Source organism: Escherichia sp. WS1450 (assembly GCF_046487395.1).
Classification (GTDB): domain Bacteria; phylum Pseudomonadota; class Gammaproteobacteria; order Enterobacterales; family Enterobacteriaceae; genus Escherichia; species Escherichia coli.
The window spans coordinates 1-50,686 of the sequence record NZ_JBJQJO010000030.1; the positions used below are offsets into that span (position 1 = coordinate 1).

Here is a 50,686-nt window from a genome sequence, read left to right on the forward strand (position 1 = left end):
GCGCGGTGGTCCCACCTGACCCCATGCCGAACTCAGAAGTGAAACGCCGTAGCGCCGATGGTAGTGTGGGGTCTCCCCATGCGAGAGTAGGGAACTGCCAGGCATCAAATTAAGCAGTAAGCCGGTCATAAAACCGGTGGTTGTAAAAGAATTCGGTGGAGCGGTAGTTCAGTCGGTTAGAATACCTGCCTGTCACGCAGGGGGTCGCGGGTTCGAGTCCCGTCCGTTCCGCCACTTATTAAGAAGCCTCGAGTTAACGCTCGAGGTTTTTTTTCGTCTGGATATCTATTATTGCCAGAATCGCAAAAATCCTCTGCGTTTTACGCTCTTTTTCCGCAACAGTCTGAAGCCCATAATCACCTCAGTTAACGAAAATAGCATTAAAAGAGGTATATTATGGCTATCCCTGCATTTGGTTTAGGTACTTTCCGTCTGAAAGACGACGTTGTTATTTCATCTGTGAAAACGGCGCTTGAACTTGGTTATCGCGCAATTGATACCGCACAAATCTATGATAACGAAGCCGCAGTAGGTCAGGCGATTGCAGAAAGTGGCGTGCCACGTCATGAATTCTACATCACCACTAAAATCTGGATTGAAAATCTCAGCAAAGACAAATTGATCCCGAGTCTGAAAGAGAGCCTGCAAAAATTGCGTATCGATTATGTTGATCTGACGCTAATCCACTGGCCGTCACCAAACGATGAAGTCTCTGTTGAAGAGTTTATGCAGGCGCTGCTGGAAGCCAAAAAACAAGGGCTGACGCGTGAGATCGGTATTTCCAACTTCACGATCCCATTGATGGAAAAGGCGATTGCTGCTGTTGGCGCTGAAAACATCGCTACTAACCAGATTGAACTCTCTCCTTATCTGCAAAACCGTAAAGTGGTTGCCTGGGCTAAACAGCACGGCATCCATATTACTTCCTATATGACACTGGCGTATGGTAAGGCCCTGAAAGATGAGGTTATTGCTCGTATCGCAGCTAAACACAATGCGACTCCGGCACAAGTGATTCTGGCATGGGCTATGGGGGAAGGTTACTCAGTAATTCCTTCTTCTACTAAACGTAAAAACCTGGAAAGTAATCTTAAGGCACAAAATTTACAGCTTGATGCCAAAGATAAAAAAGCGATCGCCGCACTGGATTGCAACGACCGTCTGGTTAGCCCGGAAGGTCTGGCTCCTGAATGGGATTAAGCCTCTCTGACAGCTCCTTCGGGAGCTGTTTTTACATGCTCGCTAAGGAAATCGATAAAAGCCCGGATGCGCGTACTGACCGCACGGTCGCTGTAATAGACAGCACTAAATGGCATTTCCACTGGCAACACTTTATCTGCCATTAACTCCACCAATTCTCCGCGAGCGATTTCTCTGTCGATCATGTAGTCGGACAAACACGCAATCCCGTTGCCACTTAGGCAAAGCTGTTTCAGTGTTTCCCCACTATTGGATGACAAACCGTACTTCACCTCATGTAATTGTCCATCGCTACAGGCTATCGGCCAGGTATTGAGGGAAGCGGGTTCAGTGAATCCCAGGCAAACATGTTGCTTTAAATCGTCGAGCGTTTCAGGCTTCCCATAGCGGGAAATATAATCGGGGGAGGCGATAATTTTTCGATAACTGTTAAATAACGGCCTGGCACGTAAGCTGGAATCCGTTAACGTACCGGCGCGTATCGCGACATCCACTTTTCTTTCGATCAAATTAATAATCGTTTCGGAGGAGACTAGTGATAAAGTGACTTCCGGATAGCGTTCACGGAAAGGCTTAATCAACGGCATCAGAAAGTGCAGCACTACTGGAGTTGCGGCATCGATGCGCAACAGTCCACGCGGTGTATTACGCGTCTCCATAATTTCTGATTCTGCCGCTGCCATCTCCTGCAAAATTGACTGTACGCGACGAAAATAACGCTCGCCTTCTTCCGTCAGGCTAAGTTGCCGCGTGGTCCGATTAAGCAGGCTAACGCCAAGTTTCATCTCCAGCTTCTTCACCGCCCGGCTTACCGCTGAGTTTGCTTGCCCTAATTGTTCCGCTGCCCGGCTAAAGCTGCCGCTTTCGACGACCGAAACAAAAATGGCGAGTTCTTCCGACGTGGCTTTCATTTTTGCTCCTGTTGCAAAATAGATGAGATATTTTGAATTTATTTGTCATTAAACCATCAGGATGCGTGATATGTCATCCGATTTAATGTTCTCAATAATGAGCAAATTTCTGACCGGTGTAAGCACTTGCTTACATAACAATATACAATTGCTCGTTGAAAGAGTGAGCTAAAATCCCTATAACAGTAGAACCCTCCCGAGTGCGGAAGGGTTGACGTAATAGAGGTTTCAAAGTCAAAAGTGCGAAAAAACACCTATGCCATGCGCTATGTTGCCGGACAACCTGCGGAAAGGATCTTACCGCCGGGGTCTTTTGCGAGCATCGGCCAGGCATTACCACCTGGAGAACCGTTAAGTACCGAAGAGCGTATTCGGATCCTGGTGTGGAACATATACAAACAGCAACGCGCTGAATGGTTGTCGGTATTAAAGAACTACGGCAAAGATGCACATCTGGTGTTATTGCAGGAAGCGCAGACAACGCCAGAGTTAGTGCAGTTTGCGACCGCTAACTATCTTGCCGCCGATCAGGTACCCGCTTTCGTGCTGCCACAACATCCTTCCGGTGTAATGACCCTTTCGGCGGCGCATCCAGTGTATTGCTGCCCGTTACGTGAACGAGAACCCATTTTGCGTCTGGCGAAGTCGGCCCTGGTGACGGTCTATCCATTGCCTGACACCCGCCTGTTGATGGTGGTTAATATACACGCCGTCAATTTCAGTTTGGGCGTGGATGTCTATAGTAAGCAGTTACTTCCTATTGGCGATCAGATAGCTCACCACAGCGGCCCGGTCATTATGGCGGGAGATTTCAATGCCTGGAGCCGTAGAAGGATGAACGCGTTATATCGCTTTGCGCGGGAAATGTCGCTGCGCCAGGTGCGTTTTACCGATGATCAGCGCCGTCGGGCGTTTGGCCGCCCGCTCGATTTTGTTTTCTACCGTGGTCTGAACGTCAGCGAAGCTTCTGTACTGGTTACGCGCGCTTCCGATCACAATCCGCTACTCGTTGAATTCAGTCCCGGCAAGCCTGATAAATAAGGTATGTCAGGTCTGCCACAGGGCAGACCAACGTTTGGCGCTGCCCTTTTTAATCAAACAATAAAAGGACAGCGCAATGACAACACAATCCCACCATGACCACGTAGAAAAGCAGTTTAGCTCGCAGACCAGTGAGTATTTAACCAGTACCGTACATGCATCCGGGCGAGATTTACAGCGCCTGGCGGTGCGTCTGGCTGATTATCCTGATGCAAGTGTACTTGATATGGGCTGCGGAGCAGGGCATGCCAGCTTTGTCGCTGCGCAGAACGTGAGCGCGGTGGTGGCGTATGACTTATCTGCCCAAATGCTGGATGTCGTGGCACAAGCTGCCGAAGCCCGGCAACTGAAAAATATCACCACCCGCCAGGGTTATGCCGAAAGTCTGCCATTTGCCGATAACGCATTTGATATTGTTATCAGCCGTTATTCTGCCCATCACTGGCATGATGTTGGTGCAGCACTGCGTGAAGTGAATCGGGTATTGAAACCCGGCGGTAGGCTGATTGTGATGGACGTAATGTCTCCGGGTCATCCAGTGCGCGACATCTGGTTACAGACGGTAGAAGCATTACGCGATACCTCTCACGTACGAAACTACACCAGCGGTGAGTGGTTGACGTTAATCAATGAAGCCAATCTGATAGTTGATAATTTAATTACAGATAAGTTACCTCTGGAATTTTCTTCATGGGTCGCGAGAATGCGTACGCCAGAAGCGTTAGTAGACGCTATTCGCATTTACCAACAGAGCGCATCGACAGAGGTGAGAACGTATTTTGCCTTGCAGAATGACGGCTCTTTCACCAGTGATATCATCATGGTAGAAGCACATAAAGCAGCATAAATAAAAAAGGCACCGGGGGAATCGGTGCCTTTTTATTATCTGGTTTGTCAGGAATCTGGCATGTTGTTGTTTTTCACAAACAACGTCAGCTTATCGCCTGGTTGCAGATTCGCAGTATCGCTGTTCCAGCGCATCACATCTTTGATGTTCACGCCGTGGCGTTTAGCAATGCTTGAAAGCGAATCGCCTTTGCGCACACGATACGTAATGCTATCGCTGTTGTTTGCCAACCGCTGTGCGCTACTACCTGCGCCAATCGTCAAGCTTTGGCCTGGCTTCAGCTTAGATCCGCGCAGTTTGTTCCACTGCTGCAAATCTTTGGTGCTAACGCCGAGACGTGAAGCGATACTTGAAAGCGTGTCGCCAGAGCGTACGGTGTAAACACGGCTGTTAAGCGGCGTATTGTCGGCAACCAGCGTCGACTGTACAGCAGCAATTTCGCCCGAAGCCAGAGATTCACGCAGTTGATCTGCATGCTTCTTTGGCACCATCACGTACTGCGGACCACTTGCGCCCAGCGTGGAGCCTTTCACGCCAGCGTTGAATGTCTTCAGCTTGCTGACGGAAATCCCCGCCATATCTGCAACCTTCGCCATTTCAACTGGGCTGCTCAGGTGCACACGCGCCAGAGCACGGCTTTCATCGGTCGTTGGCAGACGTACGCCATAACGCTTGCTGTTTTTGAGAATATCACTCAATGCCAGCATTTTAGGCACGTACTGCTTCGTTTCCTGCGGCAACGGTAACGACCAGAAGTCCGTGGATTTCCCACGCGCTTTGTTCGTTTTAATTGCCTTCATGACTCGACCTTCGCCGCTGTTATAAGCCGCTACGGTCAGAAGCCAGTCGCCGTCAAACATCTTGTTCAGACGCTGCATCATGTTCAGCGCGGCAGTTGTTGAAGCAACAACATCGCGACGCGCGTCATAATTGCGGGTCTGTTTCAAACCATAATTGCGCCCCGTGCTCGGAATGATCTGCCAGATGCCTGCGGCATTGGCGCCAGACGTTGCGTGAGGATCAAAAGCGCTCTCCACTATGGGTAGTAGTACCAGTTCCATAGGCATGTTACGTTTTTTAACTTGCCCGGCTATCCAGTACATATACGGCTCTGCCCGTAAAGTTACATCGTGGAGATAGCTCTTATTGCGTAAATATTTCTGTTTCTGTTCGCGAATCCGGTCATTTTCCGGAATTCCCATCTTTAGCTCGTCGCCAATGAAAGCCCACAAGTCACCATCTGGCGCGATAGACGTCCCATCGTCCATCCATCGTGCCTGACTTGTAAACTTTGCTGCTTCCCCTTGACCAGCTGCAGAAAGGCTCTGTGCGTGCTGTTGAACGTTGCCGGTACTCTGGCAACCCACGAGCAGGACAGAGGCGAGTAATATCGCTTTTGCCTTCATGTGTGTGTCAATAGTTGCTTAAAAGACGACCGATCATAACGGCGAACGGAGCCGATGACAAGAAAGTTTTATCAGAACCTATCTTTCTTTGACCTTAACCATGCAAAACGTTCTTCAGGTTGTTGCAATAATGTTTCTTCATTAATTACATTAATTAAATCAATATCTTCGGTTCTTAAAAAAACATTAATTTGCCGCTCATTTTTCAGAATTACGGGTAGTGTTATTTGATTTTTTGCCCGTAACTCCTTAACTTTACGATAATAATCATTTATGGACAAATCGTGCGGAAGAATACTCAAAGCAAACTTCATATTTGATAAGGTATATTCATGAGCACAACATACCAATGTATCGTCAGGTAACGCACTTAATTTTTTAAGTGATTGATACATTTGTGATGGTGTCCCTTCAAACAACCGACCACACCCACCAGAAAACAGCGTGTCGCCGCAAAATAGATAAGGTTTACTGAAGTAACAGATATGTCCTAAAGTGTGACCCGATGTGGCAATTACACTAAATTCATGCCCCAAAACGAAGGCAATTTCGCCATCTTTGACTACCCGTGTTGTTCCCTTATCTTGTGTCTCTTGTGGACCATACACCACAATTTGCGGAAACTTTTTCACCAGTTCTTTCACGCCGCCAACGTGATCGTGGTGATGGTGGGTGAGAAATATGGCCTCCGGTTGCCAGTTATTGGCGGCAATGGCGTTTAATACTGGCTCTGCGTCTCCGGGATCGACAATCAGGCAGCGACCTGCTTCATCATTCAAAACCCAGATGTAATTGTCATCAAAGGCGGGAATACTGTTAAGATTCATAGATTACCTCTCAGTGTGAAACGGAAGGTTGTGATGAAACCGGCAAGAGTCCCTCAAACTGTCGTGGCTCCTGATTGCTGGGGCGATTTGCCCTGGGGAGAGCTTTATCGCAAGGCGCTGGAGCGCCAGCTCAACCCGTGGTTCACTAAAATGTATGGTTTTCATCTGCTTAAGATTGGCAATTTAAGCGCAGAAATCAATTGCGAAGCGTGCGCGGTTTCTCATCAAGTGAATGTTTCTGCGCAAGGAATGCCCGTCCAGGTGCAGGCGGACCCACTTCATCTTCCTTTTGCCGATAAATCCGTTGATGTTTGTCTACTGGCACATACATTGCCGTGGTGCACCGATCCGCATCGTTTATTGCGTGAAGCCGATCGGGTATTGATTGATGATGGCTGGCTGGTGATTAGTGGCTTCAATCCCATCAGTTTAATGGGATTACGCAAACTTGTGCCGGTATTGCGAAAAACCTCTCCCTATAACAGCCGGATGTTTACTCTGATGCGGCAGCTGGACTGGCTCTCTTTGTTGAATTTTGAAGTGCTACACGCCAGCCGTTTCCACGTTCTCCCGTGGAACAAACACGGTGGAAAATTATTAAATGCGCATATTCCTGCGCTTGGTTGCTTACAACTTATTGTCGCCCGGAAACGGACTATTCCTTTAACGCTAAATCCGATGAAACAGAGTAAAAACAAGCCACGAATTCGCCAGGCGGTTGGAGCCACCCGGCAATGTCGTAAACCACAGGCTTAAACTTCGACTTGATAGCCCGTATCTTCCAGTGTGGGATTCATCGCTGCGGCACGAGCCAGTTCATCGCAACGTTCGTTTTCTGGATGACCGGCATGGCCTTTAACCCATTCCCATTTGATTTGATGCTGCCCCAGCGCAGCATCAAGACGTTGCCAGAGATCGACATTTTTTACTGGTTTTTTGTCTGCTGTTTTCCAGCCACGTTTTTTCCAGTTATGGATCCACTGGGTGATACCCTGGCGGACATACTGGCTGTCGGTACTCAAAATGACTTCGCAATGTTCTTTTAACGCCTCCAGCGCGACAATAGCGGCCATCAACTCCATACGGTTGTTGGTGGTGCGGGTGTAGCCTGCGCTAAAGGTTTTCTCGCGTCCGCGATAGCGTAAAATAGCGCCGTAACCCCCAGGTCCTGGATTACCCAGACACGAACCGTCGGTGAAAATTTCTACCTGTTTAAGCATCTCTGGTAGACTTCCTGTAATTGAATCGAACTGTAAAACGACAAGTCTGACATAAATGACCGCTATGAGCACTGCAATTACACGCCAGATCGTTCTCGATACCGAAACTACCGGTATGAACCAGATTGGTGCGCACTATGAAGGCCACAAGATCATTGAGATTGGTGCCGTTGAAGTGGTGAACCGTCGCCTGACGGGCAATAACTTCCATGTTTATCTCAAACCCGAGCGGCTGGTGGATCCGGAAGCCTTTGGCGTACATGGTATTGCCGATGAGTTTTTGCTCGATAAGCCCACGTTTGCCGAGGTAGCCGATGAGTTCATGAACTATATCCGCGGCGCGGAGCTGGTGATCCATAACGCAGCGTTCGATATCGGCTTTATGGACTACGAGTTTTCGTTGCTTAAGCGCGATATTCCGAAGACCAATACCTTCTGTAAGGTCACCGATAGCCTTGCGGTGGCGAGGAAAATGTTTCCCGGTAAGCGCAACAGCCTCGATGCGTTATGTGCCCGCTACGAAATAGATAACAGTAAACGAACGCTGCACGGGGCATTACTCGATGCCCAGATCCTTGCGGAAGTTTATCTGGCGATGACCGGTGGTCAAACGTCGATGGCTTTTGCGATGGAAGGAGAGACACAACAGCAACAAGGTGAAGCAACAATTCAGCGCATTGTGCGTCAGGCAAGTAAGTTACGCGTTGTTTTTGCGACAGATGAAGAGCTTGCGGCACATGAAGCCCGTCTCGATCTGGTGCAGAAAAAGGGCGGAAGCTGCCTCTGGCGGGCATAAATACCTGTAAAAGGCGCTAAAAATAGCGACTTGGGCGATTTTTGCAGCAAACGATTCAAAAGATGAGAAAAACCGTTGACGAAGGGTGAGGCAATCCGTAATATTCGCCTCGTTCCCAACGGAACACAACGCGGAGCGGTAGTTCAGTCGGTTAGAATACCTGCCTGTCACGCAGGGGGTCGCGGGTTCGAGTCCCGTCCGTTCCGCCAAATTCACTCATGAAAATGAGTTCAGAGAACCGCGAGATTTTTAATTTTGCGGTTTTTTTGCATTTAAATCCCGCTATTTCTCTGTTCAATGATTTTACTCTGGCGTAAGTGCGTGATTCTCGCTTGTTGTCTCATTTATTAAAATTCAATAATGATATCGAACCATTCAGCTTAAATATATTTTCTGAGAATGATTTTATATTGATTAAATGAATGTATATTTCATATTGATTTTGTTTGTTATTATTTAAGTGGGGTATATAATTAGAGTCCGTTATCAGTACTAAATATTCTAATCATCATGACAGGCGAGGGAGTGTCCGATTATGAATTCAAAAAAGGTTTGTTGCATATGTGTGTTATTCTCGCTGCTTGCAGGATGTGCCTCTGAATCTCCTATTGATGAAAAAAAGAAAAAAGCTCAAGTTACACAAAGTAATATTAATAAAAACACTCCCCCGCAACTGACAGACAAAGATTTATTCGGTAATGAAACCACTCTGGCTGTATCCGAGGAGGATATTCAAGCTGCGCTTGAAGGAGATGAGTTTCGTGTGCCCCTCAGTTCTCCTGTAATACTTGTTCAGTCTGGTAGTCGCGCACCGGAAACCATTATGCAGGAGGAGATGAGAAAATATTATACAGTTGCCACATTTTCTGGCATTCCTGACAGGCAAAAAACTTTAACCTGTAATAAAGACAAAAACAAAGATGAAAGCCTAGATATTGTAGATGCCGAAAATATGAACTGGATGCAGGCATTGCGTTTTGTTGCAGCAAAAGGCCATCAGAAAGCAATTATTGTTTTCCAGGATACGTTGCAGACAGGAAAATATGACTCTGGATTAAAATCAATAGTTTGGACAGATTATAAAAATCAAAAATTGACTGACACGATGTCACTGCGTTATTTGGTTCGATTCACGCTGGTGGATGTGGCTACAGGTGAGTGGGCTACCTGGTCGCCTGTGAATTATGAATCGAAACTGATTTTTCCGCAGATAGGGAATAAAAATTCTGACAGCCTTGATGTGGCAGAACAGCAGATTTCACAACTTAAGCAGAAAACGTACGCAGCAGTGGTTAAAGACCTGGTGAATCGATATCAGTAGTGAGGTTTTATACCAGACGTTTTAGTGGTACTTAGCAGGAAAGAGCATTTTTCTTTTCTGTTTTACACTATGGAACAAGTCTGCTAATTAATTTTACATATATTTTTTAGGAGTAGTAAAAATTTTCCTCAAGTTATTTGTTGTCCTCTCAACATATAAGCTGTAGTTCGAGTTTTCGGTTGAACTGTCAAAAATACATCACATACATCTATAAAACAGCAGGTACGGTTAATTAAGAATTTTTATTCGTGATTAACCGTACTTTGTCATTTTATCCTATAATGTTAAATTGCCTTTTTAAAATATAACAATAATGCAGATGAAAGACTCCCAGGTAACTTAGAAAATCCGTTCACTCCACAGACTGTACGCACTGGTTCCGGCGACGATGTGCTCCCAGTTGATGCTCTCATAGGTAAATGACACAGACTCTTCCGGCTGCCCTGGGCTGTCGTTAATGGTATGGGGAACGGTAAGGCCGATGTTTGAGATCCGGGCATTAGTCAGTTTCAGCTTGTAGTACGGCTCATTAATACCAAAACGGTTGGTGCGATAGAAGACAAAATCACAGGTCAGACATTCATTCTCCGAAATGGCCTTGCCCAGAAGGGGGGAGGATTTGTCCACCGGTTTCGTGATAGTCAGTTCCTGGTGATTGACGTTCTGTGCGCGACTCAGCCCATGGGACAGTGACATCACCATGATCTGATCCTGATGTGCAATCTGGGCCTTGTTACCGATGGACGGCATTGACGAGCATCCGGATGAAATCAGTCCCTGGAGTTCTCCGTTTAGTGTCAGATAGACGGGATTTGCCATTGTTATTCTCCTTAACCTCAATGAGTCGGATGGACAGGTTCGGTTCTGGTATCCGTTGCCATATCCTGTCCGGTATTTTTCAGCAGTAGCCAGCGGCTTAACAGCCCGTCCAGCCGTTCGTTGATCTCTTTTTCCAGCGCCTGTGTGTCCTGCTTCCGTGCGCGTGTCTCCTGGTACTGTGTCAGCAGGTACTCCAGCGGTGTTTCCTGATTCAGTAACCGTTCGGCCTGCCAGGTCACCGTCTTGATATACGAGAGGGTGAAACCCTGTTTCTCCGTCTCCTTTTTCATCATCAGATCCGCAAAGTCCCGCAAATTCTGCCGCGCCTGTTGCCAGCCCTTCATCTGCGGACTGGCTTGCGCCCGGTTTCTCAGCGTGTTGCTCCACATCCTGCTGGCTTCCTGCTGTTGCAGGCTTTCCGGCCAGAGGGTGTCTGCGGTGCGCATCATCTGCATTCCGGTTTCCAGCGGCTGTAGTGGCGGGGCATCCAGAAGCTGTTGCAGGTACTGTTCATATTCTTTCAGTACCGGGGAGGCCAACCAGGCGGTGGCGGCTCCCTGTGCGGTATCCCTGACTTGCGTAAGCTGCCGTTGTATCGGATACGCCTGCCACCACCAGAGTACTGCCGCGATAACGGCAGTACAGGCGGCACCGGCAACAAAACCTTTTACCGTGCTGCCCTGTCTAACGTTGTCGGCGTTATTTGCCACACCGCGCACCTCCACCCGCATTTCCGGCAGGTCGGGCAGGGGAGGCACGGCTTCCGCTGTGGTGGAAGCCGTGCTTTCCGGCGCATAGACCAGCGTCCGGACCGTGGTCTGTGCCGCCGTATCAGTACGGTTTCCGGGCTGCGGCTCAAACCGCTTGCGTGTGTTCTGCACAAAATAAAGCAGGTTTTCCACGCGCGGCTGGCGCTTCAGTTCCACCTGCTGGAGTTTGTCGCAAATAAGCTGTAAAGCCCGTTCCGTGCGGTAGAGCAACGGCAGATCATTTTCGGAAAAGGACACCTGCTGGCGCAGAATATTCCCGGTGCGGGTATTGAACCAGTCCAGCATCTCAGTCCGCGCCGGGCCACCCTGCGGCCAGAATTTATCCCATTCGTGGGTGATCATCGCAGCCAGCAGTTCCGAGCCTTCGCAGAACCCTGCCAGCCCCTGATTACGGGTACGCGCCAGCGTATAGTAGGTGGCGGTATGCAAATCCACCCCGTTGGCCTTAAAAATCGACAGCGCCAGCGATTCCACCAGTTTCCAGTTCAGCTCCGGCTGTGACGGGTGGTTAGCTTTGTTAATTTCTTCGCGGATGGCGCTGAACTCCGGCAGGGCGCGCGGATCGCTGCCGGTAACGATAGTTTGTGTCAGTGCGTAATTGCTCATCACTATCCCCTTAATACAACGTATCCGGTAAACGGAACAGGCTGAACAGACCGCCGGTGAACGGGTTATCTTCGGTATCCACATGCACCCGGTAAACCATTGCGCCGCCGTCCACGTTAAAGCGCACGTTAAAGGTGTCACTGGTCACATTGGTCAACTGGCCCGCGCCGAACAGGCGGAACTGCGCCCACGGTCCACTGAACGCGATACTGTGCGGTGCTCTGCCGCTGGTGCCAATCAGCGTCAGCTTGCTTTCATTGCCTTCACGCATGTTGTTCGGCCAGACCAGATGGGCGGTGTAGTTGCGTCCCTGGCTGTAGTCCACTAACTGGCCGTCCAGGTTAAGTACGCTGCGCCGCTTATTGCCGGAAAGCGATACGGTTTCCACGGCAAACTGTGCGCCCAGCCCGTTCTGCTGGCTGAAGAAGATGTCGCGGATTTTCTGCGCGGTATCCAGTTGCTGCCGGATATCTTCACGGATTAACACTCTGCCGTCGTCGCCAAAGGTCAGATCGTTTTCAAGGAACAGGCGCAGGTTGTTCTTGTAGAAATTGTCCAGAATGCCATCCGGTTTAAAGAAACGTTCAAACGAATCCAGTGAGGCATCCTGTGTGGCGCGCGGATTAAACGGATAGTTATCGGCAAGCTGCTCGTTGAAGGGTTTCACTACATTGTCGCGCCAGTCCACTTCCATGTAACGAACGGCTTCCACCATCACCACATGCCAGGCCTGATCCGCGAGCTTACCTACCCAGCGGTTAAGCGGTGCAGGGAGAGTTTTTGCCATCTGGCGGGTAGCGAAGATTGGATCGCTGCTGTTTTGATCCAGACGTAGCTGTACTGCTTTCAGCGCCGATTTCCCCGGCACTGGCGAGTTCTGGATCGCCAGCAGGTAACGGTGCAGCTCGGTCAGTTGCTGGTACACGGCCTGTAGCGTACTCGCCTTGTCCTTTTGCTCCTCCAGTGCGCTGTTTTCCGGTGCGAACTCATGCCCCAGCCGGGATAACAGGCGGTAATCCATCTCATTTATTGCCGCTTCCCTCGCCTTATCATCCAGTTTGCCGGAGAGCGTCAGCGCGTGGGTATTATCGCGCAGCGCCGTCAGCGCACGCTGGAATGGCTGATCGCCGCTGATAATCTGCTCCAGCGCGTCGGTCAGCGCCGACATGGCCTCATAGTCACGGACGTTGAGGTTATCCATTCCGGCACGCCAGGTGGCGGTATAGTCACTGATGTACTGTTCGGTGATATGGCGCTGGATCTCTTCACGGTCGGCCTCGCTGTAGGCGACGCTTTGCGTCAGGTTCAGTACCCACGAATCCAGCGCGGTCAGCTCAACGAGGCCCTCACGCTGTTTGACAAAATAGCTTTGCAGTCCATAGCGGGTGAGGAACTGCGGGATCACCAGTTTTTCATCATTACCGGCGACGAACACGTTGTCGAAGGTGGGACCAACCTGGTCGCGCAAATTCAAATCGGCGGGCAACACGCTTAATGCTTTGGTGCGCAGGGTCTGGTAGACACGCTGGTATATGGGCAGCTTGCTCAGTTCCTGCTGCGCATTAATGACCGGTTTATCATAGGGGGTCCAGCGGCTGACAGCATCGCTGTCACCGCTCTGGCGCTGCGCGTGCCAGTCGGTGTGCTCCAGCGCATAGTCCAGATGCGCCATCAGTTGCGCCTGAATATCGCGCTGGCCGTGAAATTCATTGCTCCAGCGCCGCGCCATGTACTGTTTTACCGCCTCGTTGTTGCGCCCACTTTTGTCTTCCATCATGCGCAGTACGCGCAGCACGGCGAGCTTTTCTTCGCTCTCTGGCGGGGCATTGTTTAGATCCCGGATCAGGCCGTTCATTAACGAGGGGAGATAACGCTGCTCAAGAAGCTGAATGTAGGTTTGCTCCACATACGGCCCTACGCGGACGCCCTGGTACAATCCCATATCCGCCAGAAAACCGCGATCGCGGTAATCGCCATAGGCCAGGGTGGCATCGCGTACCGGATTAAGCAACGACAGTTGCAGATTGCCGAATTCATCCGTTCCTTGCGGTGGTGGTACGTCCATAAAGGCTTTAGCCTGTGCCAGTACGTTAACGCCGGACTGCCAGTTCTGATTGTAATAATGGTGCCAGCTTCCGACCAGCAATGCCGCCAGCGCCGCGCCACAGGCGGAAAAGGCGGTCAGCCTGCGCCGGGAGCTGTTCAGCCAGACGCTGTTTTCACCCGCCAGGTTCGGCTCAGCCAGCAGGACTTCAGGGAAGAGGCGGCGAGTAAAATACGGCGTCGTCTCCACCAGAGGCCAGGTTGCCAGCGAGCTGTTACCCAGCCCGTACTGGCGGGCGGCGGACTGCGTGAAAATATCATCCACCTGGCCACGCTGTAGCGATGATGTGAGCCAGACGCCACGCAGCATTACATCCATGTTCTCACCGTCCAGCAATGCGGCGAGCAGTGCGGTGACGATTTCTCCTGTTCCCTGCATCTGACGGGAGAAGCTGAACACGGCGCTGCGGGGAGCAGCACCGGTTTGTGCGAGCATCAGATCCGACAGCGCCAGGTTCACCTGTTGTACCCACGTCTGCCAGAAAGCCCCCAGTTCGCTGCGCCAGTCGTCACTTTCATGGGCGCGGCGGGTAAACGTGACGCCGAGGATCGCATCGCGGTCTTTTTTATCCAGTGAATGGAACAGCGCGGCAAAGCCGGTCAGCAGATCCAGCCGTGTCAGCACCACGTAAACGGGCAGACGGCAGTGCAGACTCTGGCGGATCTCCTGAAGTTGCTGGCGCAAATTTTGTACCAGTGTCTCACGGCGGGATTTATCCGCCGTCAGCAGATCGGGAAGATCGAGCGTCAGGATCAGGCCGTTGAGCGGCTGGCGCGCGCGCGTTTGCATCAGCCAGCCCAGCCAGTGTTCGCGCAGGCGGCGGTGGAGCAGATCATCCCCGCCGGGCGAGGTCAGTACGCCGTCAACATCGAAAATCACCGCTTGGTTGCCCACTCGCGGTGTGATCAGCGGATGGTATTCCGTACCCCGGATGCTTTCCGGCGTGTAAATAATGTCAGATGGAAAGCCCTCGCGCAGCAGAGCGCTTTTACCGCTACCCGCAGGACCAATGACCATATACCACGGCAACTGCCACAGATAACGGCGGTTATCCAGATGGCGGCGCAGGCGCAGCAGCCAGTGATCCAGATATTGCTGCTGGCGGTGGAGTTCCACGGTCAACGGATCTTTTTCTTCCTCCCGCTGCTGTTTCTGCTGTTTTTCCAGCTTTTGCAGACGCTTCATTACCCGCCAGGTGAGCCAGATCAGAGCGATAAGCCCCCAGACGGCGGTCGCCAGCCAGCGGTTTGTTAGAGGAGCCAGCCAGTGCTGCTCATAGAGCGTCCATTTCGGACCTTGCCACCAGATCCACACCAGCAGAAAAATCCATGCCAGCGCCAGCAGCCAGGCGGCGGATACCCTGAATCGCGGCATCGCTGGCCTGAGAGCAGATCTCAGCGTGCTGAACAGTCGGGATGTCGGAAATCTGAACACGGTAACTCCTTGTTATCTTTTACTGTTCTGCCGTGAATTTTTGTTCCAGTGCTTCCAGCAGGGACGGTTCCCATTCGGACAGCATCATGTGTAATCCTGTTCTGAAGAGTATCCGGTACTGCTGTTGTGCAAGCTGAACCATACCGGCCTCTTCCAGTAACTGCGCGCCGAAAAACTGGCGGTGAAACTGGTGGCGGGGATCACCTTCGGGCAGGTTTTCCAGGTACCGCAGCGCGGCTTCCAGCCCGTTTTCATCGAAGCACGCCCTGGCCGCCTGTAATTCTTCATCGGTCTGTACAACCGGGGCGGTCTGGTTGACTGAGCCGGATGATGCCAGCCACTGTTTCGTCTGTTCGGACACAAACGGAGTGCGGTCGTTAAACAACAGGTTGATCAGTGCGGGCAGGCGGGCCAGAAAACCGGTAACTTCATCACGGATAGCATCCGCCACCTGTTTATAACCGAGGCGCAGCGCGGTCTGTGCTGAGAGGTAATGACCGTCCAGCCAGTACGGGGCCAGCAGCAGGCTTTTTTCCACCTGCTGCCACAGCGCCATGTCGGCATTGTTCAGCCGCGCCAGGTAATCATCCATCATATCGACAGGGAAGGCTGCCAGTGGGGTCCGGCCATCGCTTTCTGCCTGCGGGGTACTGGTGATGGTCTGCCACAGAGCATGGCGGCGCAGTCGGTAACCCTGCGGTGACTCCGGCTGGCGCTCACAGAGAATGGCGGCCACCTTCAGCAGGGTGTCGCGCCATGCTTTATCGTCGTGGCTGTCAACAGTGACCTGCGGGATTGGAGTGGCTGCAACAGGAGGCTGAGCGGCAACCGTGTGCGGTGACATATCCGGTACAGATCCGGCTGTGGCCTGCGGCGCAATGGCGGCGGTTCGTGCAGATGATGGCATTTCAGGCGCTACATCACGAAACGCGCGCTGAAACAGGGCAAATAAATCGTCTGTCGCCTTAGCCAGCTCAGGAGCGTTGTGCGCCTGCCAGCACTGTGCCAGTTTTGCCAGCTCTCCCAGCAAAGCATCGCGCTGTATTGTCGCAGCATTCCCGGCAAAGTCCTGAACGGCAGACTCAAAGCGTTTTATCACCTGGGCGGCAAAGCGTTTTTTGTGGGCCATGTTCTGCGGTGCGGCGCATGTCCAGTAGTGTTCTGTATATTGTGCCAGCATCCTGGAGGCCAGCAGAATATCACCGGCATGTTGCAGGGTACGCAGCAGGTGGGCCAGCAGGCGAAAATCTTTGGTTTCTGAGGCCAGAAGCATCAGGCCCCGGCGCTGAAGTTCCGGGATATCAAGCTGGCTGTGCGCCAGTGAACCGAGCTTGACGATTTCGCTGTCGACAAACTCCCAGTCTGCATTGCCATCATCAAGCGCGGCGGACAGCTTATCTTCCGGCAGGTTTTCCAGCAGGTGTGCAAGCCATACATCGGGATTACGTAAGTCCATTGCCATATTCTTATTCTCCCGCCCAGTGGCAGGCGTCGCGTAGCGGCGCAATAACCCGTGCCAGCCCGTCAATGTTAAAGGTCAGCTTTCCGGCGGCGTTGTCTGTGCCGGTATCCACCGTCAGCGTTTTTGCGCCGAACAGTTGCTTAATTTCATCGATACCGGATAACCCCCGGCTGGACTCCAGCAGGGTGCCGTTCTCGCGCACAAACCAGTGGCTGCGTAATGCCCGGCTGTCGGCATTCAGGGTGACGGCGATATCATGGACATCCAGAGGGTGCATCAGCGCCACCTGCATCCGGGTGATATTGTCCACGCAACTGAACATCAGCACCGGGCGCGGCGGAACATGGCCGATAGCCGGGGTGGTTATCACTACCGTCGGGCGTTCACCCGGCACCTGCGTCACCAGCAGCCCTGTGGTATTGCCCTGGCGGCGTTTTTCCTGCTCTGTGGCGCGGGTCCAGGCTTCGCCCTGGTAACGGGCTTTCACCAGTGCAGCCCCACCAAAGGCTGGCTGCTCTGGCGAAAGAATGCGGTCATAACAGTCAAGCCGCTCCAGCGCCGCAGGCTCCCGCCGACAGGACCGCATGGACTGTAACGTGGCTGCCGCATCCGAAGGTGTCGCTGTTGCAGCGGCTACCGCCACACCGGCCATTGACGATGTTTCTGCGGGCGCGGCACTGGCGGGTAAGCCCGCCATCAGGCCCGCGATAAACCATCCTGTCTGCAGGAAAACGCGCAACCTGCTCATAAAACCGTTTCATCCTCTGTGACGGACTCGTCGTTCAGAACATCTTCCACGTCTGCTGTGAATGCACCGTCTGCCACCGACAGGCGAATCCGGGCAATCGCCGTGTTAGCCGCCATTTTCTGCAACAGCAGCAGCGAGAGCGGCGGCAGCATGTCGCCGTCAATGACCGATTCGAGCATCCTCGCGCCGTTTTCCGCGCGGGTGACGCGGCTCATGATTTCGTCCGTCACTTCCGGTTCAATAATCACGTCCGCACCAAAGCGGCTGCGCAGCACGTTATCCAGGCGGGCCAGTTTCCCGGCAATAATGGTAGCGAGCGTCGCTTTCGACAGCGGCAGGTATGGCACCACTTCCATACGCGCCAGCAGGGCGGGTTTAAAGAAGTCTGCCAGCACCGGATACAGGGCTTCCTGCATGGTTTCCGGGTCATCGGCGTGTTCGACAATCACCTGATAGCCGAGGTTGGAGGTGAGGAAGAAGACGATGTTTTTACAGTCAATCAGGCGGCCCTCGCCGTCCGCCATCTCGCCCTTGTCAAACGCCTGGTAGAACAGGTTGAGCACATCCGGGTGCGCTTTTTCCACTTCATCGAGAAGTACCACCGAGTAGGGTTTCTGGCGGATGGCCTCAGTCAGCACGCCGCCTTCGCCATAGCCGACATAGCCCGGAGGGGAACCAATCAGCCGCGAGACGGTGTGCTTCTCCTGGAACTCGGACATATTGATGGTGGTCAGGTACTGGCGACCGCCGTAGAGCAACTCTGCCAGTTGCAGGACGGTTTCGGTTTTACCCACGCCACTGGGACCAGCCAGCAGAAACGCGCCAAGCGGGCGTCCCGGACGGCGCAGGTCGGCGCGTGCGGTCAGCAGGTGTTTATGCAGGCTGGCAATCGCCAGGTCCTGGCCTTTGATGGTGTCACCAAGCCACTTCGGCAGGTCGGTGATGACCGACATTTCATTCTGCGACAGGCGGTTAAGCGGAACACCAGTCCATTCGGCAATTACCGCCGCAATCTGTTTTTTATCGACATGCGGAGAGACCAGCAACCGATCGTTATGCAGGGCGTCCAGTTCGGCAGTAAGCTGTGCCAGCCGCTGTACCGGGGAAACTGTTTCAGCGGTCTCTTCCGGCTGTACGCTGCCAGCTTCATCAGCCGGTATGGCACCAGTATTATCCTGTTCTGACTCTGGCGGCGTATCCACTACGGCATCTGTGTCCTCTGCAACGCCCAGTAACTGCTGGCGTAGCGTAATAATCTCCTGTACCAGCGCCTGTTGCTGGTGCCAGGCGGCTTCCAGTTCATCCAGCGCCGTCAGTGTTTCATCGTACTGCACCAGCACTTCCGTCATCCGGGCGGTATCGGTACGCAGCCCGATACGCCTTTCGCGCTCAAGCTGGCGGATTTCCGTCTCCTGCTGCTGGCTTAACGTGGCCAGCGCCGAAATCTGTTTCGGCGGCGAAGAAAGGTTGATTGCCACGCGGGCGCAGGCGGTGTCCAGCACATCAATCGCTTTGTCCGGCAACTGACGTCCGGAGAGATAACGCTCGCTCAGTGTTGCTGCGGCTTGTAAGGCCTCATCGTCAATCAGCACACCGTGAGACTGTTCATAGACCGCCGACAGGCCACGCAGAATAATCGTCGCTTCGGCAGCGTTAGGTTCGCTGACCTTAACTAACTGGAAGCGGCGCGATAAGGCAGCGTCTTTTTCGAAGTATTTTTTGTATTCGCTCCAGGTTGTGGCGGCGATGGTTTTCAGTTCGCCACGCGCCAGCGCCGGTTTGAGCAGGTTGGAGATATCCAGCCCGCCCTGCTGGTTGCCCGCGCCAATCAGGGTATGCGCTTCGTCGATAAACAGAATGATCGGCACCGGGGAGGAAATGACCTCCGCCATCAGCCCTTTGAAACGTTTTTCGAATTCGCCCTTCACCGACGCTCCGGCCTGCAATGCGCCCAGGTCAAGGGTCATGATATCGGTGTTTTTCAGCTTGTCCGGCACCTGGCCTGCCACGATGCGCAGCGCCAGCCCTTCAATCAGTGCGCTTTTGCCCACGCCCGCTTCGCCCACTACCACCGGGTTATTTTTACGACGGCGGCAGAGAATGTCGATCATCAAATCGATTTCGTGGTCGCGGCACAGTACCGGATCGAGTTTTCCGTTACGGGCGTCTTCGGTCATATTTTTGGCATAGCGGGCAAGCAGGGTGTCGCCGGTTTCTGTTGCACGGAACGCTTGCCCACCAGCCAGATCCACGGATTCGGCGGATTCTTTTGTCCATGCGGTGAAATCCTGCTGTAACTGGTCACGGTTTATGGCCGTCAGCAGACGGGCAGCAGCGGGTGGAATATAGCGCAGCGGTGAATGCAGCAGAGTAAGCAGCAGGACGCCGCTGCGCAGTTCGCTGTGCTGCATCTGGGCTGAGGCCAGCAGCCATGACTCCTTGAGCCATTCGATCAGCATCGGGGAGAAGCTGGGATAGCCTTCGGCGGAACGTCCGCCGGGATAACTCTCCACGGTCAGCGCCTGGCGTAAATCCTCCGCACTGATGCCTGTGCGTTCGGCAATCACCCTTACGTCGCTGCGCGGGATAACCAGCATCTGCAACAGCATATGGGCAACGGTGATCTCACTGGCCTGCTGGCTCATACACTCCGAGGCAGCCATTTCCAGCGCCTGTTTTGCAAAGGGGTTAAGCCGCTTTACCAGCGTGGCTAAATCAATCTGGATCATAAGATGTCCTTATCGGAGTAATTTATTGAGCTGATGCAGAATATCCTGTGTCTGGCTGTCCAGACGCAGCAGATAAAACAGATAAAATACGGCCAGCACAACAAGACCGCCGCACAGTACATGCCTGATGGTCAGCCGCCGGATTAACTGATAACGCCCGCCCTGTATGTTGTTCTTCTGGTGAAGCAGCGGAAATGGCGCGTCACCGCGCAGTTTGTGCAGGGCATGGTGCAGGCGCTGGTAGATCCGCTCAAATTCATCCTGTTGCTGAATGGCAACCTTGTAGCGCCCGCGAAAGCCCAGCGAAAAGCAGAGGTATAAAAATTCCAGCAGATCCTGGTAACGTACCGGCTCCCGGATCAGGCGTTCGAGCAGGATAAACACTTTCTCGCCGCCCCAGGCTTCGTTATGGAAATGAACCAGTAGCGACTGTTTTATCCATTCGTTTTTGTTGGACCAGCCGTTGCCCAGCGCCGCTTCGTCAATAAACGTGCAGAGAATGTAGCGGAACGAAACAATGACGCCCGGCTCGTAACCCTGCTCCTGGAGTAGTTGTTCCACAGCCTGGACATCGGTTACCACCTGGGCAAACAGATGTTCCGGCATGGCCTGGCTGTTCATGGTGGACAGACGCATCACCATGCCGAGCAACGGCGTGGCGGCGTCAATCATTGGGTTCAGGCTGTTGCCGCGAAGGGCGAGACGGTACTGACGTCCTGATGTTCCGCTCTCCGGCTCCATGGGAAAAACCGACGGTTCACCCATATCGCTGATATCGCTCATTCACTTATCCCCTTATCGCCCAGAGCTGAAGGTTCAGATCGGGGAAGGTGCCGGAGATATGCAGCGCCAGCGCGCCCGCTTTTATCACGTCCTGCCAGGCTGGGGTGCCTTTTTCCAGTTCGAAGTAAACATAACCTTCATGCCAGGGCAACTGACGCGGCGCAGCGGTAAGAGTGTGCAGCGGAATACCCGGCACCTGCACGCTGACCACGCTGCGGATTTTGTCGGTAGCGGCCACTTTTGACTGCTGGATGAACTGGCGTTGTACCTGGTCGTAGGGCATCCTGGCGCGCACTGCCAGTACCAGCTTGCAGGACTGCAACAGTGTGGGATCGCTGATGGTGGCGATCCAGGTCCCCTCTGAAAAGAACAGCTGCAGATTCTGCGCACGCGGCACCAGTACGGTATTGAGTGCGCGCCGCAGTTCCGGGATCACGGTTCTGGTGAAGGTCGCGGTAAGATCCCGGTGATTATACGGCTCCACGGTGCAGGGCAGGCGATTACCTTCGGTAAAGGTCATCAGTTCTCCCAGCAGCCCCACCAGATCTTGGTAGAAGGCTTCCGGATGCAGCGTGTGCAGTTGTGAACGGTGCGTGAACTGCATTTGATGGCGGTTAAGCATCTGCAACATCATAAATTCGGCCACATCGGCGATCCCGCTCTGTTCAGGCGAACCGATGCGCCCGGCCAGGTCGGCGGCGCGGGTGGCAAGCAGCCCCTGCACCTCGCCGGAGAATGCCCCGAGCAACCCGCTGACACGGACGGCCTGAATGGTGGGAATAAAGGTGTTGTCCAGCACCAGTGCGCCGGTAGCATTTTTATTGAGGATACGGCACAGGGGGAGGGTCACCATCGCGCTGAGATCATCTGCGCCGCTGACTATCCTGGGGATCAACTGCCCCAGACCGACCGGCTGTTCGTCGCCTTCGTCAGTGTGAAAATCACGGACGCGGGTATGGGTGAGGCGGTAACGCTCCGTACCCTGACCGGCGCTGTGCAACCCCTGGATTTCATTGATCACGTCGCTGATTACAGGCAGCGCCAGATAAATATTGTGGCTCTCTTTCGATGAAAGGGTTCCCGGCTGGAAAGGTTCCGGCAGCAGATCCTGGTCGGGAATGCTGAATACGGTGCCGTCAGGCATACAGCCCGCCGCACGGTCAATCATGATTTTGCCCTGGGCAAGCAGTTCGGTATTGATGGAGAGTTCCGTAAAGCCCCAGAAAAAATCACCCAGTGCATCCAGACGACGGTTCAGCAGGTACTCGCAATGACGCTGCTGTTGCTGAAAATGCTGCGGCAGGGCAAACAGCCCTTCCTGCCAGATCACCTTGTTTTTCATTGTTGCCATCGTCAGTTTTCCTCTTTTTTCATCTCAATCGCACTGGCGCGGATATGCACCAGCAGGCGATAGTGGTGGCCGATACTTTCTACCGGCTCAATTTGTTTCCATTCTGTGGCCTGGTCGTCTGAAAAATAGGCAATGACACCGATATAACCGGTTTTCTCATCCAGCTTGATCGGCGGCAGTGTTTTTACGGTGTCCGGCAACAGGTTGAAGTCCTGGTGATCGATATAGTTCTTCCCCAGCACGTCGGGCAGCGCGGTGGTGGCAATCTGATCGTAATCGGCGGCCTGGAATTTGGAGTCGTCGCTCAGATACACCAACTGGACATCCACCGGCGCGGCTTCACCGTCCGCCGTCAGGTTGCTGTCCGGCTCGGTCAGCAGCGTGACGGTCAGCTCGGTTGACTGATCCATCAGCTTTCCGACCTGAATATCCGGATTGCGGATCACCTGGCTGATTTTTTTCGCTGTTTCACAGCCAGTTAACACAACGCTCATCAGAACGCAGGCCAGAAACGCTTTGCCGTTCATGCTTCCGGCTCCCGCTGTTTTTCGCGCAGCACCCGGTCATAGACCTGGGCATAAACTTCATTGAACAGCATTTCAAATCCCTGCTGTCGGCTGGAGGCCAGTTCATCGTAATAGTTGCTGTACATCTGCCATGCCCAGGCGTTGTCCATTTTCTGGCGCAGCTCATGGCTGCGGCGGTATTGCGCAAAGCGGCGCATCAGGTTGCCCGGCGAGAAGGCGTCCAGCATGACACGCAACGCTTCCACAATCGCCGCCCGGTTGGCCTCTTCATGATGCCGGATGTTGCGCAGGCTTTCGGCGATGGCCGCAGGTGCGGCGAGATGTACCGGGCTTTTACCCTCGGCGAACATGACGTTCAGCGCGGTGGGATAGTCCATATCAAGGCGCAACGGGTTGTCTTCCAGTGGACGCAGGTGTTTATCCGACAGGCTGTTCTGTTGTTGTTGCAGACTCAGCAATCCCTTAATGGCGGCCTGCAACGCCCGTCCGGCCTCTTCGAGAAACTCATCCGCATCCTGAGAATTGTGCAGCGTCAGCGGACACTCCATACCGCGCAGCAGCGGGGTTACGGCCAGGTGGTACTGCGCCATGGCAGAAAATTCATCGCCGTCCTCATGACGGGCATTGCCGGGCGGCAGATCCATAAACGGCGTGTTGATCCCGTTTGCACCTGTCAGATCGGAGGCGGGGGCAACGGGCCGGGAAACGCGTGGGGCGATCGGATCATCTGCCACCATCAGGCTTTCCGTCTGGAGTGCCTGGAGCGGATCGCTGGAAAAACCGTGCGCAACCGTGGGGGCAAGCTGATGCTGGAACGGCATTCCCGGATACGCCGGTTGTCCCTCGGTGGTCAACAGGGTGTCCGCCAGACTGTCGCGGTTCATTACAATCGTTTCCGGGGTCGCCATCCGCTCGTCATAGGTAACAGCTACACCTTCATGCAGAAACACTTTCAGCGCCAGTGCGCCGAGCTGGATCTCATCCCCCTGGCGCAGGCGGATGAGCGCATCGGAAGAGACCGGGGCCAGATTAATCATCAGTCCCGGCGTCAGGCACCGCAGGCAATAGGCTCCGTCGTGCCGGATAACGGTACAGGCACGCGCAGCAATGCTTCCCGCCCGGTCCTGTACCTGCCAGTGACATTCCGGCGTATGGCCAATATCACCGCCGTTTTCGCTGAACAGGCATTTTGCGGCGCGTCCGCTTTCCAGTTCGTTGCCATTCATCACCTGTAAAGTCAGTGAGGCCTGGCGGGATTGCTGTTTTTCCTCAGCCATAAGTGGTTCCATAGAATTATTCCCTGATTCGGATTGTGATGGCGGGCGGTACTTTCGGCTGACCAATAAAGCTGGTTCTGCCGAGGCGGGAGCTGGCAGGATCGCCAAGGCGCATCCCTTTAGCCTGCTGTGGTGCTAGGCACAGCCGTAAATCCCAGGCAAACTGGTCGCGCAGAATAAAGGAAAGGAACATGGTCAGCGGCAGGTGATTTTCGCCATCGGGTAAAAATGAGAGATAACGCTCCCGCGACAGGCCGCCAATCTGCAACAGGAATTTTCCGCTGCGATCCGGCACCCGTGCGCCGAGGGTAAAATTAACGCCGAGTATGGAGCGTCCCGGAATATGTCCAGCCGTTTTTCCTTTCGGATTACGTACACCCAGCCGGTTCTGGTGTGCCGGATCAATGGCGACTTTACGCAGTTGCCAGCGTTCAATGGTGACATCCGGCAAATCAAAACAGTGCGACACCAGATTACAGATAACCTCCGGCGCGCGGCCTGGTGTTGCCAGAATTCCGGCGTAGGCCAGCATTTTGCTGTGGTTAATGGCAAGCCTGTCACGCACGCTCTGATTACCCAGCCCGACCAGTGCGTACATGCGCTGTGAAAAGGTGTCAGTACCGCCGTTACGAAAGCAGATGTAGTAGCGGTATTTGCGCCAGGCATGATAGGCAAACTGTGTCCAGCGGTGGCTGAATAGATCGAGAAATTCTTTCAGGCCGTCTTCGTTCTGTGCGGACTCCTGCGCCATCTGATCCAGATAATAGCCCGGTAGCGGCGACTGGCTGCCGGAAAAGCCCAGGAAACGGGTTTGCAGTACATACTGTCCGTTCTGGCTACGGGAAAGCACACTCAGGTCCGTACCCGGAAAACCGATATTGGCGTCAGAGCTGAAACGCACGATCTCTTGGGCTGGCTCGGTACGCAGGGAAATATCCTGGCCCGGAGCGCCATACCGACGGTACAGCGCCTCCATCAGCACATAGAAATTGCAGTTGCGCACATCCGCCGATAACGGCGGTTTTGTCGCTATATAAGGGCGTGCTGACCCATTTTCTCCTGCCATTCCCAGGCCTCCTGACTTTCCGTGTTGATGATTTTCAGACAGTGGTACGAATTGATGCTGGCGTAGAGAGCAAAAAAGTGCGAGAGCACTGTACCAAGAAGATAAATTTCACCTTCGCAGATAAATGGATCGGGACGTATCCACAGCGTGGTCGCCAGCCCGCGAACCGGCACGCCTTTAAACAACCTGTCAACAGGTTTGGTTTCGAGTTTTTCTATGGCATCCAGTTTCTGGCGCGACAGTCTGGCCCGCTGCGGATGGTGAGCGCCTGGCAGGTCGAAGGTCCGCAGGATCTGGATCAGTGTCTCCCTGTCCAGCAGGGATAGGTAGTTCAGGTTCATCGCGGAAATCAGCGACCAGTGCATGTCGCCGTCCGTGACTGGCCAGAGCGGCTGCGTCGGGCGTGTGACATTATGAAATGAGGCCACCGCCGGGTTTTTGTTGACGGCCACGCAGATATCGCCGATATGCAGCCGAGCAGGGATCATACGGTTGGTACAGATTAATGACGTGGTGATCACATCATCATTAAACCGTGAGCTGTCCGGAATGCTGCCGTCCGCATGGACAAAGGCGATACTATGTTCAAGCCCGCGGTGAAACAGGGATGTTTTAGTCCGGTGATGCCAGTAGACGACTTCCCGCTGGCGGCTGTACTCCATCTGGTGCTGGAAACTTTCAAATTCGGGCCAGACACGCGCCTGGCTGCCAGGGTTGGATTCAGTACCTGAAACTTTGACTTTGCTGGTGACTGTGCTTATCTGAAAAATGTCATAAGCGTCGGGATGCCGGTGGCTGGCGCGCAGCGGGTATTCCGCTATCCGCCCATCAGGCCTGACGGGTTCCGCATAATGCGTAAACAGGTTAATGGCTGGCGTACAGTGCAGACGCAGTGAGTCCCGGCGTAGCTTGATGTCGGCAGGTAACGGGCGGTTAAAGTGCAGGCGCAGCGTAAACGCGCTGGCCGGGAAATCGTCCGGTAGTGGCGCAACATCGCGCAGATGGAAAAAAAAGAAGGCTTCGGGATAGCAGAAATACTCCTGGAGTACCCGATAGCCGCTGTGGACATTTTTCGGCCACGGCAGCAGTGCGTCCTGGTTTTCAAATCCGGCGGCCTCCAGCCACAGATCCGGCAGCGGCAGGCGGTACTCTCCGGCAATCAGTTCCGCATCCATCAGGCATTCGCAAAACCACAGATAAAGTTGGTGTCGGGTATAATCGTCTTCATTACCCAGCCAGAACGTTATTTTGTTCAGGTCAAGCATGGCGGGGGAGACATTGTTATCTGCGGTAAAACTGATATCTATGATGCCTTCTTTCAGGCTGCTGGCGTTGTGGGTGTCGAGAATGCGCAGTGGTTGCAGCCAGATATCGCGCGCCAGCGTGAAATGACAGGCTACGGAAGAAACGATTTTATCATGATTGTCAGACAGCACCTTCTGAGCAGCCAGGGCGGACTTTTCTGAGCGGCTTCTGATCAGTTCATTACGGCAGACTTGAACAGGGACTTTTAACTGATCGGTTTTGGGTTCATAGGCAATAACCGTCATGGCCGGAACTGGGCGTAAATAGTTTGCCCACAGCATACGGATTAGCCCATGGGTGAATTCGGGGAATTCGTCCTCAAGTTTCTGACGCAGGCTACCGGACATAAAGGCAAAGGCTTCCATCAGACGCTCCACGTCCGGATCACCCTCTTTCTCGGCCAGAAAGTGGGCCAGATGTGGTTTTTCCTGCGCCAGCAGTTTGCCAAGCTGGCGAAGATAATCCAGCTCTTCGCGGTAGTAACGTTCTTCAAAAGCCACAGAGATCACTCCACACAATAGCGTTGATGATTGTCCAGCAAAATGTCAAATTCAAACACTCCCCTGGTTTCGCTGACATCGACCGTAGCCACAATATGAAAACGTAGTTCCACAGGGGCGTATTCATCCGGTGCCGCAGCCGTAACAACAACATCGGTAATACGAGGTTCGTAATGTAAAATGCACTGGCTAATGGACTTACGGATTTCTCGTCTGAAATCGCTGGAGGCCAGCGATTCATCATTTAAATCAGTAATCCCCAGCTCTGGTGAGCCATAACAACTGCCGGAGCGGGTATTCAGGACCTGTCGCAGGTTACGTCTGATGGAACGTATCAGTGCTTCTTTTGTATTCTGGTATGAAGGCGGGTTGGCCGCCTCACGAATACGTTCAAAAAGACTGCTGGTTGGCCCTGAATCCCGTCTTTGCATCTGATTATTCCTTATCCAGTCGTCCGACCAGACTCAGGTCGAAACTGGCACCCATGTATTTAAAATGCGGTCTGACAGAAATCGCGACCTGGTACCAGCCTGGCTCACCATCCACATCAAGTACCTCGATCTTCGCCTGACGTAATGGTCGGTGGCTGCGGACTTCGGCAGGCGGATTCTCCTGGTCGGCCACATACTGGCGAATCCAGGTGTTCAGCTCACGCTCCAGGTCACTGCGTTCTTTCCATGAGCCAAGCTGTTCGCGCTGAATTACCTTGATGTAATGCGCTAACCTACTGATTACAAATAAGTATGGCAGCTGAGTGCCGAGTTTATAGTTGGTCTCCGCAGCCTTGCCTTCGGGGGTTTTGGGGAATTTTTTGGGTTTCTGCACCGAGTTGGCCGAGAAAAAGCACGCATTATCAGATCCTTTACGCATGGTCAGTGTGATAAAGCCTTCTTCCGCCAGCTCATACTCTCTCCGGTCAGTGATCAACACTTCAGTCGGAATTTTTGCCTGCATTTGCCCCATGGATTCATACAGATGCACCGGGAGGTCTTTGACTGCGCCGCCGCTGGAAGGGCCAATGATATTGGGACACCAGCGATATTTAGCAAAACTTTCAGCCAGGTTCGCAGCTAGTAAAAACGAGGTGTTCCCCCACAAATAAGACTCGTGACTCTGGCTGACGTCTTCATGGTAACGGAAGGTCCTGGCTGGGTTCTCATCTGGCGAGTAAGGGTGACGCAGCAGGAACCGGGGGGCAGTCAGTCCCAGGTAGCGTGAATCTTCAGATTCACGCAAGGCACGCCAGCGGGAATAGGCCGGGCCTTCAAAGATTGCTCCTGGTTCTTTGATCCCTGGTAACTCTGTCCATGAGTCCAGACCGAAAAATTCGGATGATACTGATGAGAGGAACGGGCTGTGCGCCATCGCACTGACCTGGCTGATATATTTCAGCAACTTCATATCCGGCGTGGTGTTCTTAAAGGCAAAGTTGCCGATTACCGCCGCCACTGGCTCACCGCCAAATTGTCCGTAACCGCTTGAATATACATGCTTGTAATACGCAGACTGCGTGATTTCAGGTGCAAATTCGAAATCATCCAGCAGTTCTTCCTGAGTGACATTCAGGAAATGGACCTTGATGTTTTCCCGTGTATCCGCGCGTTCAACCAGCAGCTTCAGCGAGCGCAGCAGGGATTCCAGTTCCTGAAACTCCGGGGCATGAATAATGGCATCCATCTGCCTGCTGGTTCGGGCATCAATATCAGCAATCATGGCGTCAACGGCCAGGATATTGATAGGTTCAGCGCTACTGTCGCCCTGTAACATGGCGGCAATAAAGGCGCTCACGCCCTGGCGGGTGATATCGTAGCTTTCTGATTTAGACTGGACGCGGGTTTGCGCCATGATTTCATCAAGCAGAGATGGGGGCGCGGCGGTTTGCGACGCGCTGACGGGAGCAATATCTTCCTTTACTGACATACTGAAAATCCTTCTGTGAAAATTATTTCTGAGCGGCGATACCCAGTTCTTGGATCAGCTGCTCGCGGCTGTCTTCGTTTTCCAGTAGCGCCTGAAGTTGTGCGCGGAAGGCCGGAATATTGCCTAGTGGAGACTTAAGTGCGACCAGAGCTTCACGCAATTCGAGCAGACGTTTTATTTCTGGTACCTGGCTGGCAATATGGTCCGGAGAAAGGTCATCCATAGATTTGACTTTCAGGTTGACGTACATTTGCTCATTGGGAGCGTCACTGAGTTCAGCCGGAACAACAAACTCCCGTTCAATGTCAGCTTCTGAAATGACTGCGTTGAGGTTATAGCGGTTGATAGCAATGGCAGTTCGCTCGTCCAACGGCGTGTTATCTGGTTTCCCTTTCAGATTGCCGGTGATCAATAAATTCAGCGGCAATTCGATATCAGCAGCCACCCCATCAACTTTTGGTGTATACCGAACGCTGATTCTTTCTTTCGGCGCGACACTGCCGCCATTGTTGTTCATTTTGCTCATAAAAATGTTCCCGTTCAGGCCATGAGCACAGCATTTTCGTACTGCATAAAAATACCGAAGATACCGTTTCAGTGGCAGTTAGATAATGTAACCTTCCTTCTGTTGTGATCGGTATTCTACTCATGAAATAAAATATTAAAAGAACTATTTATATTTTAGAAAGAGATGTATTCTTCCTTGCTAATATATTATAGTGAAATAAATTTTGGTATTTATAGACTTGATGAATATGATTTTACGGTCAATAAAATGCCATAATATATTGATTTATATGTATTTATTAAATTTATTAATAAGTTTTATGTATGGTTTTATCAATTGATTAATTGCTGGCAATACATCATAAGGAATTCCTTTAAGGAATGTCTTAATTGCGTGCTGGAACGATGGCTGAGTAAGTGTCGTAATAATTTGTTTTTGACGCGGCTGTGGATTTTTATGGGGGGAAGGATACGTTATGGATAATTCTGCTGTTGAAGTTGATATATTTTTAGCTTATGTGACCGTGTTCTGAAATTGACTAAAAATATATTTAAACACCATAAAAGAGTTTTTCAGTAGGTGCTAATTACGTGTGCCTGTAACTCGAATAAAGAAAAGGGTGTGATTCCTGATGTGAGCCGCATCACACTCTAACCCGTCGGGGATTAACGACGGGTTGTTCGTAAAACAGCAGTTGATAATTTCACAAGGAGTTCATAAATGCCAACCCCATGTTACATTTCAATTACAGGTCAGACCCAGGGGAACATCACTGCCGGTGCTTTCACCGCAGATTCTGTCGGCAATATCTACGTGCAGGGACACGAAGATGAAATGCTGGTGCAGGAGTTTCTGCATAACGTTACTGTTCCAACCGATCCACAGTCTGGTCAACCTTCCGGGCAGCGCGCGCACAAACCGTTCATTTTCACCGTGGCGCTGAACAAAGCCGTTCCGCTGCTGTACAACGCGCTGGCCTCCGGTGAAATGCTGCCGAAAGTGGAGCTGCACTGGTGGCGTACTTCAGTTGAAGGCAAGCAGGAGCACTACTTCACCACACGTCTTACTGACGCGACGATTGTGGACATGAACCTGCACATGCCGCACTGCCAGGACCCTGCACAGCGTGAGTTTACGCAATTGCTCGCAGTATCACTGGCATACCGTAAGGTTGAGTGGGAGCACATCAAATCCGGTACTTCTGGTGCCGATGACTGGCGTGCACCGCTGGAAGCATAAATCTGAGTCAACAACATCCTGCCTTCGTGCAGGATGTTGTTTTTGTACGTGTAAAAAATGAGTGTCAGTAAGGAGTTACGCTTTCATGAGGGAGATGGCGGATGCCGGAAACCCGGGCGGTAGCGTACCTGAAAATGTAAAGATGAGTGTAACGCTGCACTGGCACCCTTTGCTGCATGGTAAGAATCATTTGGTCCGTGAATAAATCAGGGAGGTCATTATGTCCTTAAAAGGTCTGCGCTTTACGCTGGAGATTGACGGCCAGGAGCCGGACACCTTTGCAGTGGTGCATTTCAGGTTAATCCAGAACCAGTCTTATCCGTTTGTGATGAGTGTGGATGTTGCCAGCGACTCTTTTATGCAGACGGCGGAGATGCTGCTGGAGAAGAAGGCGACGCTGACCATCTGGCAGGGCGTCATCCCGCTGCGTTATGTCACCGGCGTGGTGGCGGGTTTTGGCATGCAGGAGAACAATGGCTGGCAGATGCGTTATCACCTGCGTATTGAGCCGCCGTTATGGCGGTGCGGGCTGCGGCAGAACTTCCGTATCTTCCAGCAGCAGGATATCCGGACGATATCGGCCACGTTACTGAACGAGAACGGCGTCACGGAGTGGACACCGCTGTTTTATGAGGACCATCCGGCGCGGGAGTTCTGTGTCCAGTACGGGGAAAGCGACCTGGCGTTTCTGGCGCGGTTGTGGGCGGAGGAGGGAATTTTCTTCTTTGAGCGGTTTGCGGCGGACAGTCCGGAGCAGAAGCTGACGCTGTGCGACGATGTGGCGGGGCTGTCACAGGCGGGAGAGCTTCCGTTTAACCCGGACACATCGGCAGGAGCGGAGACAGAGTGTGTCAGTATGTTCCGTTATGAGGCGTATGTCCGCCCGTCGTCGGTGCAGAGCCAGGATTACACGTTTAAGGTGCCGGACTGGCCGGGGATGTATGAGCAGCAGGGTGAGAACCTGAACGGACAGCTGGAGCAGTATGAGATATTTGATTATCCGGGAAGGTTCAAGGATGAACAGCACGGCAAGGATTTCACGCTGTACCAGATGGAGAGCCTGCGCAGTGATGCGGAAAAGGCCACAGGGCAGAGTAATTCACCGAAGCTGTGGCCGGGAACGCGGTTTACGCTGACGGGGCATCCGCAGAAGATGCTGAACCGTGAATGGCAGGTGGTACAGAGTATTCTGTCAGGGGACCAGCCGCAGGCGCTGCACGGCAGCCAGGGGAGAGGAACCACGCTGGGAAATCAGTTAGAGGTGATACCGGCGGACCGGACGTGGCGTCCACGGCTGCAAAGCAAACCGAAGGTGGACGGGCCACAGAGCGCCATTGTCACCGGTCCTGCGGGAGAGGAAATCTTCTGCGACGAACACGGACGTGTGCGAGTGCAGTTTCACTGGGACAGGTATAACCCGGCAACGGAGGCGAGTTCATGCTGGGTGAGGGTGTCGCAGGCGTGGGCGGGGCCGGGATTTGGTAACCTGGCGATACCGCGCATCGGCCAGGAAGTGATTGTAGACTTCCTGAACGGCGACCCGGACCAGCCGATAATCATGGGGCGGACGTACCATGAGGACAACCGTTCGCCGGGGAGTCTGCCGGGGACGAAGACGCAGATGACGATACGGTCGAAGACCTATAAAGGAAGCGGCTTTAATGAACTGCGGTTCGAGGACGCGACGGACAAGGAAGAAATTTACCTGCACGCACAGAAAAATATGCAAGTCGTTGTGCTGAACAGCAAGGATAAGCGGGTCAACTATGACCGGACGGTCAGCATCGGGCATGATGAATCCCTGGTGGTGGCAAATGACCGGAAAGTGACGGTTGAAGGTAAACAGGACCATAAAACCACCAAAGACCATGTCAGCCTGACAGAGGGCAATCAGGGGCTGGAGGTGAAAGGCGATCTGGCACAGAAAATAAGCGGCGCGCTGGGTATCAGCGTACAGGGCGATATTGTTTTACAGAGCGACAGCAAAATCAGTCTGCGGGTGGGCGGTTCATTTGTGGTGATCCATTCCGGCGGCGTGGATATTAAGGGCGCGAAAATCAATCTTAACGGCGGAGGCAGTCCGGGAGACGTGATCCTGCCGATGCGCCCGGTGATCCTGAAAGCCGCAGCCGGAAGCGGGACAATGTTTGTGGCGCACTGCCCGAAGGAGGATAAGTGATGGAAACGGCACCCGTGCAGTACGCCATTGTGGATGGCGCTGTGGAGGAAGGATTGCTGGATTTTCTGAACGAGGTGAATCCCCCGCACTGTTGTCTGTATGCAGAACCCATACAACTGGATCTGGTCGCGCTAGCCCCCTATCTCGTGGAAGTCGTTCCGGAGGTTGAAGCATGGCTGAGTGTTAAGGCGTCGCCATGGGGAATATATCTGATTTCTGAGTCATCCATGCGTGAGCTACAGCAACACTTCAGACGTTATCTGTGGGTTAGGATCCCCGAACAGGAGAAACCTGTTCTCATGCGATTTTATGATCCCCGGAATATATGGGTATTAGTGGAAGTTCTGACCCCCCGCCAGCGTCTTTCTTTTATCAGTCCCGTCAGACAGCTAAGTACCCGTTATGGTGAAGAATGTCGTGAGGATAATTTTTCTTCCGTCCGTCCCGCAGAAACTATGAATATAAGGGCAGAACGGCCATCACAACTGACGCTGAGTTACAGACAATATAGCCAACTGGAACGAAAGGCACGGGATAATTATCTTGATATATTATCTGCATTTATCGAAGAAAATGTAGATAAAAACGGATGGGATGATTCATCAAAAGCTGAATCATCCCGAATTCTGGCAGAAGATTATTTCTCTTTTTGCCAGTCATTAAATATAGCAGATGATCGTTCCGTCAGAACAATGACGCTTATATTACTGAAAAAAAATATAATCGATCTCAGATATATTCCGGATGACTGGTATGAACAACTCAGCAATCAGTCATACCCGGGACATATTCGGGTACATGAACTTGCACAACAGGAACTGGGATTTATCCCACAATAAAAAGACAAACGGATAGATTATATGACATCTCCATCTTCGACAGCCGGAAAGCCCTGTGTGGAATGCGGCATTCCTGATCCATGTATTTTTGATGTTATTAGTGATTTTCCAGAGGCCGGCGAGAAACATTTCTGGTCAAAAGAAGGAGTGGCGCGTTTTAAGCTACTGGATGATGGTTCCGGATGTGATGGTATAATTACCATTACCTACCAGTGCGATAAAAGTGGAACACATGAGGCATGGTTAGAGGAAGAATCAGAAAATAATCATAAGATACTGCAACCTTTCGGAATACCTAATAAGGTCACTTTGGATGATAACTTGTCTGAAGGTGAAATAATTGCTATGGGTACATTTCGAGTACCATGGGATTATTTGGGGGCAATATCCTCTCCACTTAAGAATCATTATGAACCTGCCCATTATTCAGTCAGAATTGACAGTTGTTACGAATGTGGCAATTATGTTGAAATTGATGTTTATCCTACAGTGGAAATTAGGTTTACTACAGGGTTCAGCTATGAGATTTCGTCATCAAAACAGACGAGAACAGTAAAAGAGCGGCGTGACGAAAGAATAAAAGCCAGGGACGCAATGGAGAACACCAAGCCCAGGGATAAAAATAAACTCCGTAGCGGCTGGACAAATACCACTGCTGAGTTTGAGTGGATAAACAAGACTTCCCTGACTGTCGATTTTGGCGTAAAAATAGCTAATGTTGAACACACAAGTGAATATGAAAAAGAGATAAAAAAACTTCGACAAACAAAGCAACTGGAACAGATAGGAAGAATTGACTCTCTGGTCAAGAATGTCAATAAATATTTTGCGCCAGATCCTGACAATAATAATGGTACGCGCAAATATGCATTGTTCAGTGCAAAAATAGAACCCGTTAAACTGGGTATATCGTATGCCTATCAATATACCGATATCCAGGATGGCCCCTGTCATTTTTATGGTTTGTTTGGTGCCCCATTTTTTGAAGCGTCGTTCAGATTCGATATTATTTCATTTATATGTGCATATTGTAAAGTCGAGTCATTGGTCAACAGATGTCGTGAATATCTCCGTAAAAACGGAGCCAGTGTTGAATGCTATATCGAGATTTCAGCGGAGATTAATCTTGATCTTGGCGCAGTATACGCTGAAAAGGATAAAAAATGGGAGTTTAATGTAAAGGAAAGTAACATCAAGCTCGGTTTAAAAGGTGTGGTGAGTGCGACGTTTGAGGCGAGTGTTTTTGTTGTACAACTGACCGCCGAAGCGACTGCCTCTATAGAAGCGAAAGCTGGATTTGGATTTGATTCACATGATGACGGACTGGACCTAGCATTATTTCATGACGGCATTAAAGGGAAGTTTGAATTTAAGATTGATGTGTCTCATGGTGAAGTTGATGAAAAAGGAAAGGGGAAGGAAAAGAGCGAAAAACCTGAGAAGAAAGATACCGTTGAGTGGCAGTTATGTGATCCTATGGAGGTAAAGGATTCACCATTACGGGTTAATTTATACGGTAAAGAACGCACTGTGGAGAAAAAAGTAACACCGCCGAAGCCAGTGACAACGTGGACGATAGGTATGGATTATTAAGTGATATTACAGAAATTAAAAGTGAACAGTATAATGAGTATTTTCCCCTTTTGAGAGAGAATAATTATGAAGGCAAAACATTTAATATCGGTTATTTTACTGTCAGGAGTTGTTATGGGAACTGGATTTTGCTCTAACGATAACCAGCAAAAAATTCGCAGTAAGTTTAATATTGAAGAGTCATATTGTGCCATTAAGACTAATGGCGTCCTCGGGTTCAGTAACCGAAGAAGTGCCTGGCGGGCAAATGGTGATTCAACCGGGGCCATATCCAGCACCAATGCCATGATGCTGATGGCGAATGGAGAAAATGAAATCAGTCTGGAGATTGGGGCATTAGGATGGTTTTCTGACAAGCCTGCCAGTATGGAAGAACGGGGGCGTTTTTTTCCAAAAGCAGGATGCAGCCTGGATTTGGTTCGTTTTATTAAACAGGAGGAAACGCTGCTTTCTTCAATAAAAGTGACCATCAACCAGCAGGGCATACCTGAAGCCCGGCCAGACAGCGTGCATCCCGTTATCCGGAAAGAGATTTTGGCTGAGCAGGCGGAGCCAGGATTTATTGATCCAGATTATTTTGATGAAACCTATTTCCCGAAAGGGATGAAGGTGTATCAGTTCACTCAAAAAGTTACCGTGACAGGGCTTCCTGAATGGGCCTGGACGCGGGCAACCCCCTATACCGGAAGCGACGAGCAGTTACGGAAGTTAAAAGCCGCCTATACCGAAATGGCAAGCATCATCAGTAGCCGGGACAGGGCACGTCTGAAAGCTTATAACAAAGAGGCGCTGAAGGCATGGTCAGCCACAACCGGTGACTCTGAGGATGACATATTACTCTCACTCTTCTCAAAAGATAATGTGGAGGGAGGGAAAGCCAGAATGCAGCCCATCAGGTGGGACGATTATGCCGTCCGGGTTATGAATGGTGGACGTATGGTGCAGCTATATAATAAATCGAAACCAATATATTCCCCACTGACTTACCGTTTTACAGATGAAAGTGGTGAAGAGCGTATGGGGTATTACGCTCCGGTATTTTCGCTGATTGATGGTCAGTTTATCCCTGTTACTTGATTAACCTGTTGGGCTACAAATCAGGATGTCCGGTAAGGTGATTATTACTGAGTTAAGCACCTTACCGTTTTTTAAATTTTTTGTCGCTGATATTCCAGACAGGAAAACAATATGCCTTTAGCTGCCAGATTAAACGACAAAGGTACCGGCACAGGGAAAGATCACGTAACGCTGCTTTTTTGTACTAAATAATTCGCATTTTATGTTTAAAATTTGAGATATTCCTCATTACCTGAGGCTGTTTTTTATTACTTATACATGATCAAATACTCCTTACATAATTAAGGGGAACAAAATGGAACTTAAAAATTGATGGAACATATTTCTGTTATTCCCGATTACAGACAAGCCTGGAAAGTGGAACATAAATTGTCGGATATTCTACTGTTGACTATTTGTGCCGTTATTTCGGGTGCAGAAGGTTGGGAAGATATAGAGGATTTTGGGGAAACACATCTCGATTTTTTAAAACAATACGGTGATTTTGAAAATGGTATTCCTGTTCACGATACCATCGCCAGAGTTGTATCCTGTATCAGTCCTGCAAAATTTCACGAGTGCTTTATTAACTGGATGCGAGATTGCCATACTTCAGATGATAAAGACGTCATCGCAATTGATGGAAAAACGCTCCGGCACTCTTATGACAAGAGTCGCCGCAGGGGAGCGATTCATGTCATTAGTGCGTTCTCAACAATGCACAGCCTGGTCATCGGACAGATCAAGACGGATGAGAAATCCAATGAGATTACAGCTATCCCAGAACTTCTTAACATGCTGGATATTAAAGGAAAAATCATCACAACTGATGCGATGGGTTGCCAGAAAGATATTGCAGAGAAGATACAAAAACAGGGCGGTGATTATTTATTCGCTGTAAAAGGAAATCAGGGGCGGCTTAATAAAGCCTTTGAGGAAAAATTCCCACTGAAAGAATTAAATAATCCAGAGCATGACAGTTACGCAATGAGTGAAAAGAGTCACGGCAGAGAAGAAATCCGTCTTCATATTGTTTGCGATGTCCCTGATGAACTTATTGATTTCACGTTTGAATGGAAAGGACTGAAGAAATTATGCGTGGCAGTCTCCTTTCGGTCCATAATAGCAGAACAAAAGAAAGAGCCAGAAATGACGGTCAGATATTATATCAGTTCTGCTGATTTAACCGCAGAGAAGTTCGCCACAGCAATCCGAAACCACTGGCACGTGGAGAATAAGCTGCACTGGCGTCTGGACGGTGTGCCGCAGGAACACAAGATAGCTGCATAAGGATACGCAGTTAGCTTTTGTATAAGCTCATAAAGAGATGGTGGAAGGCCCACCGGGATCGGCTGTCGGAAGCAGATTCCAAACCACTTCATGCTGCTGTGGTAAAGAGCCATGGTAGTGAGCGATGAAGTAAAGCGTGAGTGAAAACTCAGCAGGTAAGATACTCATGAGACGAGTGAACCCGAACCCATGTTGACGCGTCGTAAACCAGAGACTGACATCAAAACCGAAGGGGCGTCCAGCCTTCGGGATAAGTCTGCGAGTGAATTCCGAATGCTGCGCAGACGGTGTCCGGCGTAAAGTGGGCGTGACGGAGTATCAGGCTCTTCCTGGGAACTGCGGGAACCTGTCGTTGTGATGATAAGGGAGAAATGCAAGTCACTGAATTGGCGAGCATGAAAGTACCGATGCACAGCACAGGGACGGAGCCGTTCGTAGTAGTGATGAAGCTTCTGTAATGGAGGTGGAGCGAAGGGGCGGCATCAGACAGTCTTTGGACAGTGTTCAACTGAACATGTTCAGGAGGAGACAATGACAAAGACAAAAGCGTTTAACATTGATAAGTCACTGGTGGTCAGCGCGTACAGGCGAGTGAAGACCAGTGCAGGCGCGGCGGGAATTGATAAGCAATCGCTGGCGGACTTTGATAAACGGTTAGTTGATAATCTGTACAAAATCTGGAACCGACTTTCTTCAGGAAGTTATTTCCCACCGGCAGTGAAAGCGGTGGCAATTCCGAAGAAATTGGGTGGAGAGAGAATTCTGGGTATCCCGACAGTCAGCGATCGTATCGCGCAGACGGTGGTAAAACTGGCCTTTGAGCCACAGGTTGAGCCACATTTTCTGGCAGACTCTTACGGCTACAGACCGAATAAATCGGCACTGGATGCTATAGGGGTAACGCGTAAGCGTTGCTGGTATTACGACTGGGTACTGGAATTTGACATCAAAGGGCTGTTCGATAACATCCCGCACGAACTGATAATGAAAGCCGTGGACAAACACAATCCGGCCCGGTGGGTAAAATTGTATATACAGCGGTGGCTGACAGCGCCGATGGTGATGTCAGACGGAGAAGTCAGAGCACGAACAATGGGAACGCCGCAGGGAGGTGTCATAAGTCCGTTGCTGGCAAACTTGTTCATGCATTATGTGTTTGATAAATGGCTGGCAAAATATTATCCGAAAGTGCCGTGGTATCGATATGCTGATGATGGCATTTTGCATTGTCACAGCGAAGCAGAAGCGACTGAAATGCGAGAAGTATTACGCAAAAGATTTAGCGAATGCGGACTGGAAATGCATCCGGAGAAAACGCGAGTTATCTACTGCAAAGATGGAAGCCGGAAGGGTGATTATGAACATACCATGTTCGACTTTCTGGGGTACACATTCAGGCGACGCGTAGTAAAGAACGTTAAGCGAAACCGCCTGTTTGTAAGTTTTACCCCCGCAGCGAGCAAATCAGCGCTAAAGGCAATGCGTCGGGAAATCAAAGCGACAGGGATAAGGAAAAGAGTGGATTTAAGCATTGAGCAGATAGCGAAATGGATAAATCCAAAACTGAATGGCTGGATAAATTATTACGGGCGATATACCTGTTCGGAATTATACAGCGTGTTCAGATATATCAATAAAGCACTGGTGAGGTGGGGGCGTAAGAAATATAAAATGCTCAGCCGATACAAGACAAGAGCCTCAAAATTTCTGGAAGAAATGGCGAAGCGAAGTCCACAGTTGTTTGCCCACTGGCGTCTGAAGATGAGAGGCGGACTTGTTTGATGGGAGCGGTATGAGCCGAGAGGTTCACGTACCGTTCTGCGAGAGGCTGCGGGGGAGGTTCCTGCGGCCTACTCACCTGGTAATGAATGAAGACGACTGCAAAATAAGAAGAGGAAATGCAGCAGAATTATTTTCAGGGATACGGCACATCGCTATTAATATTTTGACGAATGATAAGGTATTCAAGGCAGGGTTAAGACGTAAGATGCGAAAAGCAGCCATGGACAGAAACTATCTGGCGTCAGTCCTTGCGGGGTGCGGGCTTTCGTAATCTTTCCCTGGATGTGAAAAGCAGCTGCGGACAGGGAAAGATCATCAGAAGTACACTTTTTGTACTAAACAATTCGCATTTTATGTTTAAAAATTGAGATATTCCTCATTACCTGAAGCTGTTTTTTATTGCTTATACATGATCAAATACTCCTTACATAATTAAGGAGAACAAAATGGAACTTAAAAAATTGATGGAGCATATTTCTATTATCCCCGATTACAGACAAGCCTGGAAAGTGGAACATAAATTATCGGATATTCTACTGTTGACTATTTGTGCCGTTATTTCTGGTGCAGAAGGTTGGGAAGATATAGAGGATTTTGGGGAAACACATCTCGATTTTTTGAAGCAATATGGTGATTTTGATAATGGTATTCCTGTTCACGATACCATTGCCAGAGTTGTATCCTGTATCAGTCCTGCAAAATTTCACGAGTGCTTTATTAACTGGATGCGTGACTGCCATTCTTCAGATGATAAAGACGTCATTGCAATTGATGGAAAAACGCTCCGACACTCTTATGACAAGAGTCGCCGCAGGGGAGCGATTCATGTCATTAGTGCGTTCTCAACAATGCACAGCCTGGTCATCGGACAGATCAGGACGGATGAGAAATCTAATGAGATTACAGCTATCCCTGAACTTATTAACATGCTGGATATTAAAGGAAAAATCATCACAACTGATGCGATGGGTTGCCAGAAAGATATTGCAGAGAAGATACAAAAACAGGGAGGTGATTATTTATTCGCTGTAAAAGGAAACCAGGGGCGGCTAAATAAAGCCTTCGAGGAAAAATTTCTGCTGAAAGAATTAAATAATCCAGAGCATGACAGTTACGCAATTAGTGAAAAGAGTCACGGCAGAGAAGAAATCCGTCTTCACATTGTTTGCGATGTCCCTGATGAACTTATTGATTTCACGTTTGAATGGAAAGGTCTGAAGAAATTATGCGTGGCAGTCTCCTTTCGGTCAATAATAGCAGAACAAAAGAAAGAGCCCGAAATGACGGTCAGATATTATATCAGTTCTGCTGATTTAACCGCAGAGAAGTTCGCCACAGCAATCCGAAACCACTGGCACGTGGAGAATAAGCTGCACTGGCGTCTGGACGTGGTAATGAATGAAGACGACTGCAAAATAAGAAGAGGAAACGCAGCAGAATTATTTTCAGGGATACGGCACATTGCTATTAATATTTTGACGAATGATAAGGTATTCAAGGCAGGGTTAAGACGTAAGATGCGAAAAGCAGCCATGGACAGAAACTACCTGGCGTCAGTCCTTGCGGGGAGCGGGCTTTCGTAATCTTGCCCTGGTACAGTAAACAAACGAAAGTTGTTATTTCAATGGTCAGGGCAAGAGCATGAAGTGTTTACTACACACTATGCTCTTGTCCTGGAGTCAGGTCTTGTTTGGAGGGATAAATGGTAGATATTGTCGAGGCCGATAAAACGGATATTTATTTCATTCAGGAGAGTGTTTATGGCAAAATCGGGTTGCCAGCTTTTGGTAATACAATAGGACCATCCGCACAGCAAGTTGTTAAAAAGGTATTCGCTGTCGTTAAAGAACGAGATAAGACACATGCAAAACAGAGATTATTGTTGGAATATAATGGTAACAAACTCTGGATGAATGCTATTGATGGCAGTGAAGCTATCCTACCAACAGAATTTTCTAAGCGATACGAACTTTCATTATTTAATACTACTAATTTTGGAGAAGATCCTTTTCCTGATGTTAATTTATATAATAATATGAAATCAAGTTTTTTTGTAAGGTTTGGTGGAACATCCCATCCCGAGGCTTGGGCTATTTATAATGCAAGTACGAAAGAGGTTAAATATATAGAAACTGCAAGAGAAATTGATAAAATATTCAGTGATTTTAACTTGAGTGGTACATTGCCAATTCACATTGGTCGATGATTTTTTAAATTGTGTGATTAAATAATTGAACATTAATGATGATTTATAGCATTATTATTCTATAACATGAATAAACGGATTGAATGTGTTATGTTAAAAATAAGTTTATACGTAATAATATTGTTATTTTCCTTTCAGATTAGTGCAGCCATTACTAGCAAGGAAAGTGAGGTTGTTTCACCATTATTAATGGATGTTAATTCTTCACTAACAATGGAAAATATTTCTGAATTATCCACATCATCGGAACCATCGCAACAGGGGGTATTTCCTGTAATATGTACTCGACTTCATCCTGGCTCCGTAATGAAACGCCAGTTATTAACCGGCTGGGGGCCTGTTTTTATAATTGGTGATGATCCTTTTTCTCTGCGCTGGATGAGTGAACATCTGGAGATCCTTAAATCGCTAAATGCCCTTGGTTTGGTTGTTAATGTTGAATCAGTAGAACGAATGGAGGTATTACAGCAGCGGGCTGATGGGTTATTGTTATTGCCAGTTATCTGCGATAATTTCGTGCAAACTCTGCAATTAAATGCTTATCCGGTATTAATCACAGAGATGGAAATATCACAATGATTAATAACATAATTACTGCAAATAATATCGTAATTTTGAAAATGGTAATTCTGTTCACGGCACCATAATTAGAGTTATGTCTTGTATCCGTTCAGTATAATTTCACGAATGCTTTATTAACTGGATGCGAGATTGCCATTCATCAAATGATAAAGACGTCATCGCAATTGATGGAAAAGCGCTTCCACACTCCTATGATAAAAGTGGTCGCAGGGGAGCGGGCTTTCGTAGTCTTAGCCCGACTCTCCCCGGCCCTAAACACAACACCCACTCACCACAACCTAAACTCATCCGCATCCCGCCATGCCGGAAACTTTTCTCTATATTCCCGCAATGCCACCATCGACAGCTCCGCATCAATGCGCGTTGCCTGATGCGCGTCGGCAGTAGCGATAATCTCGCCCTGTGGATTAATCACCCTGCTGTCACCACGATAATGGCAGCCGTTGCCATCGCTGCCGACGCGATTGCATCCCGCCACATACGCCTGATTCTCAATCGCGCGGGCCGTCAGCAATGCCTGCCAGTGCAGAGAGCGCGGAGCAGGCCAGTTGGCGACGTACAGGGCGAGGTCATAATCGTTGAGATTGCGCGACCACACCGGAAAACGTAAGTCGTAGCACACCAGCGGCAAAATACGCCAGCCGCGCCATTCCACAATCACTCGCGCATTGCCCGCTTTATAATGCAGATGCTCATCTGCCATTCGGAACAGATGACGCTTATCATAAAAATGTACCGTGCCGCCCGGCTCAACCAGCAAAAAGCGGTTAACCGAACCAGACTCCGTTTGTAATGCAACACTGCCTGCAATCAGCGCATTGCACTGCTGCGCTTTGGCTGTCATCCAGTTCACTACGTCATCTTGTGCTAGCGACGAAGCTGCCGCTTCCATGGCAAAGCCGCTGGTAAACATCTCCGGTAGAACGATCACATCGCGTCCGGTAATACCTTCCAGTTGACGATCAAAATGACGCAGGTTGGCAGGACCATCCATCCACACCAGTGGTTGCTGTAAAAGCGTAATCTTCAAACCAGGCACGGTGTACAACTCCTTTATGTGAAGGGTTTTATAACTCTAACACCTTATCAGGCAGTTGCCTTAGCGCAGAATAAATTGATAACAAATGCTGATATTGGAAATATCTGATTTGCAAATTATCGTGTTATCGCCAGGCTTTAGGAGGTTAATAACATGGGCAGGATAAGCTCGGGAGGAATGATGTTTAAGGCAATAACGACAGTCGCCGCTCTGGTCATCGCCACCAGTGCAATGGCGCAGGATGATTTAACCATTAGCAGCCTTGCAAAGGGCGAAACCACCAAAGCTGCGTTTAATCAGATGGTGCAAGGGCATAAGCTGCCTGCCTGGGTGATGAAAGGCGGGACTTATACCCCTGCACAAACCGTAACGTTGGGAGATGAGACGTATCAGGTGATGAGCGCGTGCAAACCGCATGACTGTGGCTCGCAACGTATCGCTGTGATGTGGTCCGAGAAATCTAATCAGATGACGGGGCTGTTCTCGACTATTGATGAGAAAACGTCGCAAGAGAAACTCACCTGGTTGAATGTGAACGATGCGCTTTCGATTGATGGTAAAACGGTGCTGTTCGCGGCGTTGATCGGCAGCCTGGAAAACCATCCGGATGGCTTTAATTTTAAATAATTAGCGGATAAAGAAACGGAGCCTTTCGGCTCCGTTATTCAATTACGCGGCTTCAACTTTCCGCACTTTCTCCGGCAACTTTACCGGCTTCGTCGCCAGCTCTTCCGGATCAAAGTCATCAACGTTAATACTGCGCAGACGGCTTTCTTCAGCTTTCACCAGAATAGCGGCTTCATCTTTATCAATCAGCCCCTTCGTCAGCGCGTTGTGCGCCAGTTCATCCAGACGGGTAAATGGCAGATTTTTACCCAGCTCTTTACAGATCCGCTGATGAATTGGATCGGCGGCAATCACATCCACCAACGCCTCTTCCAGTAAACCAACCGGATTATGCTCGCTCGGCGTCAGGTACTGACCGCGACCAATACGTGAGCGAGTGGCGTTCGGCACTTGTAAAATCTTCGCCACTTTATGATCCAGCTTGTCAGACGGTGCCAGATAATGACGTCCGGTCGGGAAGATCACTACATTCAGCAGCCCGGCAACCACGCGGTTCGGGAAGTTTTGCAGTAAATCGTCCATCGCCTGTTCTGCCTGATACAGCGCATCCTGTACGCCCCAGTGCACCAGCGGCAGGTCGGCTTCATTACGGCCTTCGTCGTCATAACGCTTCAGAACGGCAGAGGCGAGGTAAAGCTGGCTTAAAATATCCCCCAGACGTGCCGAGATACGCTCGCGACGTTTCAGGCTGCCGCCCAGCACAGCCATCGAGACATCAGAAAGCAGGGCGAGGTTGGCGCTCAGGCGGTTCAGGTGTTGATAGTAGCGTTTAGTGGCATCGCCGGTTGGCGTGCTGCTGGTTAAACCGCGCGTCAGGCCCAGCCAGAAGCTGCGAACTTTGTTGCTACCGACGTGACCGATATGTTTGAACAGCAGTTTATCGAACGCGTTTACGTCATTGTTCTTCGCCGCTTCCATCTCTTCCAGCACGTACGGATGGCAACGAATCGCTCCTTGTCCGAAGATCATCATGCTGCGTGTCAGAATGTTAGCCCCTTCAACGGTGATGGCAATCGGCGCGCCCTGATAAGCACGCGCCAGGAAGTTGCTTTGCCCGAGCATAATGCCTTTGCCACCAGTGATATCCATCGCATCAATAATCGACTGCTGCCCGCGGTGGGTACAGTGATACTTAACGATAGCCGACAGCACGGCAGGTTTTTCACCGAGCATAATGCCGTAGGTAATCAGCGATGCCGCAGCATCCATCACATAGGCATTACCGGCAATACGCGCCAGCGGCTCTTCAATCCCTTCCATCTTACCAATAGAAATTTTGAACTGACGGCGAATGTGCGCATACGCACCCGTTGCCAGCGCTACCGATTTCACGCCGCCGGTTGAGTTGGAAGGCAGGGTGATGCCGCGGCCTACCGAGAGGCACTCCACCAGCATCCGCCAGCCTTGCCCGGCCATTTTTGGTCCGCCGATAATGTAATCGATCGGTACGAAGACATCTTTACCGCGCGTCGGTCCGTTCTGGAACGGTACGTTCAGCGGGAAATGGCGACGACCAATTTCCACGCCCGGCGTGGTGGTCGGGATCAGCGCACAGGTAATACCTAAATCTTCTGCGCCACCCAGCAGTTTTTCCGGGTCGGAGAGTTTAAACGCCAGCCCAAGCACGGTCGCAATCGGCGCGAGCGTAATGTAGCGTTTGTTCCAGGTCAGACGCATCCCCAGCACCTGCTGGCCCTGCCATTCGCCCATGCAGACAATCCCGGTATCCGGAATCGCGCCTGCATCGGAACCCGCTTCCGGGCTGGTCAGTGCAAAGCAAGGGATTTCCTGACCACGCGCCAGACGCGGCAGATAGTGATCTTTCTGCTCGTCAGTGCCGTAATGTTGCAGCAGCTCGCCCGGACCTAATGAGTTTGGCACGCCGACGGTAATCGCCAGGATCCCGCTCACGCCGGAGAGTTTTTGCAGCACGCGAGACTGGGCATAAGCCGAGAACTCCAGCCCGCCGTACTCTTTTTTGATGATCATCGCGAAGAAACGATGCTCTTTAAGGTACGCCCACAACTCCGGCGGCAGATCCGCCAGCTCATGAGTAATCTGGAAATCATTCGCCATCCGGCAGGCTTCTTCTACCGGGCCGTCGAGAAACGCTTGCTCTTCGGCGGTCAGGCGCGGCTGCGGATAGTTATGCAGTTTTTTCCAGTCCGGCTTGCCCTGGAACAAGTCGCCCTCCCACCAGGTGGTGCCCGCATCAATCGCTTCTTTCTCAGTGCGCGACATCGGCGGCATCACCTTACGGAAACCGCGAAATACCGGTGCGGAAATCATCGACTTACGCATAGGTGCAAAGTTAAACGGCACGAGGATAATGGCCAGAGGCACCAGTACCCACGCCGACCACAGACCAGCAACGCCGAGGGCGGCTGTCCAGGCGAGCAAAATCAGACTGCTGATAAATAAGCTCACGCGGTGATAGAACAACGCGCCGAGCAGGACAACCGTAGCGAGAATACTCAAAATCATCATAACGAAAAGCCCCTTACTTGTAGGAGGTCTGACCACTTGTGATGATATGGTTGTAGTGGATGTAAAAACATTTAGCAATGTGTTTACAATATAATTACAACAAAGCTCACATAGTTGCTGTTTATATCCGCACTTCAGGTCAAAAAGTCCTGGTCATAGCACCTGCCCGTACTTCTCGCTTTTGGCGGTATCCGGTACACTGCATTTTGTCTATTACATTTATGCTGAAGGATATCCTCATGTACCAGGATCTTATTCGTAATGAACTGAACGAAGCGGCGGAAACGCTGGCTAACTTTTTAAAAGATGACGCCAATATTCACGCCATTCAGCGCGCGGCGGTCCTGTTAGCAGACAGCTTTAAAGCCGGTGGCAAAGTGCTTTCCTGCGGCAACGGCGGCTCCCATTGCGACGCCATGCACTTTGCCGAAGAGTTGACGGGGCGCTACCGTGAAAACCGTCCGGGCTATCCGGCGATTGCCATTTCTGACGTTAGTCATATTTCCTGCGTCGGTAACGATTTTGGTTTCAACGATATTTTCTCCCGTTACGTTGAAGCGGTAGGTCGCGAAGGCGATGTACTACTGGGGATCTCCACTTCCGGTAACTCTGCAAACGTGATCAAAGCGATCGCGGCGGCGCGTGAGAAGGGGATGAAAGTGATCACCCTGACCGGTAAAGACGGCGGCAAAATGGCTGGCACGGCGGATATCGAAATTCGCGTACCGCACTTTGGTTATGCCGACCGCATTCAGGAGATTCACATTAAAGTGATCCATATCCTGATCCAGTTGATTGAAAAAGAGATGGTTAAGTAAGTCTGGCGTAGGCCGGATAAGACGTTTACGCCGCATCCGGCCTGAAAATTCTTAAATCAATCTTCGCCGGGGGCCATGTGCTCCCGCTGTTGTGGAGGTTACCCATGTGCGAATTGCTCGGGATGAGCGCCAACGTCCCTACCGATATCTGCTTTAGTTTCACCGGTCTGGTGCAGCGTGGTGGTGGAACCGGGCCACATAAAGATGGCTGGGGCATTACCTTTTACGAAGGTAAAGGCTGTCGCACATTTAAAGATCCACAACCCAGCTTTAATTCCCCCATCGCCAAACTTGTCCAGGACTACCCGATAAAATCCTGTTCGGTGGTGGCTCATATTCGCCAGGCGAATCGGGGCGAGGTGGCGCTGGAAAATACTCACCCGTTTACCCGCGAGTTATGGGGGCGTAACTGGACTTATGCCCATAATGGGCAACTGACGGGCTATAAATCACTGGAAACCGGCAACTTCCGCCCGGTCGGTGAAACCGACAGCGAAAAAGCCTTCTGCTGGCTCCTGCATAAATTAACGCAGCGTTACCCGCGCACACCGGGCAACATGGCGGCAGTGTTTAAATATATCGCCTCACTGGCGGATGAACTGCGGCAGAAGGGCGTTTTCAACATGCTGCTTTCTGACGGGCGCTATGTAATGGCGTATTGCTCGACTAATTTACACTGGATCACCCGCCGCGCGCCGTTTGGCGTGGCAACGTTGCTGGATCAGGATGTGGAAATCGACTTCAGCTCGCAGACCACACCGAATGATGTGGTCACGGTGATTGCAACACAGCCGCTGACGGGCAATGAAACCTGGCAAAAGATTATGCCAGGCGAATGGCGCTTATTTTGCCTCGGGGAGCGTGTAGTTTGATGCCAGCTGTGGTTGCACAACTTCGTGGCTTAACGGCTTGCTGACCACGTAACGGCCATTGACCACAGAAACGGTCGGTGGCTTACGGGTTTGCTCAAAGTAGTCGTAACCTGGCTTCAGCTGCTCCCAGAAGTCCTTAAAGTTGGAATATTTATGGCGCTTCATATTGGCGTCGGTCATGCGGAACGGGTAAATACTCACTTGCACGCTCGGCTGACCAAAAACCAGCGCACCAGTAACGAACTGGAAGATCTCATCAATACCCTGATTGGTCATCGCGTAGCAGCCGATGGAAACACAATCGCCGTGGATCATCAGATATTTCCCTTCATAACCATGCGCACGGTCATAGGCATTGGGGAATCCAATATTAATCGCTTTGTAGTAACGGCTGTCTGGTTTTAACTGATTACGCTGGACGCTATAAAACCCTTCCGGGCTTTTGAAATCGCCCTGACGCTGTTTTGGCCCTAAGCCGCCGGAATATTTACAGATTTTATAGCTGTCGAGCAGTTGATATTGCTCGCCCATTTTGACGTAGAGATCGAGTGTACGTTCTTCCTTGAAGATCTGGATGTAGACAGGGGATCCCATCAACTGCTGCTTATACTCTTTGCTCACTGGCGTGGTCGAGCTACTGCTGCCCAGCAAACCGGCAAACGAAACGCACGGGATCAACAACATCGCAAGAATTAATGCGATTTTACGCATACTGCTTATTCCTTGATAAAACGGTTACACACGCCAGGACGGCAAAATGGATCCCAAATCGGAATAGTCTGGATTGGGAAGGCTCACATTATCACCAAAAGAGTTTTACGCAAGCCTGTCGGCGCAGGGTTTACAAATTTAGCACAGGGGCAGTTTTCAATAGTCCGAAAAGCGCATGTATCATTTATTTCCTAAGATTATGAAACCTCAATAGTAATATGCAAATAAGCAATTAATAATCCCGTTTACTCCTCTGGTCTTTTAAAATTCTCACCTTCATTCAGCCGGTTTATGTCCTTCATGTCTTCGTTCTTTCACGGCAGATTTCTGCATCCAGGCGTGTTTTCGTTATGCGTTTTGCTCCCTTTACTCGCCAGCGCCACCACATCACATATCTCTTTCAGCTACGCCGCCCGCCAGCGGATGCAAAACCGTGCGCGTTTATTAAAACAGTACCAAACCCATCTGAAAAAACAGGCCAGCTATATTGTGGAAGGCAATGCCGAAAGCAGAAAGGCGCTGCGCCAGCACAACCGCGAACAGATAAAACAGCATCCAGAATGGTTTCCTGCGCCGCTCAAGGCGAGTGACAGACGCTGGCAGGCGCTGGCGGAGAACAACCATTTCTTAAGCAGCGACCATCTGCACAACATCACCGAAGTGGCGATTCACCGCCTGGAGCAGCAGCTTGGTAAGCCTTACGTCTGGGGCGGCACGCGGCCCGATCAAGGCTTCGACTGTAGCGGGTTGGTTTTTTATGCCTACAACAAGATCCTCGAGGCGAAGCTCCCGCGCACGGCCAATGAGATGTATCACTACCATCGGGCAACGATTGTGGCGAATAACGACCTGCGCCGGGGAGATTTGCTGTTTTTCCATATTCACAGCCGTGAGATTGCCGATCATATGGGCGTGTATCTGGGAGACGGTCAGTTTATCGAGTCGCCGCGCACCGGGGAAACCATTCGGGTAAGTCGGTTAGCTGAACCTTTCTGGCAGGATCATTTTTTAGGCGCGCGCAGGATTTTGACGGAAGAGACGATTTTGTAGGACGGATAAGGCGTTCACGCCGCATCCGGCAATAGTGCACCGATGCCTGATGCGACGCTGCCGCGTCTTATCATGCCTACGAGTCTGCGAATTTTTTGCGAGCTGCTTTCCCGATATAACACAACTTCATTGTCGACTTTTCCTTTTCTTCTTATCGTTGAGAAAAAGGAGTCGCCATGTCTGAATATCGTCGTTATTACATCAAGGGGGGAACATGGTTTTTCACGGTAAATTTACGGAATCGTCGAAGCCAACTTTTGACCACCCAGTACCAGACACTCCGTAACGCCATTATTAAAGTTAAGCAGGCCAGACCTTTTGAAATTAACGCCTGGGTAGTTTTGCCAGAGCATATGCACTGTATCTGGACATTACCCGAAAGTGATGATGATTTTTCCTCTCGCTGGCGGGAGATTAAAAAGCAGTTCACCCATGCTTGCGGATTGAAAAATATCTGGCAACCGCGTTTTTGGGAGCATGCCATTCGCAATACAAAAGATTATCGCCATCATGTTGATTATATTTATATAAATCCAGTGAAACATGGCTGGGTAAAGCAGGTGAGTGATTGGCCATTCTCAACGTTCCATCGCGATGTAGCGCGAGGGTTATATCCCATTGATTGGGCGGGAGACATAACGGATTTTAGTGCCGGGGAGCGTATTATTTTATAATTGTGCGCGGATGCCTGATGCGACGCAGGCGCGTCTTATCATGCCTACAAACTTGTGCCGGATCGGTGGGCCGGATAAGGCGTTCACACCGCATCCGGCAATTGTGCACCGGTGCCTGATGCGACGCTGGCGCGTCTTATCATGCCTACAAACCTGTGCCGGAT

General features: G+C 50.8%; 41 protein-coding genes, 2 tRNA genes, 1 rRNA gene and 4 pseudogenes. 26 read left to right on the plus strand and 22 right to left on the minus strand.

Annotated elements, in window-relative coordinates:
• The 3 genes from rrf to dkgB form a co-directional block, all read left to right on the plus strand.
• A 5S ribosomal RNA gene (gene rrf / locus ACJHYR_RS23715) occupies positions 1 to 103 on the plus strand; the annotation flags it as partial.
• 54 nt (positions 104 to 157) lie between these two features.
• Positions 158 to 234 (plus strand) — tRNA-Asp (locus tag ACJHYR_RS23720).
• Between the two features lie 162 nt (positions 235 to 396).
• A complete protein-coding gene (gene dkgB / locus ACJHYR_RS23725) occupies positions 397 to 1,200 on the plus strand; it encodes a 2,5-didehydrogluconate reductase DkgB (RefSeq protein WP_000997023.1) in 804 nt (267 codons plus the stop codon).
• Here the strand turns inward: dkgB and yafC are convergent.
• A complete protein-coding gene (gene yafC, locus ACJHYR_RS23730) occupies positions 1,197 to 2,111 on the minus strand; it encodes a DNA-binding transcriptional regulator YafC (protein WP_000648590.1) in 915 nt (304 codons plus the stop codon). The two genes, dkgB and yafC, sit on opposite strands and share 4 nt — an antisense overlap.
• A gap of 240 nt (positions 2,112 to 2,351) precedes the next feature.
• Here yafC and ACJHYR_RS23735 point away from each other — a divergent pair, with 240 nt between their 5' ends.
• Positions 2,352 to 3,152 carry an endonuclease/exonuclease/phosphatase family protein gene (locus tag ACJHYR_RS23735; RefSeq protein ID WP_001230983.1) on the plus strand — a complete coding sequence of 267 codons (801 nt, stop codon included), beginning with the start codon at positions 2,352 to 2,354 and terminating at the stop codon, positions 3,150 to 3,152.
• Positions 3,153 to 3,228: 76 nt separating this feature from the next.
• The gene (locus ACJHYR_RS23740) at positions 3,229 to 3,999 is read left to right on the plus strand and encodes a class I SAM-dependent methyltransferase (RefSeq protein WP_059328114.1); all 771 of its coding nucleotides are present in this window, start codon (positions 3,229 to 3,231) and stop codon (positions 3,997 to 3,999) included.
• A gap of 47 nt (positions 4,000 to 4,046) precedes the next feature.
• On the opposite strand, the gene mltD is transcribed toward ACJHYR_RS23740, so the two are convergent.
• Both mltD and gloB read right to left on the minus strand, forming a co-directional pair.
• Positions 4,047 to 5,405, minus strand: coding sequence for a murein transglycosylase D (gene mltD / locus ACJHYR_RS23745; protein WP_000644685.1), 1,359 nt, complete (start codon positions 5,403 to 5,405; stop codon positions 4,047 to 4,049).
• A gap of 71 nt (positions 5,406 to 5,476) precedes the next feature.
• Positions 5,477 to 6,232: a hydroxyacylglutathione hydrolase gene (gene gloB, locus ACJHYR_RS23750; RefSeq protein WP_059328113.1), complete on the minus strand. Its 756-nt coding sequence runs from the start codon at positions 6,230 to 6,232 to the stop codon at positions 5,477 to 5,479.
• A 33-nt stretch (positions 6,233 to 6,265) separates the two neighbouring features.
• Between gloB and ACJHYR_RS23755 the strand changes: the two genes are divergently transcribed.
• The gene (locus ACJHYR_RS23755; protein WP_001295200.1) at positions 6,266 to 6,988 is read left to right on the plus strand and encodes a class I SAM-dependent methyltransferase; all 723 of its coding nucleotides are present in this window, start codon (positions 6,266 to 6,268) and stop codon (positions 6,986 to 6,988) included.
• Here the strand turns inward: ACJHYR_RS23755 and rnhA are convergent.
• A complete protein-coding gene (gene rnhA, locus ACJHYR_RS23760; protein ID WP_000917883.1) occupies positions 6,985 to 7,452 on the minus strand; it encodes a ribonuclease HI in 468 nt (155 codons plus the stop codon). The two genes, ACJHYR_RS23755 and rnhA, sit on opposite strands and share 4 nt — an antisense overlap.
• Before the next feature lie 64 nt (positions 7,453 to 7,516).
• Here rnhA and dnaQ point away from each other — a divergent pair, with 64 nt between their 5' ends.
• The 3 genes from dnaQ (at position 7,517) to ACJHYR_RS23775 (ending at position 9,569) form a co-directional block, all read left to right on the plus strand.
• Complete coding sequence (gene dnaQ / locus ACJHYR_RS23765; RefSeq protein ID WP_024165575.1) at positions 7,517 to 8,248, plus strand: DNA polymerase III subunit epsilon; 732 nt, start codon at positions 7,517 to 7,519, stop codon at positions 8,246 to 8,248.
• 132 nt (positions 8,249 to 8,380) lie between these two features.
• Positions 8,381 to 8,457, plus strand: a tRNA-Asp gene (locus ACJHYR_RS23770).
• A gap of 326 nt (positions 8,458 to 8,783) precedes the next feature.
• Positions 8,784 to 9,569: a hypothetical protein gene (locus ACJHYR_RS23775; protein ID WP_001086160.1), complete on the plus strand. Its 786-nt coding sequence runs from the start codon at positions 8,784 to 8,786 to the stop codon at positions 9,567 to 9,569.
• 339 nt (positions 9,570 to 9,908) lie between these two features.
• Here the strand turns inward: ACJHYR_RS23775 and ACJHYR_RS23780 are convergent, their stop codons facing one another.
• The 15 genes from ACJHYR_RS23780 to tssB form a co-directional block, all read right to left on the minus strand.
• Positions 9,909 to 10,388 (minus strand): Hcp family type VI secretion system effector, encoded by a 480-nt coding sequence (locus tag ACJHYR_RS23780; protein ID WP_000013179.1) that lies wholly within the window; start codon positions 10,386 to 10,388, stop codon positions 9,909 to 9,911.
• 17 nt (positions 10,389 to 10,405) lie between these two features.
• The gene (locus ACJHYR_RS23785) at positions 10,406 to 11,764 is read right to left on the minus strand and encodes a VasL domain-containing protein (protein WP_000073803.1); all 1,359 of its coding nucleotides are present in this window, start codon (positions 11,762 to 11,764) and stop codon (positions 10,406 to 10,408) included.
• A gap of 10 nt (positions 11,765 to 11,774) precedes the next feature.
• Positions 11,775 to 15,212, minus strand: a complete 3,438-nt coding sequence (gene tssM / locus ACJHYR_RS23790; protein ID WP_122986661.1) for a type VI secretion system membrane subunit TssM — start codon at positions 15,210 to 15,212, stop codon at positions 11,775 to 11,777.
• Between the two features lie 109 nt (positions 15,213 to 15,321).
• Entirely contained in the window at positions 15,322 to 16,764 is a 1,443-nt protein-coding gene (tssA, locus tag ACJHYR_RS23795) for a type VI secretion system protein TssA (RefSeq protein ID WP_001306815.1), read from the minus strand.
• A gap of 4 nt (positions 16,765 to 16,768) precedes the next feature.
• Positions 16,769 to 17,512: a type VI secretion system-associated protein VasI gene (vasI, locus tag ACJHYR_RS23800; RefSeq protein WP_000088845.1), complete on the minus strand. Its 744-nt coding sequence runs from the start codon at positions 17,510 to 17,512 to the stop codon at positions 16,769 to 16,771.
• A complete protein-coding gene (tssH, locus tag ACJHYR_RS23805; RefSeq protein WP_000614302.1) occupies positions 17,509 to 20,241 on the minus strand; it encodes a type VI secretion system ATPase TssH in 2,733 nt (910 codons plus the stop codon). The genes vasI and tssH overlap by 4 nt, the downstream gene beginning before the upstream one ends.
• A 9-nt stretch (positions 20,242 to 20,250) precedes the next feature.
• Positions 20,251 to 21,006, minus strand: a complete 756-nt coding sequence (gene icmH / locus ACJHYR_RS23810) for a type IVB secretion system protein IcmH/DotU (protein WP_042018344.1) — start codon at positions 21,004 to 21,006, stop codon at positions 20,251 to 20,253.
• Positions 21,007 to 21,028: 22 nt separating this feature from the next.
• Entirely contained in the window at positions 21,029 to 22,375 is a 1,347-nt protein-coding gene (gene tssK, locus ACJHYR_RS23815; protein WP_072837343.1) for a type VI secretion system baseplate subunit TssK, read from the minus strand.
• A 2-nt stretch (positions 22,376 to 22,377) separates the two neighbouring features.
• A complete protein-coding gene (gene tssJ / locus ACJHYR_RS23820) occupies positions 22,378 to 22,902 on the minus strand; it encodes a type VI secretion system lipoprotein TssJ (protein ID WP_001013424.1) in 525 nt (174 codons plus the stop codon).
• Positions 22,899 to 24,179, minus strand: a complete 1,281-nt coding sequence (gene tagH / locus ACJHYR_RS23825; RefSeq protein ID WP_072837345.1) for a type VI secretion system-associated FHA domain protein TagH — start codon at positions 24,177 to 24,179, stop codon at positions 22,899 to 22,901. Before tagH ends, tssJ begins: the two co-directional genes overlap by 4 nt.
• Before the next feature lie 16 nt (positions 24,180 to 24,195).
• Positions 24,196 to 25,245, minus strand: coding sequence for a type VI secretion system baseplate subunit TssG (gene tssG / locus ACJHYR_RS23830; RefSeq protein WP_000896719.1), 1,050 nt, complete (start codon positions 25,243 to 25,245; stop codon positions 24,196 to 24,198).
• Positions 25,209 to 27,050, minus strand: coding sequence for a type VI secretion system baseplate subunit TssF (gene tssF / locus ACJHYR_RS23835; protein WP_000863395.1), 1,842 nt, complete (start codon positions 27,048 to 27,050; stop codon positions 25,209 to 25,211). Before tssF ends, tssG begins: the two co-directional genes overlap by 37 nt.
• Before the next feature lie 5 nt (positions 27,051 to 27,055).
• Complete coding sequence (gene tssE, locus ACJHYR_RS23840; RefSeq protein ID WP_001189669.1) at positions 27,056 to 27,481, minus strand: type VI secretion system baseplate subunit TssE; 426 nt, start codon at positions 27,479 to 27,481, stop codon at positions 27,056 to 27,058.
• A gap of 4 nt (positions 27,482 to 27,485) precedes the next feature.
• The gene (tssC, locus tag ACJHYR_RS23845; protein WP_059328111.1) at positions 27,486 to 28,970 is read right to left on the minus strand and encodes a type VI secretion system contractile sheath large subunit; all 1,485 of its coding nucleotides are present in this window, start codon (positions 28,968 to 28,970) and stop codon (positions 27,486 to 27,488) included.
• A 22-nt stretch (positions 28,971 to 28,992) separates the two neighbouring features.
• Positions 28,993 to 29,496, minus strand: a complete 504-nt coding sequence (tssB, locus tag ACJHYR_RS23850; RefSeq protein ID WP_000041478.1) for a type VI secretion system contractile sheath small subunit — start codon at positions 29,494 to 29,496, stop codon at positions 28,993 to 28,995.
• 702 nt (positions 29,497 to 30,198) lie between these two features.
• On the opposite strand from tssB, the gene ACJHYR_RS23855 reads away from it, so the two are divergent.
• The 12 genes and pseudogenes from ACJHYR_RS23855 to ACJHYR_RS23910 form a co-directional block, all read left to right on the plus strand.
• Complete coding sequence (locus tag ACJHYR_RS23855; protein ID WP_001142963.1) at positions 30,199 to 30,717, plus strand: Hcp family type VI secretion system effector; 519 nt, start codon at positions 30,199 to 30,201, stop codon at positions 30,715 to 30,717.
• A 220-nt stretch (positions 30,718 to 30,937) separates the two neighbouring features.
• Positions 30,938 to 32,839 (plus strand): annotated as a pseudogene (locus ACJHYR_RS23860) (type VI secretion system Vgr family protein); the annotation flags it as partial.
• A gap of 56 nt (positions 32,840 to 32,895) precedes the next feature.
• Positions 32,896 to 33,735 carry a DUF4123 domain-containing protein gene (locus ACJHYR_RS23865; protein ID WP_059328195.1) on the plus strand — a complete coding sequence of 280 codons (840 nt, stop codon included), beginning with the start codon at positions 32,896 to 32,898 and terminating at the stop codon, positions 33,733 to 33,735.
• Positions 33,736 to 33,756: 21 nt separating this feature from the next.
• Positions 33,757 to 35,328, plus strand: coding sequence for a hypothetical protein (locus ACJHYR_RS23870; protein WP_072837342.1), 1,572 nt, complete (start codon positions 33,757 to 33,759; stop codon positions 35,326 to 35,328).
• A 114-nt stretch (positions 35,329 to 35,442) separates the two neighbouring features.
• Positions 35,443 to 36,405, plus strand: a complete 963-nt coding sequence (locus tag ACJHYR_RS23875) for a hypothetical protein (RefSeq protein ID WP_000536467.1) — start codon at positions 35,443 to 35,445, stop codon at positions 36,403 to 36,405.
• A gap of 312 nt (positions 36,406 to 36,717) precedes the next feature.
• Positions 36,718 to 37,656: pseudogene (locus ACJHYR_RS23880) on the plus strand (ISAs1 family transposase); the annotation flags it as partial.
• Positions 37,657 to 38,205: 549 nt separating this feature from the next.
• Entirely contained in the window at positions 38,206 to 39,456 is a 1,251-nt protein-coding gene (gene ltrA / locus ACJHYR_RS23885; protein ID WP_410233158.1) for a group II intron reverse transcriptase/maturase, read from the plus strand.
• Positions 39,457 to 39,532: 76 nt separating this feature from the next.
• Positions 39,533 to 39,727: pseudogene (locus tag ACJHYR_RS23890) on the plus strand (ISAs1 family transposase); the annotation flags it as partial.
• A gap of 175 nt (positions 39,728 to 39,902) precedes the next feature.
• Positions 39,903 to 41,039: an ISAs1-like element ISEc1 family transposase gene (locus ACJHYR_RS23895; RefSeq protein WP_000420763.1), complete on the plus strand. Its 1,137-nt coding sequence runs from the start codon at positions 39,903 to 39,905 to the stop codon at positions 41,037 to 41,039.
• A gap of 119 nt (positions 41,040 to 41,158) precedes the next feature.
• Positions 41,159 to 41,662 (plus strand): hypothetical protein, encoded by a 504-nt coding sequence (locus tag ACJHYR_RS23900; protein WP_000227713.1) that lies wholly within the window; start codon positions 41,159 to 41,161, stop codon positions 41,660 to 41,662.
• Positions 41,663 to 41,752: 90 nt separating this feature from the next.
• Positions 41,753 to 42,241, plus strand: coding sequence for an integrating conjugative element protein (locus ACJHYR_RS23905; RefSeq protein WP_001306803.1), 489 nt, complete (start codon positions 41,753 to 41,755; stop codon positions 42,239 to 42,241).
• Positions 42,242 to 42,266: 25 nt separating this feature from the next.
• A pseudogene (locus ACJHYR_RS23910) lies at positions 42,267 to 42,461 on the plus strand (ISAs1 family transposase); the annotation flags it as partial.
• A 51-nt stretch (positions 42,462 to 42,512) separates the two neighbouring features.
• On the opposite strand, the gene yafV reads toward ACJHYR_RS23910, so the two are convergent.
• The gene (gene yafV, locus ACJHYR_RS23915; RefSeq protein WP_001118043.1) at positions 42,513 to 43,283 is read right to left on the minus strand and encodes a 2-oxoglutaramate amidase; all 771 of its coding nucleotides are present in this window, start codon (positions 43,281 to 43,283) and stop codon (positions 42,513 to 42,515) included.
• Between the two features lie 180 nt (positions 43,284 to 43,463).
• On the opposite strand from yafV, the gene ivy reads away from it, so the two are divergent.
• Positions 43,464 to 43,910, plus strand: a complete 447-nt coding sequence (ivy, locus tag ACJHYR_RS23920) for an Ivy family C-type lysozyme inhibitor (protein WP_059328196.1) — start codon at positions 43,464 to 43,466, stop codon at positions 43,908 to 43,910.
• A 42-nt stretch (positions 43,911 to 43,952) separates the two neighbouring features.
• On the opposite strand, the gene fadE is transcribed toward ivy, so the two are convergent.
• Positions 43,953 to 46,397, minus strand: a complete 2,445-nt coding sequence (gene fadE / locus ACJHYR_RS23925; RefSeq protein WP_000973082.1) for an acyl-CoA dehydrogenase FadE — start codon at positions 46,395 to 46,397, stop codon at positions 43,953 to 43,955.
• Positions 46,398 to 46,636: 239 nt separating this feature from the next.
• On the opposite strand from fadE, the gene lpcA reads away from it, so the two are divergent.
• Positions 46,637 to 47,215: a D-sedoheptulose 7-phosphate isomerase gene (gene lpcA / locus ACJHYR_RS23930; protein WP_000284050.1), complete on the plus strand. Its 579-nt coding sequence runs from the start codon at positions 46,637 to 46,639 to the stop codon at positions 47,213 to 47,215.
• A gap of 104 nt (positions 47,216 to 47,319) precedes the next feature.
• Positions 47,320 to 48,087, plus strand: a complete 768-nt coding sequence (locus ACJHYR_RS23935; protein WP_000333380.1) for a class II glutamine amidotransferase — start codon at positions 47,320 to 47,322, stop codon at positions 48,085 to 48,087.
• Here ACJHYR_RS23935 and dpaA read toward each other — a convergent pair.
• Positions 48,058 to 48,798, minus strand: a complete 741-nt coding sequence (gene dpaA, locus ACJHYR_RS23940; RefSeq protein ID WP_001225679.1) for a peptidoglycan meso-diaminopimelic acid protein amidase — start codon at positions 48,796 to 48,798, stop codon at positions 48,058 to 48,060. The genes ACJHYR_RS23935 and dpaA overlap by 30 nt on opposite strands.
• A 300-nt stretch (positions 48,799 to 49,098) precedes the next feature.
• Between dpaA and ACJHYR_RS23945 the strand changes: the two genes are divergently transcribed.
• Both ACJHYR_RS23945 and rayT read left to right on the plus strand, forming a co-directional pair.
• The gene (locus ACJHYR_RS23945) at positions 49,099 to 49,848 is read left to right on the plus strand and encodes a C40 family peptidase (RefSeq protein ID WP_000093873.1); all 750 of its coding nucleotides are present in this window, start codon (positions 49,099 to 49,101) and stop codon (positions 49,846 to 49,848) included.
• A gap of 176 nt (positions 49,849 to 50,024) precedes the next feature.
• Positions 50,025 to 50,522: an REP-associated tyrosine transposase RayT gene (rayT, locus tag ACJHYR_RS23950; RefSeq protein ID WP_000006263.1), complete on the plus strand. Its 498-nt coding sequence runs from the start codon at positions 50,025 to 50,027 to the stop codon at positions 50,520 to 50,522.
• Positions 50,523 to 50,686: the final 164 nt, after the last annotated feature.

What these genes read in the sequence shown, in the direction of transcription:
- dkgB (WP_000997023.1), top strand. Translation starts at nt 397, where the DNA reads ATGGCTATCCCTGCATTTGGTTTAGGTACTTTCCGTCTGAAAGACGAC.
- yafC (WP_000648590.1), bottom strand. Translation starts at nt 2,111, where the DNA reads ATGAAAGCCACGTCGGAAGAACTCGCCATTTTTGTTTCGGTCGTCGAA.
- ACJHYR_RS23740 (WP_059328114.1), top strand. Translation starts at nt 3,229, where the DNA reads ATGACAACACAATCCCACCATGACCACGTAGAAAAGCAGTTTAGCTCG.
- mltD (WP_000644685.1), bottom strand. Translation starts at nt 5,405, where the DNA reads ATGAAGGCAAAAGCGATATTACTCGCCTCTGTCCTGCTCGTGGGTTGC.
- gloB (WP_059328113.1), bottom strand. Translation starts at nt 6,232, where the DNA reads ATGAATCTTAACAGTATTCCCGCCTTTGATGACAATTACATCTGGGTT.
- ACJHYR_RS23755 (WP_001295200.1), top strand. Translation starts at nt 6,266, where the DNA reads ATGAAACCGGCAAGAGTCCCTCAAACTGTCGTGGCTCCTGATTGCTGG.
- rnhA (WP_000917883.1), bottom strand. Translation starts at nt 7,452, where the DNA reads ATGCTTAAACAGGTAGAAATTTTCACCGACGGTTCGTGTCTGGGTAAT.
- dnaQ (WP_024165575.1), top strand. Translation starts at nt 7,517, where the DNA reads ATGAGCACTGCAATTACACGCCAGATCGTTCTCGATACCGAAACTACC.
- ACJHYR_RS23775 (WP_001086160.1), top strand. Translation starts at nt 8,784, where the DNA reads ATGAATTCAAAAAAGGTTTGTTGCATATGTGTGTTATTCTCGCTGCTT.
- ACJHYR_RS23780 (WP_000013179.1), bottom strand. Translation starts at nt 10,388, where the DNA reads ATGGCAAATCCCGTCTATCTGACACTAAACGGAGAACTCCAGGGACTG.
- ACJHYR_RS23785 (WP_000073803.1), bottom strand. Translation starts at nt 11,764, where the DNA reads ATGAGCAATTACGCACTGACACAAACTATCGTTACCGGCAGCGATCCG.
- tssA (WP_001306815.1), bottom strand. Translation starts at nt 16,764, where the DNA reads ATGGCAATGGACTTACGTAATCCCGATGTATGGCTTGCACACCTGCTG.
- vasI (WP_000088845.1), bottom strand. Translation starts at nt 17,512, where the DNA reads ATGAGCAGGTTGCGCGTTTTCCTGCAGACAGGATGGTTTATCGCGGGC.
- tssH (WP_000614302.1), bottom strand. Translation starts at nt 20,241, where the DNA reads ATGATCCAGATTGATTTAGCCACGCTGGTAAAGCGGCTTAACCCCTTT.
- icmH (WP_042018344.1), bottom strand. Translation starts at nt 21,006, where the DNA reads ATGGGTGAACCGTCGGTTTTTCCCATGGAGCCGGAGAGCGGAACATCA.
- tssK (WP_072837343.1), bottom strand. Translation starts at nt 22,375, where the DNA reads ATGGCAACAATGAAAAACAAGGTGATCTGGCAGGAAGGGCTGTTTGCC.
- tssJ (WP_001013424.1), bottom strand. Translation starts at nt 22,902, where the DNA reads ATGAACGGCAAAGCGTTTCTGGCCTGCGTTCTGATGAGCGTTGTGTTA.
- tagH (WP_072837345.1), bottom strand. Translation starts at nt 24,179, where the DNA reads ATGGCTGAGGAAAAACAGCAATCCCGCCAGGCCTCACTGACTTTACAG.
- tssG (WP_000896719.1), bottom strand. Translation starts at nt 25,245, where the DNA reads ATGGCAGGAGAAAATGGGTCAGCACGCCCTTATATAGCGACAAAACCG.
- tssE (WP_001189669.1), bottom strand. Translation starts at nt 27,481, where the DNA reads ATGCAAAGACGGGATTCAGGGCCAACCAGCAGTCTTTTTGAACGTATT.
- tssC (WP_059328111.1), bottom strand. Translation starts at nt 28,970, where the DNA reads ATGTCAGTAAAGGAAGATATTGCTCCCGTCAGCGCGTCGCAAACCGCC.
- tssB (WP_000041478.1), bottom strand. Translation starts at nt 29,496, where the DNA reads ATGAGCAAAATGAACAACAATGGCGGCAGTGTCGCGCCGAAAGAAAGA.
- ACJHYR_RS23855 (WP_001142963.1), top strand. Translation starts at nt 30,199, where the DNA reads ATGCCAACCCCATGTTACATTTCAATTACAGGTCAGACCCAGGGGAAC.
- ACJHYR_RS23865 (WP_059328195.1), top strand. Translation starts at nt 32,896, where the DNA reads ATGGAAACGGCACCCGTGCAGTACGCCATTGTGGATGGCGCTGTGGAG.
- ACJHYR_RS23870 (WP_072837342.1), top strand. Translation starts at nt 33,757, where the DNA reads ATGACATCTCCATCTTCGACAGCCGGAAAGCCCTGTGTGGAATGCGGC.
- ACJHYR_RS23875 (WP_000536467.1), top strand. Translation starts at nt 35,443, where the DNA reads ATGGGAACTGGATTTTGCTCTAACGATAACCAGCAAAAAATTCGCAGT.
- ltrA (WP_410233158.1), top strand. Translation starts at nt 38,206, where the DNA reads ATGACAAAGACAAAAGCGTTTAACATTGATAAGTCACTGGTGGTCAGC.
- ACJHYR_RS23895 (WP_000420763.1), top strand. Translation starts at nt 39,903, where the DNA reads ATGGAACTTAAAAAATTGATGGAGCATATTTCTATTATCCCCGATTAC.
- ACJHYR_RS23900 (WP_000227713.1), top strand. Translation starts at nt 41,159, where the DNA reads ATGGTAGATATTGTCGAGGCCGATAAAACGGATATTTATTTCATTCAG.
- ACJHYR_RS23905 (WP_001306803.1), top strand. Translation starts at nt 41,753, where the DNA reads ATGTTAAAAATAAGTTTATACGTAATAATATTGTTATTTTCCTTTCAG.
- ivy (WP_059328196.1), top strand. Translation starts at nt 43,464, where the DNA reads ATGTTTAAGGCAATAACGACAGTCGCCGCTCTGGTCATCGCCACCAGT.
- fadE (WP_000973082.1), bottom strand. Translation starts at nt 46,397, where the DNA reads ATGATGATTTTGAGTATTCTCGCTACGGTTGTCCTGCTCGGCGCGTTG.
- lpcA (WP_000284050.1), top strand. Translation starts at nt 46,637, where the DNA reads ATGTACCAGGATCTTATTCGTAATGAACTGAACGAAGCGGCGGAAACG.
- ACJHYR_RS23935 (WP_000333380.1), top strand. Translation starts at nt 47,320, where the DNA reads ATGTGCGAATTGCTCGGGATGAGCGCCAACGTCCCTACCGATATCTGC.
- dpaA (WP_001225679.1), bottom strand. Translation starts at nt 48,798, where the DNA reads ATGCGTAAAATCGCATTAATTCTTGCGATGTTGTTGATCCCGTGCGTT.
- ACJHYR_RS23945 (WP_000093873.1), top strand. Translation starts at nt 49,099, where the DNA reads ATGTCTTCGTTCTTTCACGGCAGATTTCTGCATCCAGGCGTGTTTTCG.
- rayT (WP_000006263.1), top strand. Translation starts at nt 50,025, where the DNA reads ATGTCTGAATATCGTCGTTATTACATCAAGGGGGGAACATGGTTTTTC.